The sequence below is a fragment of the Hymenobacter lapidiphilus genome (assembly GCF_013377885.1).
GTDB classification, from domain to species: Bacteria; Bacteroidota; Bacteroidia; order Cytophagales; family Hymenobacteraceae; genus Hymenobacter; species Hymenobacter lapidiphilus.
The window spans coordinates 1-57,671 of sequence record NZ_JABKAU010000028.1 but is presented as its reverse complement, the minus strand read 5'-3'; the positions used below and the strand labels follow the sequence as shown (position 1 = coordinate 57,671).

Here is a 57,671-nt window from a genome sequence, read left to right as displayed (position 1 = left end):
CAGCGTGTAAATCGTGCAGGTCCGAGTAGCGCAGGCCCGTGTAGCAGCAGAAGGCGAAGGCATCCCGCACCCGCGTAAGGCCCGCCGGCAGCACCGCCACTGCCACCGCGGCCAGCTCATCAGCCGACAGCCACACCTTTTCCACCTGCTCCCACTCTACTTTCAGCTTCGAGGGGTCCAGGGCCAGCGTCAGCCCGCGGGTTTCGCGCGCCCACAACAAAAACGGTTTGAGCCGCTTCACAAAGCCCGCCACCGAATTGTCGGCCAGCCCCCGCACCGTCCGCAGCCACCCGAGCAAGTCCTCGTAGGCCACCATATCAAAATCAGCCAGCTGCATGCCCTCCCTGCCCCCCAACCACTCGGCCAGCGCATTCCGCACCGACCCGTAAGCACGCACCGTATTGGCCGCAAAACCCAGCCCCGGCATCGCCATCACGTACTCCCCGAACAATTCCACCAACCCCGGCACCGGGCCCGCCGCCGCCACTACCAGCGCCGACTTTAGTTGCGCGGCCGTTACCGCACCATGCTTTGTGCGAAGGTTGCTGTAGGTCGTTTCTATCCGGTTGCGCAGCTTTTGAAGCCTGATAACCGCATTATCCAGGTCCGTAAACGACTTTCTGAACCCGCCGCTTTTCACATTCCAATCGGCCGCCTTGCACCGCTCCCCGGTCGCCACGCGCAGGCGTTGCCCCTCGAAAACAAGCCGAATATGAATAGCGCAACAGCCGTCAGAATCCGGGCGGTCCGCCCGACGCTCGTAGTGGATTTTCATAGTGGGGGCAGATGGGTAGTATGTGGGGGCTTAATTGGGGGCAATAATAGTGCAACAAGACGTAAATAAGGTGGTAGATATAAAACACAAATGCCCTTAAAAAACCGCGCCCTTACGGGTTTTGCAGGCATTTTAAGGACATTTGTGGGACCTCCCGTAATGGGTGGTTGTAGCCGCGACGGGAATCGAACCCATATCAAGCGTTTAGGAAACGCTCGTTTTATCCATTAAACTACGCAGCCGGGTGCTCCGGGGCCCAAAGGTACGCCGAAAGCGCAGGCGGGCCAAATGGCGCGTATCTTCGGCGGGCGGCGCTACGCAGGTGCCTTTATCCGATTTTTATGGGCGTACTGGAAGACTTACGAGCCAGAAGGCGGCGCATTGGCACCGTGGCCACCTCGGCCTTCGACGGGCAGCAGCCGGCCCTGCTGTTTATTCCCGATATCAGCGGCTTCACGCGCTTCATCGAGCAGTCGGGCAGCCCGCAGGCCCCGTTTCTGGTGGCCGATCTGCTCGAAATCCTCATCGAGGCCAACACGCTAGAGCTGGAAGTAAACGAGATTCAGGGCGACGCCGTGCTATTTTACCGGCTCGGCCCGCCCCCTTCGGCCCGCGAGCTGGTGCAGCAGTGCCGCCGCATCTACCTCGATTTCCAGAACTACCTGCTGCTGGTGGAGCAGGACACCGACTCGGACCTGGCCGCCGCCCTGCGCGAAATGGTGCTCACGCTTAAAATTGTGGTGCACTACGGCCGCGTGAGCGTGGCGCGTATCCGGCATCATACCAAGCTCATGGGCCACGACGTGATTGTGGTACACCGGCTGCTGAAAAACGACATTTCCGGTGCCGAGTACATCCTGCTCACGGAGGGCTATACGAGCACCCAGCCGCCCGCCGAACTGGCCCGCGCCTTTGCCTGGACGCGCCTGCTGCCCGGCTCCACCCACTACGACTTCCTGGGCCACACCCCCTACCACTACGCCTACCTCTCGCCGTTGCGGCTGCTGCTGAACGCCCCCTCGCTACCCGGCTCTACCAGCACCGATGAACCGATGCCCGGCCACAGCGGCCGCCTGAAGGTGCGCCGGGCGCTGCCCGTACCGGCCGAGTATGCCCTGCGGGTGGTGGGGGCACTGCGCCTGCGCCACTGCTGGCTGGCCGGGGCCACCGCCAGCCGCTTCGATGTAAGCAAGGCCGGCCGGCTGGGCACGAGCTACAAAGTGGGGCTGCTCAATGGCCAGATTGATTTCCAGACCGTGCAGATCCTGCGCGACGACGACGGGCGCTACACGTACGTGGAGAAGATTTCGCACTTCCGCCTCTTCCCCAACGCCCTGCTTTTCTTTCATCTGGAGCCCATAACCGACGCCTCCTGCCTGCTTACGCTGGAGCTGCGCTACGGCCACATTGCCAGCAGCACGCGCCTCATCCGCTTCGGCCAGCTGCGCCGGCTGCACCGTTTCCTGGGCCAGTCGCTGCGGGGGCTGACCCGGCTGGTAGCGGGTTAGGTACTGGAACTATCGGTATCCTTAACACCGCAAAAAACCAATACAGAAGCTGTTTGTAAAACTGCTGACTGTAAACAGCACGTCATGCTGAGCGCAGCCGAAGCATCTCTACCGCAGTAGTATACAGTTACTGTTGCAGTAGAGATGCTTCGGCTGCGCTCAGCATAACGTTTTTTGACTTTATGACAGACGACAACTTCTGCTTACGCTACATCTTGTACAGCAGCGCGATACCGAACGACAGCGCCGTCAGAATCAGGCCCACCATGAAGATGGTGTAGCTCAGGCGCAGCAGGCGGTACTTGCGCGTGAGCACGTCGCCGAGGTAATACACATCCGTCACCATATTAGTGTACACCGACTCGCCGTTCTTCATCAGTTCGTGCATGCCGCTTTGGAAGTCGTCGAGGCTAAGCTTGCTGAAGTTGCCGAAAAACAGCAGGTTCACGCGGCGGTTGGTGGCAATCTGGGGGCTGCGCTTGAGCCATTTGAAGCTCGTTACATCGGGCTGGGCGCACAGGATGGCGGTGATTACCGAACCCAGAGCCGTAGCCAGCAAAATGCCCATGGGCACGGCAATGATGGGGTTCTGAATGACGCCCACATTGGTAAGCGCGGCCGAGGTGCCGCCCAGCTTGGCCCCGAAGTAGGTGATGATGAGCGACATGAGCACGGCGTTGAGCGAAATCATCATGCTCGCCTTCTTATCAGCCATATCCGACAGCTTCATGTGGTTGCTGTACATGGTCCGGAACATGGTTTCGATACCCCGCTTAGGCTCGGCGAAGGTACCATCGGCTTCCTCATCTTTCTTCTTGCGCTTTTTCTCGGTTTTCTTGAGAGCCTTGCGCTGAGCCTTAATATTGTCCTTGAACTGCTTTTCGTAGCGCTTCTTGCCCTCCGACGAATAGAAGTGGGCGTTGGACAGGAAGTCGAGCTGGCTCTCGGCCCAGTCGGTGTTACTGAAGGTGCGACCCAGCGCGGCTTCCCACTCGGCCCGCAACAGCTCCCCGTTGGCAAAGAAGTCTTCGCGGCCCATGCCACTCATGTCGGCATCTACGAGCAGCTTTTCCAACGGCATACGTCGCTCGGCCTCGCGGTGCGTGGCCTTAATAAGGCTTTGTATCAGCGTCACCCGCTCGGGCGGGTAGTGCTGGCCGGTCAGCCACTCGCCCGCCAGCTCGGCACTCCGGAATTCGTGGCCGTCGTAAGTGTCGATGTAGCCCACATCGTGAAACCAGGCGGCCAGCAGCAGCGCCTCCTGGTCGGGACCCTCCAGGCCGGCGGCCTCGCCCAGCGCTTTGGCCTCTTTTACCACCTGGGCCGTGTGCCGGGGCGAGTGGTACACCAGTTTGGAAGGCAGCTTTTCTTCAAGCAGCGCCATCACATGGGCCTTGGCATTCTTGATAATTTCGGCCTTGGCCGGAGACGGGGTAAGAGCAGTTTCCATTGGGAAGAGCAGGGGCACGGGAAGAGTAAACGGGGGCCGATGGGGCTTACAACGCTATTCGGGCCCGCGAAGTTGGCGCACCCGCCCCAACCGTGCTTCCGCGAATTGCGTAGGGCAGCACACCGGCCCGGCCCAAACAGCGTTTATGCCTTGTGTTGGGTAAGTTTACGGTCTTTTTTGTTGTTCAGTCTGTAGCCGGCCCCGCCCGCTACGCCCTGCCCCCGACTTCGCACCCCCTGTTTTATTGTATGAATCGAAATTATCTGCTGCTGACTTTGCTGCTGGCCTTGTTCGGCGTTACGGCTCCGGCCTTGGCTCAGGAAAAAGCGAAGGTCCAGACGCCCCACCTCGAACGACCCAACTACCGCGGGGCCGGTGTCAACTGGGAATCCAAAACCCCGCCCGACACCTCGCGCATTCGCTACTCCATGTTCCTCATCGGCGACGTGGGCAAGCCCGAGCTGGAGTCGAATGGTGGCGAGCCCTCGCTTAACCTGATGCGCAAGCAGATTCTGGCGGCCGGAGCCAAAAGCTCCACCGTGTTTCTGGGCGACAATATTTACGAGTACGGCCTGCCGCCCGAAGGCGCTTACGACCGCAAAGAGTCGGAGCGCCGCATGGTGGGCCAGCTGAAAACCCTGCGCGACTACGCGGGCGAGAAGTACATGATACCCGGCAACCACGACTGGAAACAGGGCCAGCGGGGCAGCGTGGCGCAGGTAAACCGCGAGCAGCAGTTTGTAGAAGACTACCTGCGCTCCGACTCGGCCGCCTTCCCCTACACCGGCGACTTCTTTTTGCCGCGCGATGCCTGCCCCGGCCCGGTCGAAATCCGGCTGCAGGATGATCTGGTAATGATTGCCATCAACTCGCAGTGGTTTCTGCAGCCGGCCGGCGACCGGCCGGCCGGTGGCAACAGCAACTGCGGCGTGGCCAACGAAACCGACTTCTTTACCCGCCTCGAAGACATTATCCAGCGCAACGCCGGCAAAAACATTGTGGTCGTGGCCCACCATCCGCTGTATTCCGACGGCATCCATGGCGGCTACTTTACGCTCGGCGACCATATTTTTCCGCTCTCCATTGTTTATAAGTACGCCTACCTGCCGCTGCCCGTCATTGGCTCCATCTACCCGTTTGCCCGCAAGTATGGCGGCGTAAGCCAGGACATTCCGCACCCGCTCTACCAGGCCTACAAGAAGGGCCTGACGGACATTTTCGAGAAATACCCCAACATTGTATACGCGGCTGGCCACGAGCACAACCTGCAATATTTCAAAGAGGGTAACCTCAACCACATCGTCAGCGGCTCGGGCTGCAAAACCCAGCACGTAAAGCCCGGCTCGGGCGGCGACGCCCTGTTTTCCGACAAGGAGAAAGGCTTTGCCCGCGTGAATTACTACGACAACGGCGAGGTGTGGGTGGAGTACTACGTGCCCGAAGGCACCGGCGACACCGGCCGCCTCGTGTTCCGCACGCCCATGTATGCCCGGCAGGCCGAGGTAGCCGTGGCCGAGCAGCCCAGCAACGGCCTGCCCGCCAACCGCCCCGACTACCGCGACTCGACGATTACGGTGGCCGTAAATCCCCGCTACGCCGACCGGGGCAAGTTTCATAAATTTCTGTTTGGTGAGCACTACCGGAAAGAGTGGGCTACGCCCGTTACGTTTCCGGTGCTCGACCTGGCCACCGAGAAGGGCGGCCTGACGCCTTACAAAGTGGGTGGCGGCAAGCAGACGACCTCGCTGAAGCTGCGCAACGAAGAAGGCCGCCTGTTCAGCTTCCGCGGTATTGACAAGGACCCGGCGGCCGTGCTGCCGGCCGCGCTGCGCACTGGCGCGGCGGCCGATGTGCTGCAGGACCAGATTTCGGCCCAGCACCCCTACGCCGCCATTGCCCTGGCCCCACTGGGGTCGGCGGCTGGCATTCTGCACACCAACCCCGAGCTGCGCTACGTACCCCAGGACCCATTGCTGGGCCAGTACCTGCCGCGCTTCGGCAACATTACCGGCACGCTCGAAGAAGATGCCAAGGACGACCAGAGCAATGTGGAAAGTCTGGGCTTCGCCGAAAACCTGGTGGGCACCGACAAAGTGTTTGAGCGCATCACCGACGACAACGATAACAGCGTGAAGCAGGTGGCATTTGCCCGCTCGCGCCTGTTTGATATGTGGGTGGGCGACTGGGACCGGCACGAGGACCAGTGGCGCTGGGCTGAGAAGAAGGACAAGGACGGCGACCGGAAATTTACGGCCGTACCCGAAGACCGCGACATTGCCTTTTTCAAGGGCGACGGCCTGCTGCCGTATCTGGCCTCGCGTAAGTGGGCCATCCGCAACTTCCAGAACTTCGGCTACGACTACGCCGACTGGAAAGGCCTGAACCTGACGGCCCTAAGCAACGACCGCGTGTACTTGGCCGAAGTAACCCGCGAAGAGTGGGTAGAGCAGGCCCAGGAAATGAAGGCGGCCCTCACCGATAAGGTGATTGAGGACGCCATCAAGGGCCGCTTTCCGGCCGACATATATGCCCTGCACGGGGCCGAAATCGTGGCCAAGCTGAAAAGCCGCCGCGACCTGCTGCCCGAGGTGGCAGCCGACTACTCGGGCATGCTGAATAAGGTGGCCGAAGTAAAAGGCTCGAAGAAGCGCGAACGGTTTGTGGTGGAGCGCCTGCCCGGCAAAACCCGCGTTTCGGTCCAGAAAATCAACAAAGAAGGCGAGCTGACGAAGATGATCTTCGACCGCACTTTCGACAACAAGGAAACCAAGGAGCTGCGCCTGTACGGCTTTGCCGGCGAAGACCAGTATGAGCTGACCGGCGACGTGAAGCAGGGTCCGCTCGTCCGCATCATCGGCGGCATTGAGCGCGACTCGATTGTGGACCGCTCGAATGTGCGCGGGCTGGCCCACCGCCTGCAGGTGTTCGATGCCGACTCGGGCAACGTGATTGTAGCCGGCCCCGATGCCCGCCTGCGCCTGGAGCCCGGCCTCGACGTGAGCCGCTACGACGTGCACTCGCGCGCCGACCGCAAAGACTACACGCTTAATTATTTTGGCCCCGCACTGTACTTCGGCTTCAACGTCGATGACCGGCTGTTTCTGGGTGGCGGCGTCACTTACCGCACCTACGGTTTCCGCAAGGAACCCTACGCCACCGAGCAAAGCCTAGCGGCCAACTACTCGCCTTCGCAGAGCGCCTACAACGTGCGCTACAAGGGCCACTTCGTCGACCTCATTGGCAAGCTCGACCTGCGGGTCGATGCCCAGCTTTATGGCCCCCAGCTGCTCTACAATTTCTTCGGCTTGGGCAACGATACCCGCAACATCCTCGCCGACGACGACGACACCCGCAACCGTGACATCAACGACACGTACCGCATCCGGTTCTCGCGGCTGTACGTGAACCCCATGCTGGAAAAAGAAATCTTCAGCTTCCTCAAGCTCGGCTTCGGCCCGCAGTTCGACCAGTTTCGGGTAGAGCGTAACCAGATTGGCCGCGAGATTGAGCAGGGTCTGGATGTAGCCGGCAACGGCATAAGCGGAGCCGCCGTGGGCATTCGCGCCTCCGATTTCGGCCTAAACCGCTACGTGGGCGGTAAAACCTACCTCAACCTCGATGTAGCCTCCTCGCCCAAAAACCCGCGCATTGGTCTGCGCATCTACAACTCGGCCGAATACAACCGCCAGCTCGGCGGCGAGAAGCTCAACTACGGCCGCCTGGCCACGGAGGCCCGGTTCTACCTGTCGCCTAACTTCCCGTTCCAGCTCACCTGGGCTGGCCGCATCGGGGCCACCCGCAACATAGGCGACTACCGCTTCTACCAGGCCAACACGCTGGGCGGCACCACCAACCTGCGCGGCTACCGCCGCACCCGCTACGCCGGCCGCTCGTCGGTGTTTGCCAATGGTGAGGTGCGCGTGCAGCTGTTTGAGTTCAACGCCTATCTGGTACCGGGCAAGTTTGGTATTCTGGGTCTGGCCGATGCTGCCCGGGTGTACTCGCCCTTCGACGTGAAGACCGGTGCCAAAGCCTTCCACACCGCTTACGGCGGGGGCGTATGGGTTGATGTGCTCAAGCAGGCCGTTATTAACGCCACCTACTCGGGCGGCGAAGAGAAGCTGCTGTTCGTGGGCTTCGACTTCCTGTTCTAGCCCAGCGCGCTGCTTCGGCGCTTACCCATCACTGCTGCCCAACCGGCGGCAATCCAAGGGCCTTACCCCGTTCATACGACGCGCTTTCAACGGCACTTCGGCGGGGTAAGGCCCTTGGCGTTGGGGTAGCAGGCTGCTTTTTTTCGGCCGATAACGGTCCGGTGTTATCCTTTTCGCCGCCCGGTCCGTTAACGCCCCTACCTACTCGTTAAGCGCCCTTGCTCTATGCCGTTTTTCTGTACTCGCCCCCATCGTTTTTTTTACTGCTTCAGCACGGCTGTTGCTACGGTCCTGGTACTGGCCGGTGGCACGGCGCGGGCCCAGGTAAAGCCTGGCTCCCCACCCGTGTACCCGCCGCCCGCTCCGCTGGCTACCGATACGCTGCTGGATAACCAAGTAGGCCAGGCCCAGAAATTTGCCGTGCCCTCGGTGGTAGGTATGGGTCCGAGCAAAGGCGTAGTAGCCAACATCGAGAGCCTGGGTAATTTTCGCATCACTACCCGCCTGCAAGACGAGGGCGACCGTGAAACCAGCACCACGGTTACCAAAAACCGCCGGGCCTTCATCAAGGGCTACATTCCGGTCTGGAACCGACCTCATCTCAAGGTAATTCTGGGCTTCAATTACGACCGTGAGGAATTCCAGTTTCGCGAGCCCGGCAATGCGGTATTCTACCGCGACCTGGAGGACAAGGGCCTCAAAACCTTAGGTACCCAACTGGCTGTAATTCGGCCCGTCGATGAGGTGCATTGGTACCTAGCCCGGGTAAAGGCCGAGCTCAACGGCGACTACACTTCCTCGGAGCTTTCGGTGAAAGACTATCTGCGCACGTCGGGCGAGTTTATTTATGGCTGGAAGCGTAGCCCTTATTTTTCGTGGGGCGTGGGCGCGCAGCTCAGCTATACGTTCGGGCGGCAAAGCGTTTACCCCGTTATTCTCTACAACCGTACTTTCAACCCGCGCTGGGGCGTTGAGGCACTGTTTCCGGCCCGCGTATCGCTACGTCGCAACATCAATCCTAAAACGCTGCTCTACGGAGGTTACACCGTCGACGGCGCAAACTATAACATCAAGCTCCGCGAGCCGCTGGGGGAGTTGCGCACCCTTATCGTACGGGAGCGGGAAGTTAAGTTCCGGTTGCGGGCCGAGCGCGAGATTTATGACTTCCTCTGGTTTGGCCTCGAAGGCGGCTACCGCTACAATGCGGGATTCAGCGCGTTCAACGAAGACAACTACCGCCGCAGCCTGCTCGGTATTTTAAGCGGTGGCCGCACCCGGGCCGTAGACAACACGCTGGGCGGGGCCCCTTACCTGAGCGTAGAGGTGTTCCTGGTTCCCCCACGCAAGATGCTCAACAAGCTCGCCCGGTAGCCGAAACGCTGGAATTCGGCCCCTGAGGCCAACAAGAAAAACCAAAGCGCCGCCCCGACTCCCTGCATGCAGGAAGCCGGGGCGGCGCTTTGGTGGTTGTGGCGGGTTTACTTCGGGGCCTTTTTTGCGGTGGCCGGGCGCTTGCGGGCGGGCCGACCCAGAGCCGCGAGGTAGGCATAGGTCTCAAACTGGGCCCGCACCTCGCCCTCGGCCGCAGCAGCTTCCTCGGTGGGCCCGATGAAGTTGTTCTGCCAGTCGCGCGACTTCACGCTGTCCTGGCGCTGAAAATTGAGCAGGTCGAGCAGTTCGGCCCGCAGGTCAGGATCCAGGATGGGGAAGGCTACTTCTACCCGGCGGTCGAGGTTGCGGTTCATCCAGTCGGCCGACGCCACATACAGCTTCGCTTCGCCCCCATTGCCAAACACATACATGCGGGCATGCTCCAGAAACCGGTCGACGATGCCGCGCTGCTGAATATTGGTGCTCTGGCCGGGCAGGCCGGGCATCAGGCACGAAATGCCCCGGATCAGCAGCTCGACGCGCACACCGGCTTCGGAGGCTTCGTAGAGCTTGCCAATCATGCGCTCATCCTGTAAGGCATTCAGCTTGAGAATGATGTACGCCTCTTCCCCTTTCCGGGCCAGCTCGATTTCGTGGTCGATGAGGGCGTTGAGCTGCTGGCGCAGCTCGAAGGGAGCCACCAGCAGGTACTGGAACTGGCCCGTTTTGTCGAGGTGGTCGTGGAAGTAGCGGAACACCTCAGCCACCTCGCGGGTAATCTCGGGGTGGGCCGTAAACAACCCGTAATCGGCGTATACCTCGCTGGTTGCCTCGTTGAAGTTGCCCGTGCTCAGGTAGGCATACAGGCGGTTGTGGCCTTCCTCGGCCCGCGTGATGAGCAGCATTTTGCTGTGCACCTTCAGGCCGGGCATACCATAGATGACGTTGGCACCGGCTTTCTGCAGCTTCTCGGCCCAGAACATGTTGCTCTCCTCATCGAAGCGGGCTTTCAGCTCAACTATCACCGTTACCTGCTTGCCGTTTTTGGCCGCCTTCAGCAGCGCCTTGGCCACGGCACTCTTGCTGCCTACACGGTAAAGCGTAATGCTGATGTCGCTCACCTGCGGGTCGCGGGCGGCCTCGTTCAGCAGGCGCGTTACGTAGTCGAACGACTGGTAGGGCGGGTGCAGCAGATGGTCGCGGCGGGCGGTGGCAGCCAGCAACGAGCCGGTGCGCGGCAGTGTGGGGTGCGGCAGCGGTGGCATGGGCGCGTACTGCAGGTGCTTCAGGCCGAAATCGGGGAACCCGAAAAAGTCGCGGAAGTTGTGGTAGCGGCTGCCTTCTACCAGCTCATCTTTCCCAATACCGGTTTTCTGCTCAATGGCCCGCAGTATGGCGTCGGGCATGGCTGGGTCGTAGAGCAGGCGGGCCGGAAAGCCGGTGGCGCGCTTCTGCAGGCTGCTCTTGATTTTGGCCAGCAGGTTGTCCGACACTTCCTCGTCAATGTCGAGCTCGGCATCGCGCGAGAGCTTAAGCGCGTGTACCTGCACCTTGCCGTAGCTGGGGTACAGCGAGGCCGCACAGGTGCGGATTACGTCGTCGAGGAACATCACGTAATGCTCGGTGCCCACGTCAGGCAGGCGCACGAAGCGGCCGCCGTGGCGCTTGGCGGGCAGCTCCATGGCCAGCACGCGCTCCTCATCGTGCTTCTGGGGGTTGTGCGGCTCGGTCAGGTAAAAGGTCAGGTACACGCTCTGGTCGCGCAGGAACAGGTGGTGCAGGTTATCGTCGAGGATGATGGGCGAGAGCAGGTCGCGCACGTTGTCTTCGAAGTACTGCTTCACCCAGGTACGCTGCTCGGCCGTAAGCTCGTTCTCCGAAATCAGGTGGATATGCTCGCGGCCCAGCTCGGGCAGAATGTGGTTGCGAAACGTGTCGCCGAATTGCTGCTGCTGGCGGCCTACCTCGGCCAGCAGCTCGCTGAGCTGCTCGGCGGGGTCCTGGCCCAGCTTGGCTTTGGTTTTTTTCTTGAGCTTGCTGAGCCGGCGCAGCGTGGCCACCCGCACCTTGAAATACTCATCGAGGTTGCTGCTGAAAATGGCCAGAAACTTCAGCCGCTCCAACAGTGGCACGGCGGGGTCCTGAGCTTCCTGCAGCACCCGTCGGTTAAAGGTAAGCCAGCTTATTTCCCTACTTAGCAGTTGCGGCTCAGACGATTTGTCGGTCATTTTTTAGTGGGCTGGTGGTCAGTAGCAGGGCATTGACCTGCCTGAATTTATGCCTTTTGCCTGTCAGCAGTAAGCCAACAGTATAGAAAGGCTTAATAATTTTTAGGCTTATCGAAGAAGTAGTACTCCGACTTGGCGCGGTCGACATCGGCCCAGTGCTCCACGCTGAATTTGAGGCACACAATGGAAGAAGTGGGCATGGAGGGGATGGGGCTGGGCGAAAGCAGGTTGGCAAAATCGGTGAGCGTGTTGTTGTGACCCACCAGCAGCACTTCGCCGGCCGTGTCGGGCAGGGCCTGCACAATGGCCATCAGGTCGGTTACTTCGGCTTCGTAAATGGCATCTATCACCTGTAGCTTTTCGGGGGGCAGGCCCAGCGCTTCGGCCACCAGCGCCGCCGTACTCAGGGCCCGTACGGCCGGCGACGATACCAGCAAATCGAGCTTGACACTACGCTCGGCCAGGGCCTGGCCCATCAGCGGGGCCTCATCGCGCCCCCGGCCGTTGAGGGGGCGCTCCTGGTCATTAAGCATTTCGAAGCTCCAGCTCGATTTGGCATGGCGCATCAGGTACAGGGTTTTCATAGGAGCGTGGCAGTTAGGGTGGCAGGCCTCTTTACTACGGCCGGCGCAAAAGGTTATGCCCCGCCCTTCTCCCACAAATTCCAACATACTGGCTAACCGACTGTTCGTTAACAGGCTCCGAAGCCCGTGTGAAGCTCATCTGTAGATCAGCTACCTGATTACGCAAGGCTGTTTCCGTCGGCTTTTGTATAATATAGCAAAACAAGTGTATTATTGCGGTTACAAGCATGAATAAGGCGTTGGCTTATAGCAGCTTGACATCACCTTTACCTCTTCTTCTATTTTACCCTGCACCCGTGAAACAATTCTTTTCCGCTTATTTTCGACCCGCTTTGCGAACGGGGCTTCTATTACTGAGTTGCGGCTTAACTGGCCTTGCTTCGGTTAGGGCCGAAGGCTCCAAGAACCTGACGCCCGGCACTGCCAACCCCGTGGCCCCGGTTACCGGACCCAACGACCGCGTTGGCTTTTTACAACACAACGACGGTGCCAACTCCAACAATTTTCTGCTGCCCGCCGCCAGCATCGACGAACGCATGTACGTGCGCATGCAGCCCGGCGACACGCTATTCTACGGCCTTCGCCGCACCGCCTCCGGCGTGCAGAACGACCGGCTTCGCCTGCAGATTATGGACGTTGGGGTAACACTGCAGACTACCACCCTGCAGATTGATGGCGGCACCAATACCAATAGTGCCCGACTGGCCCCTGCTCCTGGCGTAATTGCCAGCTATGGCGAGGCGGCCACTGGCCCACGTCTCAAGGGTTTCGTAGGTGGCGTGCCTACGCTGCCAGCCACTGGATACAGCCCGCTTTACTACGTAAATACCGGACTGGTAGCCCGCGATGTATGGGTGGAGTTCGCGCAGGTAAATGCCAGCGGCGCTCAGGTGTTTGCAGCATCCACTCAAGGGAAATCCTGGTACGATATCTGGGATTTCACGGTGCGAAACAGGAGCGAAAAAACCGGGCGACTGTACGCCAGAACATGGTCGTTTACCGGGGGAAGCTTCACAGCGCAGTACTCGACCAGTTTCGGCTTGTACCCGCTCATCCCCAACCCCAACGCGGTTGGTGGGTACGCCGCCAATGAGTCGTTCTTTGTTAAGCGGGTAAGCTACTCCCGCATGACGCCGTTTGGGGTATTGCTGCTGGCCAACGAGTTTGGTGCATCCCCAGCTCCCGGCCGCACTACGTTTCAGGAGCGCCGCCGGAGCATCAATGCCAACGTGGGTTACGCCCAATACAAGCAGTTTGTTAACGACCCCGACCCGAACGTGTACCCAAGCACCGTGCTGCCCACCAGGCCAACGGTAACCACCACCTGCGACCCCGTTACTAAAATAACCACTTTCACCCTCAACGTCGATCAGGCAGGTTTCGGCGTGGTTTTCATCGATGGCAACCGCGACGACATATACCAGGAGTCCACTGACCGTATTCTGGAAGGGACAACGGTTTTGGGAGATAACGTCTTCACCTGGGATGGCAAATCGGACAATGGCACCGTCATTACGTCTACCTTGATCAATATTTCCTTTTCCAGCGGGGTAGGTCCGGTCAACTTCCCACTCTACGACTGCGAATCGGCAAATTTTGCTGGGATTACCGTTCGCTCCATCCGGCCGGGTGGGCTGTTGGCACCTGATTTCGTGTACTGGGATGACAGAAATTTTGCGGCGGGTTTCTCAGCGCCTTCTTACAATCCTAACGGTACCAGCGACCAGGCGAACGGCCACCGTTGGGGCGTTCCTGGCAACAACTCCGGGCCTCCCACCGGGGGCGACGGCGTGCTGGTGAACACTTACGCCGTTGGGCTGCTGGCCCGCGGGCAGGCAGTTGATATTGTGTATGACCCGGCCAATGCCTGTGCCGCCGTTGTGCCGCCGGTAGTGCTTCCTGTAACCCTGACCAAGTTTGAGGCCCGCGCCGAGGCTGGGACGGTGCGTCTGAGCTGGGAAACAGCCACAGAACTAAACAGCGCCTATTTTGAGGTGGAACGCAGCCTCGATGGCCAGCAATTCGCGGTTATTGGCCGAGTTGGGGCACAGGGCAGCAGCAACACCGCCAGCGCCTACACGCTGCTCGACCGGGCCGCCCCAACCAACGCACCGCTGCTTTATTACCGCCTGCGCCAGGTAGATACCGATGGCACGGCCGCCTACAGCGGCGTGCGTACCGTGAAGGCAACGGGTCGACCACTCATCACCGAAGCCTATCCTAACCCAGTGGTTGGTACGCTGTTCGTGCGCTTGGCCGAACCACTAACCGGTGCCTTTACCTTGAGGATACTGGACAACACGGGCCGCCTGATATGGCAGCAGCAACAACCGGCCGGCGCCCGTAAAACGACTCTGGAAGTGCCCACCGGCCAGCTGCCGGAAGGCCGGAGCTACATTCTGCAGGTACAAACCAGCAGTGGCTCTTTCATTCAGCGCTTCGTAAAATAACGTCGCTTCCGGCTTATCACCAGCGAATTCCCTGCATAGCTGGACAATCAAAAGCCCCCTTCCCGGTTCGGGAAGGGGGCTTTTGATTGTCCAGCTATGAGAAGACTACGTCTACTCTTTCACGAAACGCTGGTGCGATACCTGCTGGCCGTCGGAGATACGCAGCAGGTAGATGCCTTTGGCCAGGTTCTCGACGTGGAGCATGCTGCCTTCGAAGCGGGCAGTTTTCATCTCGGCTCCGCGCATATCATACACGCTCACCGATACGGCCCGGGCGTCGATGGCGGTTGGAATTTCGATGTTGAGCACATCGGTAGCCGGGTTAGGGTACACGCGGTAGCCCGCCTGCTCGACCGTTGCCATCTGGCGCGCCGTACCACCCGTGATGTTCACGGTGTAGTCTTCGGTTTCGCCGTAGCTGAAGTTGTTGCAGCTGGTAGTGGCGGCGTTGTCGCTCATGGTTATCCGCATGCGGGTGCTGCCGGTTTTGGCTGAGGCTGGTACCGTAAACGTGGCCGACAGCGTGCCAGCGCTCGATGAGGAGCCCGATACTACCGTTTCGCCGGCATCGGTGAAGTCGCCATCCCGGTTGTAGTCGATGTATACGCGCCAGTTTTCGGTGTAGGCCGTTGAAGCAAAGCCAGCCGAGAAGTTAATGGTCTGCGACGAGCCGGCGGCAATAGTCGTGCTGGTAGCCGTGCCATCGTAGTAGCCGGCGTTGGCACCCGAAGTGCGGTTGATGGTGCCCAGCTTTACGTAATCAATCCACTCGTAGCTTACATTGGTGCCTTTGCTGGCGCAATACGATACGGCGGGCGGCGGCGTGGTGCCACCAGGGGCGGTATCACCGTTCGAGGTCAGCAGCGAAGCACGGGCACCACCGCTGGCAAACAGCGCGTTCATGCGCGTCGACTGACCGGTAGAGAACATGTACATGCAGGCATCATCGGTGTAGTCCATGTAGTTCATGAACATGTCGCCGTTGGGACCGTTGGAGCAGGTAACTTTCGGAAACGATGGGCAGCCGCCGTTGCTGGTTTGCTGCGTGGGCGTGTCGCTCACCAGGTCGTTGCCGCAGTTGGCATCACCCCAGATGTGGCGCAGGTTCAGCCAGTGGCCCACTTCGTGCGTGGTAGTGCGGCCCTGGTTGAAGGGGGCACCGGACGAGCCGCCGCGGCCGAAACCAGTGGTGGTTACCACTACGCCGTCGGTGCTGGCGGAACCGCCGGGGAACTGCGCGTAGCCCAGCAGGCCACCGCCCAGGTTACCCACCCACAGGTTGAGGTACTGGCCGGCCGGCCAGGCGTTGAGGCCTCCGGTAGCCGTGCTCTTTATCCGGTCGTCGCTCGACCAGCTGGTAATAGAAGTCTGCTTGCGCTGAATGCCTGTAGTGGCGTTGCCGCTGGGGTCACGCTTGGCCAGCACAAACTGAATGCCTACATCGGCCACCCGCGAAGCGAAAGCCGAGGGCACTTTGCTGACATCAGCATTGAGCTTGTTGAAATCTTCGTTCAGCACGGCAATCTGCGAGGCAATCTGCGCGTCGGAAACGTTCTGGGTACTTGTGTTGTAGAGCACGTGCACTACCACCGGAATCGTGACAACGGCCGTCGTACGGTTGGCCACCGGGTTATCGGTGAACGACTGCGTCTGGGCCTCAATGCCCGCCAGACGAATGGCCATCCCAGGATCGGCAGCAAGCTGGCGCTCCAGCACTTCCATGGTCGCGCAATCGCGCTTTGTGGGCAGCGTTTGCTGCTGGGCCCAGGCCTCAGCCGTGACACCCATGCCCAACAGGCCCAGAAACAATGAGTAAATGTTCTTCTTCATAGAATGGTGTTGAAGAGAAAGATATAGGTGAGAAGAAAAGGTGCTTGGTTGCAAAAGGCAGTTCGCAGGGCCTAAACTATTAAATTAATTACAATTATAAACTCGTTTTATTGACATTAATCTAAAATATATCCTCAGGCGCTGGTAACGCCATTTTACAACTGTCCCTTAAAAGCACAAAACCCGCCCCGATAAGTCGGAGCGGGTTTTGTGCTTTTAAGAAGAAAATTACTGCTTCCGGAAGCTCTGGTGCTGAACGGATTTCCCATTAGTCATCATCAGATGGTACAGACCAGCGGGCAGAGCCGATACATCGAGGCTGCCGGCCGCCGTTGGGCGGGCCTGGGGCATTTCGAGGCCCCGCAGGTCATACACCTTCATTTCCCAGCCCGCAGCGGGCGTATCGAGACCGGTGCGAATTGAAAGCTGGCCGTCGGTCGGGTTTGGGAATACAGTCAGCGTTTCGGCAGTTGCCGTGGCGGCCAGCGGGGCCGTATCACCGTCCGAGGTCAGCAGCGAAGCACGGGCACCACCGCTGGCGAACAGCGCATCCATGCGCGTCGACTGGCCGGTAGAGAACATGTACATGCAGGCATCATCGGTGTAGTCCATGTAGTTCATGAACATGTCGCCGTTGGGACCGTTGGAGCAGGTAACCTTCGGAAACGATGGGCAGCCGTAGTTGCTGGTCTGCTGCGTGGGCGTGTCGCTCACCAGGTCGTTGCCGCAGCTGGCATCACCCCAGATGTGGCGCAGGTTCAGCCAGTGGCCCACTTCGTGGGTGGCGGTACGGCCCTTGTCGTAAGGCGCAGACGAGCCACCAGGCAGCGAGGAGTAAAGAACTACTACGCCGTCGGTGCTGGCGGCACCGCCGGGGAACTGCGCGTAGCCCAGCAGCCCGTTGCCCAGGGCGCAAACCCAGATGTTGAGGTACTGGTCCGTTGGCCAGGCGTCGTCGCCACCCCGCTTGGATTGTTTCACGGCATCGTTGGTGCTCCACGATTTTACCCGCGTCGATTTGCGGATTATGCCCGTTGTGGCACCACCGCTGGGGCTGCGCTTGGCCAAAACAAAACGAATGTTGGTGCTGGCGGCGGCACCGGCAAACGCGGCCGGAATCAGTGAGGCATCGGTGTTGGTTTTGGCGAAGTCCTGATTAAGCACATCAATTTGGGCCTGCACTTGGGCGTCGGAAACGTTCTGTGTAGCCGTGCTGTAGAGCACATGCACCACCACCGGAATGGTCACCGGGCCGACAACCGCAGCGCGATTAGCTACAGGGTTGGCCACAAAGCGGCTGGTGCGGGCCTCTATTTCGGCTACGCGCCCGGCCATCTGCGGATCGGCGGCCAGTTGGCGGTCAAACACCTCCATAGCAGCACATCCCCGGTTCTGTAGCTGCTGGTCGGTCTTTTCCGTCATGCGGCTCATGCTGCTGCTTTGGGCTGAAGCCGAAATTGCTGTCAGGCCAGAAAGGGCGAAAGCAAGTGAGTAGAACGTTCTTTTCATATAAAGGGCACTAGCAAGTGAGAGAAAAAGGGAAATCGATACCTAAAAGTGACTTAAATTATTGAATTATCAATTTTATCCAGTAAAAAATATATTTACATTAATTAATGTCCTATTTCTTAGCCATAAAACCAATCAGCTATCGAAGCTACCTAAGCTGCGGAGGGCGCTGCGGGGCCGGAGACTTAGTTCCGCTCACCTTACACTACGCCCCGGCGGGTTGACCCGTCAGTAGCAGCCGAAAACCACACAGCTCTGCCCCCATACAAAGGCCGCCATCGGGCGGACCAGCTTACCATAATCGGTAAACAGGCCCGCCCGATGGCGGCCTTTTATCGGAAACAGGACTACTGCAGGTGTTTATTCCTGCCAGCCTTCGTCGTCGCGCACGGGGTGTACGGACGGGTACCGCTCGTTGTGGATGGCGGCTACCAGCTTCACCAGGCGTGCGCGCAGCTCGTCGAGGTTGGTTCGGTCGAGGGCCGAGATGAATTCAACTTTATTGTGCAGCTTAGCCATGTAGGTGGCACGCAGCTGCTCGAGGGTAGGCCGCGGGGCCGGAGCATTCTCGTCGGCATTCATACCCTCAAAGCCGTCGTGGTAGGCGGCCTCGCCGGTGTCGTACTGATCAATCTTGTTGAAGACCACCAGCACCGGCTTCTCGCCGGCCCCGATATCCTTGAGCGTGTCCTCAACCACCGCCATGTGCTCCTCGAAGCTCTGATGCGAAATGTCGACCACATGGATCAGCAGATCGGCCTCCCTTATCTCATCGAGCGTACTCTTAAAACTCTCAATGAGGCGGGTGGGCAGCTTGCGGATAAACCCTACCGTGTCGGAGAGCAGGAACGGCACCGTATCGAGCACCACCTTGCGCACCGTGGAATCGACGGTGGCGAAGAGCTTGTTTTCGGCAAACACATCGGCGCGGCTCAGCAGATTCATGAGGGTGCTTTTACCCACGTTGGTGTAGCCCACCAGCGCCACGCGCACCATGCCGCCGCGCGATTTGCGCTGGGTCTGGCTCTGGCGGTCGAGGTCTTTGAGGCGCTCCTTCAGGAAAGCAATCCGGTCGTTTACCACCCGGCGGTCAGTCTCGATTTCGGTTTCACCAGGTCCGCGCTGCGAAACGCCGCCACCGCGCTGCTTGTCTAGGTGGCTCCATAGGCCCGTGAGGCGGGGCAGCAGGTACTGGTACTGGGCCAGCTCGACCTGGGTCTGGGCGGTGGCCGATTTGGCCCGCCGGGCGAAGATGTCGATAATCAGCAGGCTGCGGTCCACGATTTTCACCTTCAGCTCGGCCTCCAGGTTGCGCAGCTGTGAGGGCGACAAGTCATCATCGAATATCACCATGCTGGCCCCCGAGTGCTCCACGTAGGCTTTAATTTCAGCCAGTTTGCCCTCACCTACAAACGTGCGGGTGTCGGGCTTGTCGAGGCGCTGCACGAAGCGCTGCACCACGGTAGCGCCGGCCGTTTCGGCCAGGAAGGCCAGCTCGTCGAGGTATTCGGTGGTCTGGGCTTCGGCCTGGCGTTTATTGGGCACGGCTACCAGCACGGCCGTTTCCTCGTCTACGCTCGTGTCGTAGGTACCGTTTTCGGCGGCCTTGGTGAGGATGCGGCCCGCCCGGCCCTTCACGCCATCTACGGCGCCGTGGTGGCGGGTACTGTTTTGGTCTTTGCGGCCTTTGGAAGTCGGTTTATTTGCCATCGGTAAGCGTAATCAAAAGTAGAGAAAGGAGGTGCGAAGCCGGATGTAGCACTGAAAGGTAACGTGCGATATTCTTCGACGATACGCGAAGCCGAAGCTTCGCGCTACATGCCAGCGGCCCTAGGGTATGTAACGCAATCTGGCCGCAAAACGGCGCAAATTGCGCTTCGGCTTACTTGCCGGCCTACTTCAGCGTGAGCGAGTAGGCCACCACCTGCGTAATCTGCTCGTCGGTCAGCTGGTCCTTGAAACCAGGCATTACGCCCGAAACGGAGCCGTTTACTACCATGTAGGTGCGGCCGGCAGCGTTGAGGTTGCTTTTGGTGAGGTCGCGGGCACCGTTTACCCCCAGCTTACCGTCGGCCCCATGGCAAACGGCGCAGTTCTGGGCAAAAAGCGCCTGCCCAGCCGCCAGCACCGCAGCATCGGCCCCGGCCGGCGTTTCGGTAGCAGCCGCAGTGGGCGGAATGGGGGGCAGGGACTTGGTGGCGTCGGTTTCGGAGGCGTCGGCGGCCGGGCTGCAGGCGTTCAGCAGCAGCGCGGCTACCAACAGCACTGCGGGGCGGGTAATTACGGAAGAAACTGAGAGCATATACAAAGATACGCCGGAGCCGGGCAGCACGCCGGGCCCGAAACCAGGAAGCCGGCGTCGCCGTAACCGCGCCCACGGCCGGCACTGCCCCTGCGCCCCGGCCGCGTACCTTTGCAGCTCAAGTCTATCGTTTTTGCACAATGCGCGTCGCCATCGTTATTAATACCGCCTGGAACATCTGGAACTTCCGCCGCAGCCTGGTGCAGGCCCTGCAGGCCGCCGGCCACGAGGTGCTGGCCATCGCCCCGCCCGACGCCTACTCGGCGCGGCTGGAAACCGAGCTGGGCTGCCGCTTTGTGCCGATTTTGATGGAGAACAAGGGCACCAACCCGCTGAAAGATGCCGCCCTGACGCGCCGCTTCTACCAGCTGTATAAGCGCGAGCAGCCCGATGTGGTGCTGCATTACACCATCAAGCCCAACATATATGGCACGCTGGCGGCCCGGCTGGCTGGCATTCCGAGCGTGAACAACGTGTCGGGCCTGGGCACGGTATTTATCGTAAAAAATCTGGTGAGCAAGGTGGCCTTAGGCCTGTACAAGTTTGCGTTTCAGTTTCCGAAGCGCGTGTTTTTCCAGAATGACGATGACCGGCAGCTCTTCATCAGCAATGGGCTGGTGGATGCCGCCAAAACCGATTTGCTGCCTGGTTCCGGCGTGGATATTACCCGCTTTCAACCTGCCCCGGAGTTCCGCCGCAACACGCCATTCGTGTTTCTGATGATTGCGCGGGTGCTCTACGAAAAGGGTGTGGAAGAATACTTTGAGGCGGCCCGGCTGGTGCGCGAGGCCGTGCCCGGCACGCGGGTGCAGCTGCTGGGAGGCATTGATGAAAGCGGCGGCGTGGGCGTGAAGCGGGCCGTATTCGAGCAATGGCTGGCCGCCGGCCAAGTCGAGTATCTGGGTACTTCCGACAACGTGGCCGAGCTGCTCGCCCAGGCCGATTGCGCGGTGCTACCCTCCTACCGCGAAGGCACGCCCAAAACCCTGCTCGAAGCAGCCGCCATGGGCAAGCCCATCGTCACGACCAATGTGCCCGGCTGCCGCGATACGGTGGTGGACGGCCGCAATGGCCTGCTCTGCCAGGTGCGCGATGCCGCCGATCTGGCCGCCAAAATGCTGCAGGTGCTACGCCTGTCCGATGCCGGGCTGGAGCAGATGGGACGCGCCGGCCGTGAGTTAGCTGTGACCAAGTTCGACGAGCAGCTGGTACTCGACAAGTATCTGGCTGTGGTAAACGAAGTGGAAAAAAACCGCGCCGGCCGCCGGTAAATCTGCCTAACTTGCGGCCCGAAAGTGGCTACCGCCAGCAAAAGCAGCACTATATGGAGTTTAAATACTTTGATATTCCGGACGTTGTCGAAATCCAGCCCCGGGTGTTTGGTGATGCCCGCGGGGCGTTTTTCGAGTCGTTCAGCGCCGAGAAGATGGCGGCGGCGGGCATCGTGGGCAACTGGGTGCAGGACAACCAGTCGCGCTCTGACCGGGGCGTGGTGCGGGGCCTGCACTTCCAGCAGCCACCCCATGCCCAGGCCAAGCTCGTGCGCGTTGCCGCCGGCCGCGCCCTCGACGTTATCGTGGATATCCGCCGCGACTCGCCCACTTACGGCCAGCACCTGTCCGTCGTGCTGGATGCCGAGCGGTTCAACATGCTCTACGTGCCCGTTGGCTTCGCCCACGGATTCACGGCCCTCGAAGACGGCACGCTTTTCCTATACAAGTGCACCGACTACTACGCCCCCCACTCGGAGGGCGGCCTGCTTTGGAACGACCCGGCCCTGAACATCGACTGGGGTGTTTCCAACCCGACCATCTCGGCCAAAGACCAGGTATTGCCCACGCTGGCTGATTTCAACAGCCCCTTTTAATCACAGATGTTGCAGATGAAGCCGCGGACAACGCAGATTCGTTCTGATGTAGTTAGATTCGTTCAACCAGTCACAACCGAATCAGCTATCAGAACAAATCTGCGTTATCCGCGGCTTCATCTGCAACATCTGTGATTTAGAGGAGCTCTACCAGGGTTTCCAGGCCCATGCCGCGGGAGCCTTTTACCAGCACCTGGCGGTTGGCCAGCGGGTTGGCGCGGAGCCAGGTAGCGGCTTCGGGTTTGGTGGCGAAATGCAGCATGCTGGAGTCGAGGGCGGCGGCCTGCGCCAGCTCGGGGCCGATGAGGATGACGGTGCCGAATGGCAGGCCCTGCACCAGGCGACCCAGCGAGCGGTGCTCGTCCCCGCTCTCGGTGCCCAGCTCGAACATGTCGCCGAGGATAACCACTTTGGCCGCCGGGTCGCCGGGACGGGCCGCGAAGCTGCCTAGGGCGGCAGCCATACTGCTGGGGTTGGCGTTGTAGGCATCAAGCACCAGCTCGTTGCGGCTGGTGCGCACCAGTTGCGAGCGGTTGTTGCTGGGCTCGTAGGCAGCCAGCGCATCGGCAATAGCCTCGGCAGGCACCCCGAAGTAGGCCCCTACCGCGGCGGCGGCGGCAAGGTTGGCGAAGTTGTAGCCGCCCGTAATCTTTGCCTCCACCACTTGGCCGTCGTAGAGCTCCATAACTACCGCGGGGGCTGCGCCAAGCAGCCGGGCGGGGTAGGTATCGGTGGGTCCGGGGTAGGTTACGCGCTCGGCCACCGGCGCGGCCAGCCCCGGCAGGCGGGCATCGAGCGTGTTCACGAAAGCCGTGCCGCCTACCTGCTCCAGAAACCGGAACAGCTCGCCCTTGCCTTTCGCAATGCCTTCTACCCCGCCGAAGCCTTCGAGGTGAGCCTTGCCGATGTTGGTAATGAGGCCGTGCGTGGGTTCAGCCAGCTGGCACAGCTCCTCAATTTCACCCTGGTGATTGGCGCCCATCTCGATAATGGCCAACTCGTGCGCGCCGGGCCGAATACTGAGCAGCGTAAGCGGAACCCCAATGTGGTTGTTGAGGTTGCCTTTGGTGTACTGCACCCGAAACCGGCGGCTAAGCACGACCTGCACCAGTTCTTTAGTGGTGGTTTTGCCGTTGGAGCCCGTAATGGCCAGTACCGGCATAATCAGTTGGCGGCGGTGGTGCAGGGCCAGTTGCTGCAAAGCGGCCAGCGGATCGGGCGCATAGGTGTAGCGGGCCGGGTCGGTGGCGGCCAGGTCGGCGTCATCCGTCACGGCGAAGCGGGCACCCTTGGCCAGGGCCTGCGGCGCGAAGTCGCGGCCCCGGAAATTGGGGCCGTTGAGGGCGAAGAACAGCGTGCCATCCTGGGGCTGGCGCGTGTCGGTGCTGACGGCTGATGCTTGCTGGAAGCGGGCGTAGAGGGCCGCGAAGTCTGCCATGCGGTTTGTACCTAAATTTAGAAGCTAAACGAAAATCCGCTTATGACTATTTCTTTTCCGCCGAACAGCCGACGCTGGCTGCCCGGGCTGGCGGCCGTACTGCTGCTGGCCGGCATGCAACCCGCCGCGGCCCAGCAGAGCGCCGGGTTCGAGTTCCGGCCGGTGGCAAAAGTAGTGCAGGGCAGCGACACGCTACGCCAGGCCTGGGTCGGGGGCCTCAACTCGCCCCAGTTTTCCAACCTCGACCTCAATGCCGACCAACAGCCCGACCTGCTGGTGTTCGACCGCATCAGCAACCGGGTACTGCCTTTTCTGAGCGTGGCCACGGTTACCGGCCGGGCCTGGCAGTTCGCTCCCGAGTACGCCAGCCTGTTTCCGGCAGGCCTGCGCAGCTGGGTGCTGCTGCGCGACTACGACTGCGACGGCCGCCCCGACCTGTTTACGGCCGATGAGCGGGGCAGCAACATCCGCGTGTTCCGCAACGAGCCCGACGCGCAGGGCCGGCCGGCTTTCCGCCTCATCACCAATACCCTCACCTACGCAGTTCAGGGGTTCGGCAACATCAATATTGCGGTGGGCGGCGATAATATGCCCGCCATTGAAGACGTGGACGGCGACGGCCGCCTCGACATTGTAACCACCGAGTTCGGCACCAATACGCCGGGCCTGTATATGTACCGCAACACCAGCACCGCAGCCTGCGGAGGCTTGAGCTTCGGGCTGGGCTCCGACTACTGGGGCGGCGTACGCATCTGCGGCCACGGCTGCGGCGGCTTCACCTTCGCCCCCGACCAGTGCCGGCCCGCCCCGCTGCGGCCCACCCACAACACGGGCTACAACCTGGCCGTGTTTGATGTGGACGGCGACGGGCGCGCCGACCTGCTGACCGGCCGCACCAACTGCGCCGAAATCACCATCCTGCGTAACGTGGGCACCGCCCAGCAGGCGCAATTTTCGGCGGCCGGCCTGAACGCGCCCGCCCCCTTCAATGGCCAGGCCCCGCGGGTGCCCAACCTGCCGGCCGCCTACCCGGCCGACGTGAACTTCGATGGCCTGCCCGACCTGCTGCTGGCCCCCAACCTGTTCGACAACCGCGACAACAACGACACCGTGGACACCCGCAACGCGGTGCAGCTCTACCGCAACACCGGCGCGGCCACCGGCCCGAAGCTGGCCCGCGAGCCGGCCGGTTTTCTGCACCCCGATATGCTGGACGTGGGTGAGCAGGCCGCCCCTACTTTCGCCGACCTCGATGGCGACGGGTTGATAGATATGCTGGTGGGTGGCCTCAACCGTCCCGATGGCGGCGGGCTTTTCCGGGCGGCGCTGCGCTACTACCGCAATGTGGGCACCCGCCAGCAACCGGTTTTCAAGCTGCTTGATGCTGATTACTTAGGCCTGAGCCGCCGCAAGCTGGCGGCGTTGCGCCCAGTGCTGGCCGACCTTAACGAAGACGGTCAGCCCGACCTGCTCTATTCATCCTTCAGCCTGAAAGGCGGGGGCGGTACCGTAAGCTACGTGCTGAACACGGCCGCCGCCGGCCAGCCGGCCGCCTTCGATCTGGCGGCCGCCGTGGAGCTGCCCAACCTGCCGAACCAGCGTTACACCATGCCCGCCGTGGCCGATGTGGATGGTGATGGCCACCCCGATTTGCTGCTCGGCGTAACGGGCGCCTCGGCGGCCTTCCCGGGCGGGCCGCTACGCTACTACCGCAACTCGGGCACCGGCGAGCTAAGCCAGCGCTTTCAGCTCGAAAACAACGACTACGGCCAGTTGCGCAACTCCGATGGAACGCTACCCGGCTTTCTGAGCCCGGTGGTGGCTGATTTCGACCGCGACGGCCGCCCCGACCTGCTCACGGCTGCCACCGACGGCACTATTCAGTTCTTTGCTGACTTGCGCACCCAACCCGCCGCGTTTGCGGGCCGCACCAACATTGTCTTCAACCCCCTCAGCCAACAGCTGGAAGCAGCCCGCTGGGGCGGTTCGTTTGATATGCGCCTGGTGCCGGCCGCCGCCGATGTGAACGACGATGGGGTGCCGGAGCTGTTTCTGGGCCAGGAAACCGGCGGCATCAGCTCGTTTGTGGGTCGTGGCGGCCTAATCACCTCCTCCCCTGCCCCAATTGTCCGCTCCGGCCCCGAGGTGCGCGTGTTCCCGAACCCCGCCACGGCCCAGGCCACCGTGGAAGCTACCGAACCGGTTCGTCTGACGGTGCTCGACCTGCTGGGCCGCACGGTGCGCCCTCAAACGCTGCCTGCTCGTGTGCACCAGGTGTCGGTAGCGGGCCTGGCCACCGGCATGTATCTGATCCGCTGCCAGAACGAAGCCGGCAGCGTGCGTGTGCAGCGGTTGGAGGTGAAGTAAGGCGCTGTTGAATTCAAGCTCGGGAGGGCAGGGATAACGAGGCTTGCTCCTAACCTCCCGCGCAACGATTCAAATCCGGACGGTTCTGGCGGCGGGCGGGGACAAGCCCCGCCCCTACATCGTTTCGGCAAACCCTGGGTACCAGAGTGCTACCTTAGATGCTCAGTTCGAACGCGTCGGCATCCTGCAAAGCCGGGAAGCGCTGCCGAAACTCCAGTAGCTCGTCGCGGCGCAGGGTGCGGGTGATGGTGGTGGCCTGGTTACCGACTTCGACCATGTACTCGCCGCGCATATCAATGAGGGCTGAGTCGCCGGCATAGTCGGCGCCGTTGCCGTCGCGGCCGATGCGGTTGACGCCCATTGTGTAGGCTACGTTTTCGATGGCCCGGGCCCGGAGCAGCGCTATCCAGGCGGTACGGCGGGCAGCGGGCCAGTTGGCGGTGTACAGCAGCAGGTCGTAGAGCGCGGCCGGGTTGTTGCGGCTCCAGACGGGGAAGCGCAGGTCGTAGCACACCAGCGGGCAGATGCGCCAGCCCCGCCACTCCTCAATCAGCCGCGCCGTGCCGGCCTCGTACACGGTATGCTCGCCAGCCATGGTAAAGCGGTGGCGCTTGTCGTAGTGGCTCCACGAGCCATCGGGGCGCACCCACAGCAACCGGTTGAAGTACTGCCCGGCTTCCTCCACCATCAGGCTGCCGGTTACCACGGCATCGTGAGTGGAGGCCAATTGCTGCATCCAGGCCAGGGTGGGGCCGTTGGTGGGCTCGGCCAGCCCCTGGGGCGTCATGCTGAAGCCGGTCGTGAACATTTCGGGCAGCACCAGCAGATCGGTGGGAACCGAAATGGTAGAGGCCTGGCGCTCCAGGTGCTGCCGGTTGGCCTCCGGCTCGTGCCAGTGCAGGCTGGTCTGGATGAAGGAAACGGCAAGATTGGACAAGGCAAAGGCAGTTTGAGGCAGCGGTATATCCTAAAAATAAGATAAATAAACGAGCCCGCTTTCTACTTGGTGGCTTGCTTCACCCAGTCGGCCTCCTGTAGGCCGGTTAGCCGTGCGGCGGCGGCGCGCAAGGTTGCCTCTGTTTTAGCGAAGCAGAAGCGCACCAGCTGCGCATCGTGGCCGTCGTGGTAAAAGGCCGACAGCGGCACCACGGCCACGCCGCTTTCCTGAGTGAGCCGGCGGGTAAATGTGCGGTCGTCGAGGCCCGGGGCCAGAGCCCCGAAACCGGCCACCTGGAAGTAGCCGCCCCCGGAAGGCAGCAGCTCGAAGCCGGTGGGCGCCAGCAGCTCGCGCAGTAGGTCGCGCTTCTGCTGATAAAATGCGGGCAGCGTTTCGTACAGCGCAGCATCGGGCACAACATCGGCCAGCGCGTGCTGGGTGGGCGTGCTCACGCTGAAGGTGATGAACTGGTGTACCCGCCGCAACTCGGCCGTGAGGGTCGGCGGAGCCAGGCAGTAGCCCACTTTCCAGCCGGTGGCGTGGTAGGTTTTGCCAAACGACGACAGCACGAAGGCCCGCGCCCGCAGCTCGGGGTGGGCCGATACGCTGTTGTGCTGCGCCCCGTCGAACACCATGTGCTCGTACACTTCGTCGCTGAGCAGCAGCGTGTCGGTGTCGCGCAACAGGCCAGCCAGCGTGTCGAGGTCGTCAGCCGAAAGCACGGCCCCGGTGGGATTGTGGGGCGAGTTGATGAGCACGAGCCGGGTGCGGGGCGAGAGGGCCGCCGCCACCCGGTCCCAGTCGGGCCGGAAATCGGGCGCCGACAGCGGCACGTACACCGGCACGCCGCCCTGCAGGCGCACGGCCGGGGCGTACAAATCGTAGGCCGGCTCCAGTAGCAGCACCTCATCGCCGGGGCGCACCACGGCAGCCATTACGGCATACAGGCCCTCGGTGGCGCCGCTGGTGACAGTGATTTCGGTGGCCGGATCGGGCGTGTAGCCGTAGCGGCGGGCAGTTTGCTGGCTGATGGCTTCGCGCAGCCGCGGCAGGCCGGGCATGGGCGCGTACTGCTGATGGCCAGGCGTGAGTACGTGGCGGGCCAGCGCCTCCAGCAGCGGCCGGGGCGGGTCGTAATCCGGGAAGCCCTGGGCCAGGTTGATGGCCTCGTGCTCCTGGGCCAGCTGGGTCATCACCGAAAAGATACTGGTGCCCACATCGGGCAGCTTGGAAGTGAAAGCGGGGGTGGACATGGGTGGGAAGTGGATGGTTGATCCGGGGCAATACAAACAAAACGTCATTCTGAGCGAAGGCTCCGCCTTCGCTCAGAATGACGTTTTGTTTGGTCGTGCGTCCTGTTCGTGCTTCTGCCTGAACCCTACAGCGGGTTCTTCAGCAGTTCGGGGAATTTCTTGCGGAACTTCTCCACTTTGGGCACCGACACGTTCTGTACGTAGCCCGATTCGGGGTGCAGGCGGTAGTAGCCCTGGTGGTAGCCTTCGGCGGGCCAGAACTTTTTGAACGGCACCACCTGCGTTACAACGGGGTCGCCGTACTGCTTGCTGGCATTCACCCGCGCAATGGCGTCGTCAATGATTTTCTTCTCTTCGGGCGTACGGTAAAAGGCTACCGAGCGGTACTGTGGACCCGCATCGGGACCCTGGCGGTTGAGGGTGGTAGGGTCGTGGGCGGCGCGAAAAAACACGTCGACCAGCGTGGCGTAGCTCACTACTTTGGGGTCGTAGTACAGCTGAATGGACTCGGCGTGGCCGGTTTCGCCGCGGCCCACCTGCTCATAGGTAGGATTGGCCTCGGGGCCGCCGCTGTAGCCCGACACTACGGCTTTTACGCCCTTTATTTCCTCAAATACCTCCTCGGTACACCAGAAGCAGCCCCCGGCAAAGTCGGCCGTAGCCAGGCCGGTCATATCGGCCGGTGCAGGGCCCGCTGTCGAGCGGACGGCATTGGAGCCTTGGGCGGCAGCGGTTTTCTGGGCTTCGGCGGGTCGTTCGGAGCAGGCGGTCAGCAGCAGAATGCAGACGGCAGCAAAGCCGTTTTTCAGTAGGTTGGTCATGTGTTTACAGACAAATTGTTGCGGCAGAAAGTTTGCCGGCCGGGTGGGGCCGCTCCTACCTACGCAACCCCGCCCCTACCCGGACGTGGGGCGGGGCTTGCATTCGGGCCGGCCGGGTGGTTTCTTCGGGGCCCGCTAACCTGTTTTGCCTGTGCGTATTCTACTTTCTGCCGCGCTGGCGTTGCTGGCGGCTGTGCCCGCTGCGGCCCAAACGCTGCTGCCTATTGAACAGCAGGTGCCTGCCCGGGTGCGCTGGTACGAGGTACGCACGCCGCATTTCCAGGTGGTATACCCGGAAGGGTTCGAGGAGCAGGCCCGGCGCACGGCCCACCGGCTGGAACAGGTACACGAGCCGGCCGCCACCTCGCTTGGGGCTACCGCCCGGCCCGTTACGGTGGTGCTGCAAACCCGCACCACCATTGGCAACGGCTTCGTGACGCTGCTGCCGCGCCACTCCGAGTTTTTCACCACCTTCCCCCAGAACCCCTACCTGGTGGGCACGCTCGACTGGCTCGACCAGCTGACGGTGCACGAGTACCGCCACGTGGTACAGTTCGATAAGGCCCACCGGGGCGTGGGGCAGCTGGGCTACCTGTTCGGCGGTTTTGGCGGGCTGGGCCTCGCCACGCTGGGCGTGCCCGACTGGTTTGCCGAGGGCGACGCCGTGGGCACCGAAACGGCGCTTACCCGGAGTGGGCGGGGGCGGATTCCCAACTTCGGGGCCTACTACCGGGCTAATTTGCTGGCCGGCCGGCGCTACTCGTATGCCGAGGCCACGGGCGGCTCGTTCCGCCACTACGTGCCCGACCATTACGTGCTGGGCTACTACCTCAGTACCCGCCTTAAGCGCACCGCCGGCCCCACTGCCTGGGCCCAAGTGCTCGACAAGTACTACGATTTCCCGGTTTACCCGTTCTCGTTTTCCGACAAGCTCCGCCGTCTCACCGGCCTGCGCTCCGACGACCTCTACACCCAAACCACCCAGGAGCTCGACAGCCTCTGGAAGACCCAGCAAACCGGCCGCGTGCTGACACCGGCCCGTGACTTTGCGGTGGAAGCTTCCGAAAAAGTCTTTACCGAATACCAGTACCCGCAGTACCTGAACGACAGCACCGTACTGGCCCTTAAGAGTGGGTTGGGCCACACGCCCCGGCTGGTGGAGTTGAGCCGCGACCAGCCCGAGCGCACCCGGCTGGTGCTGGGCCTGCACCACAACCCCGAGCAGCTGTCGGTGGGCGGTGGACGAGCCGCGTGGCTGGAGTTTCGCTACCATCCGCGCTGGCAGCAGCAGGTGTACTCCGAGCTACGGGTGCTTGACATGGCCACCGGACGGCTGAGCCGACCCGGTCGCCGCACCCGCTACACGGCGGCCGTGCTTTCGCCCGACGGTGGCCGACTGCTGGCCGTGAGCACCGACTCGGCCTACCAGCACCGCCTGCACCTGCTCGAAACCGAAACCGGCCGCGTGCTGCGCACCTTCGAAAACCCCGCCAACGCGCCTTACCTGCACCCGCGCTTCGGGGCCGACGGGCGCATGGCGGCCGTGGTGCGGCTGGAAACGGCCGGTAAGCGCCTGGAGCTGCTTGATGTGGAATCGGGCACAACCCAGACCGTGCTGCCGGCCACCAACGACAACATTTCGCACCCTCAGCCCTGGCAGGATTACGTGCTGTTCAACTCGCCCCGCAGCGGGCAGGATGAGGTATACGCCGTGCAGGTAAGCACCGGCGCGGTGCGCCCGGTAACCAGCCGGCCGGTGGGCAGCTACCACGCCACCATCAGCCCCGACGGGCAGCGGCTGGCGTTCCATGAAATAAGAGCGCAGGGCAGCCGGGTGACGGAGATGCCGCTACGTCCTGCCGACTGGCCGGCAGCCCTGCCGACTGGCAAGCCCGATGCCGCCCCTGCAGATTTATACGCCGACGAGCTGACTGCCCGCGAGCCGGGCGCGGCTACCGTAGGCCTGCTACTGCCCCTCGATTCGGTGGCCGGGCCGACGTTGACGCCGCGCCGCTACCGCCGCCTGCCCCACGCGCCCAACCTCTATGGCTGGGGATTTGTGCAGAGCCCGGGCGGCAATGGCCTGAGCCTCGGTTTGCGCGCCCAGGATGTGCTGAGCACCACCCAGGCCGTGGCGGGGCTGGGCTTCGACGGCACCGAGCGCACCGGCCGCGTGTTTGCCAATGTCAGCTACCAGGGCCTGGGTCCGGTGCTCGATTTCGGGATAGAAAACGGCGGTCGGCGGGCAGCCCTGCTGCTGCCTAACGGCGGCGGCGTGGCCGAGGACCGGTGGCGCTACACCCGCCTAAGCGTGGGCAGCCGCCTGCCGCTGGTGCTCACTACCTCCCGCATGCTGACTTCGCTTGCCGTGGGCGCGTTTTATCAGCTGGAACAAACCCGGGGCTACGAGCTGCCGGCGCGGTTCATCAACGAGGTGGGCCGCCAGCCGCTGCACGCGCTGCTGGGCAGCATCAGTTTCAGCCGCACGCTACGCCAGAGCTACCGCGACGTAGCGCCGCGCTGGGGCCAGAGCCTGCTGCTAACCGGCCGCGACACCCCCTTCGGCACCAAGGGGTTGCAGGCCCGGCAGCTGGCAGCGCAGGGCAGCCTGTTTCTGCCCGGCATCGGGCGGCACCACGCCCTGCGGCTGCGGGCTGGCTACCAGTACCAGCAACAGCGCGAGTACCGGTTCGGGGCGGCCGTTTTCTACCCCCGGGGCCTGCCCTACCTAAGCTTCGACCGGCTCACCTCGCTCAGCGGCGAGTACCGCCTGCCCTTGGCCGATGTGCACTGGCAACTTACGCGCTTGCTGTACGTGCAGCGCATAAAGGCCAACGTATTCCTCGATTACGTCCGGGGCGAGTCGGGCCCGTTGCGCCGCTCCTACCACTCGGCCGGCCTCGATGTATCGGCCGTTTTCAACCCGCTCCGGCTGCGCACACCTCTGGAAGTGGGCCTGCGCACGGTGTACAACTCCTACTTTGGCACTTGGGAAGTGCAGCCCCTAGTGCTCAACATCGGGTTTTAAGGAAGGGCATAGTGCGTGCTCAGGAATTTGAGAAGGCGGTCATGCTGAGCATGACCGCCTTCTCAAATTCCTGAGCACCTACTTCACCTCAAATACCAGCAGCGGCAACGGGTGTTCCGAGTCGAACAGCTGGAGCTGACGCTGGCTGATGGTGTAGCGGCGCACCTGAGGCAGCAGGTTGAGGTAGCGGGTTTCCTGCGGCTGCTCGGCGCAGGTGGCGCGCGTGCTGGCCTGCCCTGAGAACGTGAGGTAGGAGGTGCCAGGCACCAGCATAAACGTCCCGCCATACTGGTTGCACCAAGCCTGGCCCGCGCTAAGGTTATCGATGGAGCTGAGCGTTAGGCTGGTGGCAGCACCGCCAGCCGTTACCGCCACCGGTTTGCCCTCTGCTTCGATGAGCTGCCACGATTGGTCGAGTAGGTAGAGCGGCGCGGGCACAGGTTCATCGTCCTTGGCGCAACTGCCCAGCAGCAGGCTGGCGGGTAGCAATAGTGCGAAAAAGGCAACGGATAGTCGACGGGGTGTTTTCATAGATCATTTAGCAAAAGCGGAAACAATACTCCACCCTGATGAAATAAGATTATAAAAGGTTGCATTGATCGAATGAATTGGCAGATTTTTTGCGACTATTTCAAAATAGTTCCTTTTCACATTTTTTATATTTTCTATATGAAGACCATCTACTCACGCCGTATCAGGGGCCTGGCGACACTGTTTGGGGTTGCGTTAGCGGCCGGGACGGTAGCTTCTGGCTTCCGCCCCCTGCCCGACCCCACGCTGCTAGCCCGCCGCCTGGCCGAATTCTATGCTTCTACCAAGCCCGAAACCAGCTACCTGCACCTCGACCAGGCCGCCTACGTGGCCGGCGAAACGCTCTGGTTCAAGGCCTACCTGCTCGACGCCCGCACCCACCGGCCCGATTCGCTCAGCAAGGTACTGTATGTGGATGTGGTGGCCCCCAACCGTCAGGTTCTGTTCAAGCGCACCCTGGCCCTCACCGATGGGCTGGCCACCGGCGACATTGTACTGCCCGATACGATAAGCTCGGGCGTGTACACGCTACGGGCTTATACCAGCTGGATGCGCAACTCCGACGAGGGGCTGTTTTTTACGCGCCGCGTACCGGTGTGGCAGGCGTCGGCACCGGTCAGCACCGGCTCCGAACCCTCGGCCATGCGTCAGGCACAACTGGCCCGGCGCACGGCCCGCGCCCTGGAGGCCGCCACTAAGCCCGATGTGCAGTTTTTCCCCGAAGGCGGCGACTACGTGGCCGGCCTGCAAACCACGGTGGGCGTAAAAGCCACCCAGGCCAGCGGCCGCGGGCTGGCGCTGGCCGGTATACTAGTGGATGGCAATAAGCGGGAAGTAGCGCGCTTCAGCACGCCGGCGCTGGGCATGAGTTCGTTCGGCTTCACGCCGCAGCCCGGGCAGAAATACGAGGCCCGCGTAACGCTACCCGATGGCTCGACGGTCACTTACCCACTGCCTGCTGTGCGCGAGAGTGGCTGGCTGCTAAATGTGCGCGAGGTAGGCGACGATTTCCGGGTGTTTGTACGCTACCAGCCCCCGGCGGGCACGGCAGTTGCACCAGCGCCCCTGCAACTGCTGGCACATGTACGAGGCCAGCCCGTGTACGCTGGCCAGGGACAGATCGGGCCGGGCGAAACGTTCCAGGCTACCATTGCCCGCTCTACCGCTCCGGCTGGATTACTGCACATCAGCCTGTTCGATGGCCAGCAGGTAGCCCAGGCCGAGCGGCTGGTGTTCGTGCCCGAGGCCCGGCCGCTGCAGGTGCGGTTGCGGCCCGATAAAGCCACTTACGGCCCCCGCGAGTTGGTAACGCTGGATGTGGAAGTAAACACGCCTGATGGCCGCCCCGCCCCCGCCGAGCTGTCGTTGGCGGTGGCCGGCACCCCCGGACTACCGGCCGAAGCCGGCGACGCCACCACTGTGCGGGCCCATTTGCTACTTACCTCGGAGTTGCGCGGCTACGTGGAGAATCCAGGCTACTACCTCCAGCCCCGCACTGCCGGGATTCAACAGGCTCTGCACGACTTGCTATTGACACAGGGCTGGAGCCGCTTCACTTGGCAGCAGGTGCTGGCCGAGCCTGGCGCGGTGGCAACCGGCTACCGGTTTCCGCTCGAAAACAACCTCACGGTGGGTGGCCGACTGGTACGCGCCAATAACAAGCCCGTTCCCAATGGGGAGTTAACCATTCTAATGGGTAAGCAGAAAGACGTCGTACTCAGCCAGGCCGACGCCAATGGCAACTTCCTGTTTACGGGTTTTCAGGGGCTCGACACAACACAGCTGCTGGTGCAGGCGCGCACACCCAAGGGTAGTAGCAACGTGCTGGTACAGCTCAATGAATGGTGGCCCCGTCCGGCTCCGGCAGGCTGGCGGCCGCCGGCTCCGCTCTCACCCGTTACGTTAGCTTCGGCTGAAGTAGTTGCCTATGGGCAGCGCAGCCGCCAGCAGCAGCAAATGGAGCGGGCGTATCGGCCCGATTCAACCAGCGGTATCGTGCTGCGCAACGTGGATATTACGGCCCGGAAAACGGCCAAAAGTATGCCCTTCTCGTTGCATGGAGGCGCGGCCGACGCCGTGCTGCGCCCCAGCGACATTCCTGGCTCCATTGGCTTTCAGAACGTGTTCGAGCTGATTCAGGGTCGCGTGGCCGGTGTACAGGTATTAAACCTGGGAGCTAGCTACAACGTCCGGATTCGGGGCATTTCGTCTATTCTTCTCAGCAGCCAGCCACTATTCCTTCTCGACGGAATGCCGCTGAGCGACGGCGATGGACTGTTGAGTATTCCGGTTATTGACATTGAGCAGGTAGAAGTGCTTAAGGGGGCCAGCGCGGCTATATATGGTGTACGCGGGGCCAATGGCGTAATTGCCGTCTACACTAAGAGTGGCCTCGGCGACTTCTCCGGCATACCGGCCGCCGGCGTGGCCGTGCGGCAACTGCCTGCTTACCACCGAACCCGCGAGTTTTATGCCCCGCGCTACGATGTCGCACGCCGCTCCGAGAAGCCCGACCCACGCGCTACCACCCTTTACTGGCAGCCTCGCCTGACAGTGCCAGCCTCGGGGCGCGCCCGGGTCAGCTTTTACACGGCCGACCAGGCCGGCACCTTCCGCGCTTCGATTGAAGGTGTGAGCTTGGCGGGCCAGCCCGCCATGGCCGAGGCCGCTCTGACGGTAGCCGGGCAGCCTTAAGCCGGGCACCGACCGAATGTTTTTGACCGCCGGGCTGTTGGAGCCGTATACCTGACGTCCATCCTCCCTGCTATACTTATGCATATTCTGCTCCCTCTGCTGAGCCTGTTTTGCACCGCCCTACCGTCGGTAGCAGCTACCCCGCCAACTTCGGGCAGCTCTTCGCCGAACCTGGGGGCCGCCCCCGTATTCCCGGAAAGTGGGCTGGCGGTAACCGTGGTAGTGTCGGCGCTGGCTTCGGAGAGTTCGGCCGTAAAGCTGTACTTCTACAATGTGCGCGAGACATTCCTTGTGCCGAAGGGCTATGCCTTTATGCGGGTGGTGAAGCCCAACGGCCAGCGGCAGGTACGCCTGCCGGTGCAGTTGCCACCCGGCGAGTGGGCCGTAGTCATCACCCAGGATCTAAACAACAACGACAAGGTGGATAAGAATCTGCTCGGCATCCCAACCGAGCCCTTCGCCTTCTCCAACAATGTGCGTCCCCGCCTGGCCCCACCCGACTTCGACGACTGCAAGTTTGCGGTCCGCCAACCGGGCCAGGTAGTCAACATCCGGCTACTCAAGTAGGCCCTCGGGCACTGGTCGTTAGGTAGTGACACCTAAACTTTTCGGGCGCAGCCGGCTTATAGCTGACTTTCCCGCTACAACTTTCTGTTCGTATGAAAATCGAAATCTGGTCCGATATTCTCTGTCCCTTCTGCTACATCGGCAAGCGCCGCCTCGAGAAGGCGCTGGCGGGCTTTGCTCATGCTGCCGATGTGCAGGTGGAGTGGCGAAGCTTTGAGCTCGACCCCAACGCGGCCCCGACGCCCGGCGAAAACCAGTATGCGCGCCTGGCCCAGAAATACGGCAACACCGAGGAGTGGGCCCGCCAGATGAGCGCCAACATGACCCAGATGGCCGCCGAAGAAGGCCTCGCCTTTGACTTCGACAGCTTGGTACCGGCCAACTCGCTCAACGCCCATCGGCTCATTCATCTGGCCACCCGCCACGGCCGCCAGGATACTGCCAAGGAGCGCCTGTTCAAAGCCTACCTCGAAGAGGGCCTCGACATCAACGACAACGCCGTACTTAGCCGCCTTGGTGCCGAGCTGGCGCTGCCCGGGCCTGAGGTAGCGGCCATGCTGGCCTCGCGCGAGTTCGAGCAGCAGGTGCGCCACGACGAGTACGAAGCCAGCCAGATTGGGGTAAGAGGCGTTCCTTACTTCGTTTTTGCCGACAAGTACGCTGTATCGGGGGCCCAGCCGACCGAGCTGTTTGCCGAGGTGCTGGAAAAAGCCTGGAGCGAAACACAGCCCCGTCACGAGGCCATTGTCGGCGCCGACGGGGCTGCGTGCGGCCTCGACGGCAGCAACTGTTAGCCGGCCTCCATCACCGCGAGTACGCCCCGGCCTCCGTGCAATAAGTGCCTTTAAGCGGCCTGACTACTACATCAAGTCCCTGCTGCCGGTACCGGCAGCAGGGACTTCTTTGTTTGGCACAATTGGCAGGGTGCAACCGTGGAAAAACAGCCCATGTGGCATATTATGGAGAGCCGGACCGGATAAAAGTTGTAACCCACCCGCACACGAACGGGTAAAACGGGTACGATACCACTAAAGCTGTTCAGTAAGCAGCCGGAATCAATCAGAGCCTTGTGCTTCGGCTACGCGGCCGCCACATTGAGACATACTGTTCAGTTGGCTTTTCAGCCTAAAACAAGTTCGTATATTTTTAAAAGAACAATTCCCATGAAAAACACGCTCCTACCGCTACTATTCGTTCTCATGACCCTCCTGGCCGGCTGTACGCCGGGTGTTGCAGTGCAGAAAAAGCCCGGCACCGATTTCAGCCAGTACCGTACTTACGACTGGGCCAAAACTGAAGTGAAATCGGCCGATTCACAGAACCCGATTTACCAAAGCAGCCTCAACGACGGGCAGATTCAGCAGGCCATCAGCTCCGAGCTGGCCAAGCGAGGTATCCGCCAGGCCACCGGCAACGCCAAGCCCGACTTTTACCTCACATACCACCTATATATTGATGAGGCCGAACGCACGGTTGCCACTCCGCAGCCTATGGGTTTCGCCTACCCATATGCCGTATCGTACCGCGGTGGTTATCTGCCCATCAACTATGGTTACTGGTATGCCTCGCCCCGCTACCGCACCAGGTACCGCACCGAAACCTACCAGGAGGGCACCATGATTCTGGACTTTGTTGATGCCCGCACCAACAATCTGGTTTGGCGTGGCTCTGTAATGGATGCCGTAAACGACCCCGCCCGTCTGGGCAGCGAGTTCAGCCGCGCCGCCAAAGACATTCTCGACGAGTTTCCGGTGCAGAAAATGTAGGCTTTCCGCTTGCAGGCCGTTGACTAGGCACTTAATGAGTTGCCCAGCCGATGCTGAGCGCTCGGCTTTAACAGGTCTTCCTTTCAACCCCGTATACCCCAAGCCATGCTCCGCCCTGCTCTTTACGCTGCCTTGGCTGCCCTGGCCCTGGTCAGCTGCACCGCCAAAACCACCGAGCCGGTAGCTGATACCACCGCCAGCCCTGAGATGTCCGTTTCTACCGCCACGCTCGATCCGGCCGCGCTGGCCGGCGAGTGGCGCATTCGCACACTCAACGGCGCCGCAATGCCTGCTGAAGCCGCCGCCGAAGCGACCCTAAACTTTGATACTGCCACCAACAAGGTATCGGGCTCGACGGGCTGCAACCGCCTGATGGGCACCTACGCTACCAGCGGCACGGGCATCACGTTCGGGCCGATGGCAACTACTCGCATGGCCTGCTCGCCTAATAGCCCCGAAGCTGGACTGCTGGCGGCTCTGGGCTCCAAAACCCTCATCTACCAATTGAGCGCCGAGGGCCTGACACTGCTGGAAGGCACCACGCCTGTAATTACGTTGAGCCGCTAAGCTACCTGCCAAACCGCCGGCTTACGCCGGCCACCACTGACACCAGAAATCAAAGCCTTGCTCGTTGAGCAGGGCTTTTTCGGTTTTATTGAGTTGCAGCAGCACGTAATCTTCGTGGCTGATGGTGGCCAGCACTGACAACACCAGTTCAGTCCACCCCTTTAAATCGCATAAAACACTGATTATCAAACCAAACAATATTCATAAGGATAAGCAATATTATTATTTGCAAATCAATATATATCCTTATTTTTTATTAACTTAGTACTATGTTGTTCAATTATTTCGGTCTTAGCTAAGCCAGGTACACCGGCTCCTGGTACGCTTTCCTGGCTTGGTCCTCTTCCTCTTTTCTGGTTTATGAGAAACGTTATTTTGCTTTTGTTACTGTTGCTCGGTCCCCTGGTAGCACGCGCCCAGGAGAGCAATGATCTACGTTTTAAAACCCAGAGAACAGTGGTGTATCCGGTAAGCAGTAGCGGCCGCTTGGACAACGCCGTTAAATGGTACGCTGATTTTTTTGGCATGCCATACGACACCTTACGAAAGGATGTACCTAACCCCTACGCCGTATTTATAGTGGACGGCACGGAGGTAAGGCTGGAAACCGACCCGAAGTATTTGAAGCTGAATGACCCGCTGTTCTATTGGGTGCTGCCAACACCCGAAGCCGTAAACGCCAAATTCAAAGCGCTCAAAGGGAATAATCGTATCAGTCGCATGCGCCACCACGGAGGCATTCGCCAATATGAGCAGCGCACTGATGGCAAAACGAGTAAAGAAGAGGTTGTAAAAGAAGTCAGGGGTTTCATCGTGTATGACCCTGAGGACAACCAGGTTGGCGTTATCAACAACCCCATTTACAAGCCCCGCAAATAACCTGAGGTCGCACTGCCTTTTACCGGCCCGGCCGGTTCGTTCGTTCCGCTTCTCAGGCGTACCGGTCGGATACCGCTGCTGCTGCCAGCACAAAAGGTATTTCCCCCCCGACTTATGAAGATGCCCCTGTGGATTTCGCTACTGCTGTTGCTGCTTTGGCCCGTACTGACCCAGGCCCAAGACAAGCCTGTGGCCGGTTTTTCGACCCAGAAAACGCTTGTGTATCCGGTAAGCAGCGCCGACCGGCTACCCGCTGCCATTGCCTGGTATACCGATTTTTTTGGTAAGCCCCCCACCCTTGTCGAACAGCGCGTGCCATATCCTTACGCCCTGTTCAATGTAGACGGTGCAGAGGTGCGGCTGGAAACCGACCCCCAGTTTTTGCAGCTGCGCGAGCCGGTATTTTACTGGACCCTGCCAACGCCGGAAGATGTGGTAGCCAAATTTGAGATGCTGAGCGCAAACCGGGCCAACAAGTTCAACGGTGGCCTTTTCAGCAAGATGCGTCAGCTCGACAGCAGTCGTCCCTCGTCATCCGAAGTACGGCCGGCTGCCGGCAGCACCGGCACAGAGGGAGTAACGCAGGTACGGGGGTTCATTGTTTTAGACCCTGAAGGCAACCAGATTGGCGTTATCAATAACCCGGTTTACCCACCCAAATGAACCAAGGCCACCCGCCTTTCACCGGCCCACCCGGCTTGTTCGGTTTGCCTTTCCGGCGTATCGGCGGGCTGCTGTTGCTATGGCTGGTGCTGGCAGCGGGTTTGGTTGAGCAGCGGCCGGGCTGCGCGCAGAGCCGCAACGCCGACAGCCTGCGCCACCTGCTGCGCACCAACCGGCGGCTCGATACCCTGCGGGTACAGCGCCTGCATGAGCTGGTAATGGAACTGGCAGCTGTGAATGCCCCTCAGGCCCTGCAGCTGAGCCACCAGGCCCTGCGAATCTCGCGGCAGCTCGCCGATACGCCCTCCATTGGCCGTAGCCTGCTCTGGATCAGCATTCTGCAACGCCGCTTACCCAACTACGACTCGGCCCGACATTATACCCTGCTGGCCCAGCAGCTATACGCCCGCCGCCGCGACCGGCCCCGCGAGGCACGCGCCTGCCTCGAACTGAGTTTGATTGACGCGCAGCAAACCAACCTGACGGCCGCCCTGACGTGGGGGCTGCGCGGGTTGCGCCTGGCCGAGCAAACCGCTGACCTGGGAGTACAGACACAGCTGCGGGCCATTATCGGGGACACGTACGGCAAGCTGGGCGACTACACCAGCGCCCTGCCCATACTCGACCGGGCCCTGCGCGACGGCCACCGCCTGGGCGACGACCAAGCAGTGGCGGCCGTGCTCAATAGCCTGGGTAGCGTATACCAGCGGCTGCGTAATTGGCCCGCAGCTCTTCGCTATTTCAGGCGAGCGGTGGCCGTGTGCCACCGGATGGGTGATATGCAGAACCAGCTGGCCAATGAAATTGGGCTGGCCGAGGTATACATTGAGCAGGGCCAGCCGGTTCGGGCCCTGCTACACGGCCGGCTGGCCCGCGCGCTGGTCAGGAGCACCCAGGACGATTTCAACCAGCCCTCGGTAGAACTGCTGCTGGCGCGGGCGTTCCTGCTGCTGCACCAGCCCGACAGCACGCTGATGCTGGCCAGCCACGCCCGGGAGCTGAGCCGAAAAACCCGCAGCAACGGCAACCTGGCCGCAGCTACCGAGTTGCTGGCCAAGGCCTACGCCGAGCTGAACAATTATCCGGCGGCCTACCAGCAACAGCGTTTGTTTTCGGCTTACCAGGATACGCTGGCCGGCGAAGCCACGCAGCGCAAAACCAGTGCCCTGCGCTACGGCTACGAACTCGACCAGAAGGAAACACAGATTGCTCTGCTCACGCAGACCCGGCAGCTGCAAGCCCAGAGAAGTGCCCGCCAACGCCTGCAGCTGTACGCGCTGCTGGCCGGCTTTGTGGGTCTGGTGCTGGTGGTAGGGCTGCTGGGCCGCAATGTGCACCTCAAGCAGCGCATCAACCGCAATCTGAATGCCCAAAATGCCCAGGTTGCCCGCCAGCGCGACGATTTGACCCGAGCACTGGCCGACCTGACCCAGGCCTTGGACCGACTCAAATCGACCCAAAACCAGCTGATTCAGCGCGAAAAGATGGCCTCACTGGGTGAGCTGACAGCCGGCATTGCGCACGAAATCCAGAACCCGCTCAACTTCGTCAACAACTTCTCGGAGGTGAGCACCGAGCTGGTGGAGGAGTTTATGGACGGCCCCTGGCAGCAGCTGCCAGAAGCCGAAAAAGCCTACGCCACCGAGCTGCTGGCCACGCTCACAGATAACCTCCACAAAATAAGCCAGCACGGCCACCGCGCCGACAGCATCGTGAAAGGCATGCTGCAGCACTCGCAGGCCAGCGCCGGAGTATCCGAAGCCGTTAACCTGAACACCCTCGTTACCGACCACCTGACAATGGCCTACCAGCTGTTCCGGTCGAAAAACCCCAGCTTCAACGCCACCCTCGTTACCGACCTGAGCCCCCAATTACCGGCTGTGCGGCTGGTACCTCAGGATGTAGGCCGGGTGCTGCTCAACCTGTTTGCCAACGCCTTTTATGCCCTGGCACAACGCCGCAACCACGGCCTGCCGGACAGTCCCCTCAAGCTGGAAGTACACACCAGTCTGCTGGCCCGGCAGGTACAGATCCGGATTCTGGACAACGGCATCGGCATGAGCGAGGAAACCCGCCAGAAGGCGCTGCTGCCCTTTTTTACCACCAAACCACCCGGCGAGGGTACTGGCCTGGGCCTGTCGCTGAGCTACGATATTATCGTGCAGGGTCACGGGGGCACACTTAACATCAGCAGCCAGCCTAGTGGCGGCACCGAGGTTACGGTGCGGCTGCCCCGCTGAGGCGGAACTGGCGCTCCGTCTATCCTTCGTAGCGCAGCTCGCCCGCGCCTACCTGCAGCGTCACGCCCGGTTCGGCCGTAATGCGGCCCGCTACCTGGGCCCGGTAACCGTTGCCGCGCAGGCTGGCTACCACAGCGGCGGCTTCGTCGTGGTCGGTTACCAGCAACATACCGTTGCCCATATTCCAGTAAAGGTAGGCTTCCGGAGGCGTGATACCGGCCAGCAGGGCGAGCTGCTGCATGGCGGGTAGCGGCTCAAATAGGTTGCTCAGCTCGGCCCCAACGCCGTTTTTAAGCACCCGCTTGAAGTTGTCGGCCAGCCCGCCGCCGGTGATGTGGGCGGCCGCGTGCAACGGCAGGCCCGCATCGAGCACCGCCGCTATGCCCGGCGAGTAGATGAGCGAGGGCGCCAGCATGACCTCGCCCCAGGTTTTAGCGTTGGCAGTTGTCAGGTGTTGGGTGTCAACGTTCAAACCAGCCGCATTTTCTTCGCTGTAAGGCGCTTCGTGCCACTTTTCGCCGAAGGCTTTGGTGAGGGCGCGGCGGGCTAGTGAGTAGCCGTTGGAGCGGAACGAGGGCGAATGCAACGCCACCACGGCCTGCCCGGCGCGCACATTGGCACCGCTTAAGGGCCGTTCCAGGCTGGGGTGCAGCACGCCCACGGCCGTTGAGCACCAGTTGAAATTCATGCGGGCGCCGGGGTAGCCGCCGATGCGGTTGCCGAGCTCGGCAATTTCGCCGCCCGTTACGGCTATCTGGCTGAACTGGGCCGCATCGTGCAGGCCGTGCATGAGCTCATCGACCACCGTATAGTCGAGCGTGTTCACGTCGATGATGTTGGAGAGGTTGGTGGGCACGAAGCCGGCCACAATGAGGTCGTCGGCCACCATGGCAATCAGGTCGTAGCCCAACGTGTCGTAGCGGTCGAGGCGCTCGGCCACTTCAATCTTGGTCCCGATACCGTCGGAGCCGATGCCCAGTCGCTCATTGCCAAAGCGGATTTCGTTGGAAAAACCGCCGGCCAGGTCGCGGGCCGGCTCGCCGGGCTTGCCGGCGCGGGTGGCAAAGGTTTTCTGGGCCCACTCGTAGGCGTTGCGCGAGGCGGCGTTGCCTTCTTCGATGGAGTAACCGGCGGTGGCTTTAAGATTGGTATCGGCGGAAGTCTGGCTCATGGCAGGAGAGAATCGAAAAGAAGTCTGTCATCCTGAGCGAAGTGAAGGACCTTACCACGCCTGAATTATTGCTGAACGATGCCATTCAAGTGTGATAAGGTCCTTCGCTTCGCTCAGGATGACAGGTGTTTGCTGAATTAATGTTCTGTAGGAGCCGGGGATTTGGCGCTTACTGAGGGCACGGCATCCGCAGCAGACTTTTTCGACTTGTCGCCGCGGTGGCTTTCGCGCTCCTCCTGAATGTGACCCAAGTATTTGGTGATGTCGCCGGTGGGGTAGTTGCCGGTGAAGCAGGCGAAGCAGCCGCCGCCGTGGCCCTTGTCCTCGGCAAACAGCTCCTGCAAGTCTTCTACTGATTGGTAGATAACCTTGTCGGCCTCGATGTAGCGGCAGATTTCCTCCTCCGTGTAGTTAGCCGCAATCAGCTCGGTGCTCATGGCCATATCGATGCCATAAATGCAGGGCGCAATAATGGGCGGGGCGCTGCTGATGAAGTATACCTCGGCTGCGCCCGCCTCGCGCAGAATCCGTACGATGCGCCGTGAGGTGGTGCCGCGCACGATACTGTCGTCGACCACGGCTATCTTCTTGCCCTCCACAAACTCGCGGATGGGGTTGAGCTTCTTGCGCACGATATCCTCGCGACCGGCCTGGCTGCTGACGATGAACGAGCGGCCCATGTGGTTATTTTTCACCAGCGCCCGGCGGTAAGGCACGCCAATGGCCTCGGCCAGCCCGGAGGCCGCAAAGTAGCCCGACGAAGGCACATCAATCACCATATCGGGCTGGATACCCGACTCAATTACCTTGCGGGCCAGCATTTTGCCCAGCCGCACCCGCTCGCGAGCCACCAGCCGGCCATGAATGGTGGAATCTTCGCGGGCGAAGTAGATGTGCTCGAACACGCAGAACGCCTTGGGCAGGCTGTACGGGTTCTTGTAGTGCACCTCGAAGTTGTTGTCTATAAAGATGGCCTGCCCCGGCCCCACGTTCTTGATAAACTCGAAGCCCAGGTAATCGAAGCAGGTGCTTTCGGAGGTGAAGGCATACACCGGACCGGCCTCCGTGATGCGGCGGCCCAGCACCAGCGGCCGGATGCCCAGCGGGTCGGTGAAGGCCAGCATGCCGTGGCCGGCAATGATGGTCACGGTGGCGTAGGCACCTTTTACCAGCTCCTGGGTGGTCTCCACCGCATCAAAAATATCGACTACCGACAGCGCATCGAGGTTTTTCAGGCGCAGCTCGGAGGCGAAGGTGTACATAATAAGCTCCAGGTCGTTGCTGGTTTTGGGCAGCACGTGGTACTTTTCGTGCAGGCGCTTGGCAGCCGAACGGAAGTTGATAACGTTACCGTTGTGCACCATCGCCAGCCCAAACGGGTAGCTGGTGGTAAACGGCTGGGCCAGCTCCGCATCGCCCGAACCCTGGGTGGTGTAGCGGGCGTGGCCGATGCCAATGTTGCCCTTGAGCTTGCGCAGCTGCTTGGGCCGGAACACGTCGGAAATCAGCCCGTTGCCTTTGCACAGGTGGAAGTTGCCATCGAAGGTGGCCATACCGGCCGCGTCCTGCCCCCGGTGCTGGAGCGCCGTCAGGCCAAACACAATGTCGTGGGCAACATCATCGGGGCCGTAAAAACCTACAATTCCGCACATCTTGAGTTATCGGTTGTCAGTTGCCAGTTGCCAGGCCGCTGGGGTGGGGTACGCTGTTGGAGTCCTTCAGAGAAGGGTTTACCGAGTGTCGTTCTTCAATCAATTCGGCCAACGCTTTTGCGTACAGCTGATGCTCGGCCAGTAGCCCGCGACGCTCGACTTCGGCCAGGGTGGCGGCTCCGCGAAGGTCCACGGTTTGCTGGGCCAGAATGGGACCGGTGTCTAATCCTTCATCAACCAGATGCACCGTTATTTTGGTTTCAACCAGCTGGTTATCAAAGGCCCATTCGTAGGCATGCAGGCCCTGGTGCTGGTGGGTGTCGGCGGGATGAATGTTGAGGATGCGGCCCGCGAAGGCGCGCACGAACGTAGGCGAGAGGATGCGCATATAGCCGGCCAGCACCACGTAATCGGGCTGGTATTGGCGCAGGATTTCTACCACTTCGGCATCATAGTCGGCGCGCTGACGGCCCTGGCTGCTGAGGCTGGCCGTGGGGCAGGCCAGCGCGGCGGCCGTGGCCAAACCGGGCGCGTCGGGGTGGTTGCTGAACACCAACGCCACCTCGGCCAGCTCGCGCAGCATGCCGGTCTGGGCCGCCGTTACCAGCGCCACCATGTTGGAGCCCCGGCCCGAGAGCAGGATGGCCAGCCGGGCCTTGGAGGCGCTATGGTTACCAGTTGTTTGCAAGGACGGGTTCCGGCCGCTGGCCGATATCAGTGCGGAGGTACATGTCCTGAAAGTTAACCCGGGCCGCTTCGCGGTACACGTACTGCACGGCATCTTCCAACTCAGCGCCATGGCCCACCAGCACCAGCACCCGACCGCCGTTGGTCACCAGCTCACCAGCCGCATTATGGCTGGTAGCCCCATGAAATGCGAGGATGCCGGGGTGTAGCTCCGAGAGGCCCGTAATGGGAAAACCAGTCGGAAAGCCACTGGCTGGGTAGCCGCCCGACGCCAGCACCACGCCCACATAATGGCCGGGGCGTTGGCGCACGGTGGTCTGGGCCAGCGTGCCGTCGAGGGTGGCTTCGAGGAGCTCCAGCAGGCTGCTTTGCAGAGCCGGCAGCAGCACTTCGGCCTCGGGGTCGCCGAGGCGGGCGTTGTATTCGAGCAGCTTCGGACCCTGGGGCGTGAGCATGATGCCGAAGTACAGGAAGCCCTTAAAGTCGAACTGCTCGGCCTGGATGCCCTCCAGCGTGGGGTCTATAATCTGGGTGCGGATGGCGGCCAGGATGTTGTCGTCGGCGAAAGGTACCGGGCAGTAGGCGCCCATGCCGCCGGTGTTGGGGCCCTGGTCGTCGGCCAGCAGCTGCTTGTGGTCCTGGGAAGGAGCCAGCAGGCGGATACGGTTGCCGTCGGTGATACCGATGATGCTGATTTCGGGGCCGCTGAGCTTTTCTTCGAGCAGGAAGCTGAACCAGCCGCTGTGGTGAGCCTCCAGGTCGTCGAGCGCGGCGTGCGCTTCGTCTACTGAAAAGCACACATACACGCCTTTGCCGGCGGCCAGCCCATCGAACTTCACCACTACCTGCCCGTCCAGCTCGGCCACTTTGGCGCGGGCTTCGGCCAGCTTATCACTACGAAACTGCCACGACATGGCAGTAGCTACCCCGTGGCGGCGCATGAAGTTCTTGCTCCACACCTTCGAGCTTTCCAGCATGGCCCCCGCCCGCCCCGGCCCGAATACCCGGATATCGGAGCCGACAAAGTAGTCGGCCACGCCAGCCGCCAGCGGGGCTTCGGGACCTACTACCAGTAGCCTGGCGCCGTGTTCTTCGCAGAAGCTTTTGATGGCCGGAAAGTCGAGGGCGCTGATTTCGGGGTGGCTGTTGGGGATGCCGGCGTTGCCGGGCAGCACGTGCACGATGGCGCCATCCTGGGTGAGTTTCCAGGCCAGGGCGTGCTCGCGGGCCCCGCCCCCGAGGAGTACTATGATTTTATGGCTGTTGCTCACTATCGTGTGGTTGATAAGTCAAAGAAGATCAGTCATAGAAGGAAAAAGCCTCCGCGTCACCTCCTACCTCTACAATTTGCCAACTGCGGAATTGCAAGCCAAAGCCATGTTCTTCCTCCCAGTCGCAAGTAAAGCCTAAGCCAAAACGACCAATTTCCGGCTCTTCTGGGAAGTAGACAGCTCGTAGTTGATAAAGACGTTGCAAATCCAGTTCGTTTTCTGCTTTTGGGCTAACGAATTCCTCACCATAAATACGTCCGAACTCCCGGCAGATCATCTTGTAGTGTTCGAAAGCGGCATCCGCTACTAGTTTTTCCAATGCTGGCAGCCGCTTCAACACTGCATCTACAGCTGCAACAGACTCAGGTGGAAGTTCCTCGCCCTCGGCGTATTCTCCGAAGGAAAGGCGAACAGGAGACTCGGTTTGCAGGAAGCTCAGGGGCACCCGGGCTTCCAGTCCTTCAAACTGATCAAAGCGCAAATACTCTTTCCAGTTGTTCATTATCAGCAAACTATATCACATGAAGCTCCGCGTCGGCGGCGTGACACTTAGCTTTGGTAGCGCTGATTTTCCGGCTCAGCTGCTCGTGCAGACGGGGCCGGTTCAGGAGGCGCACGGCTAATTGGGCGGCGTTGTCGGAGCGGACTAACATGAGGTTAAGAGCAGTGGGAAGCATATCTACCGACAATTTTAGTCTTCTTTCATGATACCAGCGCGCACCAGGTTGGCCACGAGGCGGGCTTGTACGTCGCCGCCGGGCGTGGTTTCGTTGCCGGTGGGCAGCGGGGCGCCCGTGATGCGCTCATAGATGTCGAGGTAGCGGCGGCTGGCTTCCTGGGCCACTTCAGGCGGGAGGGCGTGCGGATACTGGCCGTCCTGCTTGTTGGCGATGAGCCACTGGCGCACGTACTCCTTATCCATCTGCTCCGCCGCCTCGGGGTTGCGGGCGTAGTCGTCGGCGCTCCAGAAGCGCGACGAGTCGGGCGTGTGGATTTCGTCAATCAGCATCAGCTTACCATCGAACAAGCCGAATTCATACTTGGTGTCAACCAGAATGATATCGCGCTCGGCCATCCAGGCCGAGGCAAAGTTGAACAGCTCCAGCGCCTTCACCCGCATCTGCTCGTACAAATCAGCCGACACCCAACCTTCGCTCACGAGGCTCTCGGGCGTGATTTCGCGGTCCGATTCCTCCTTGGTAGTGGGCGTAACGATGGGTTCCGGGAACTGCTGGTGCTTGGTCAGGCCGTCGGGCACGGTTACGCCCGAGAAGGTGCGCTGGCCCTGCTGGTAGCCCCGCAGCATCGAGCCAGTGATGTAGTTACGCACCACCATTTCCACCCGAATCGGCTCGGCCTCGTGGGCCAGCGTCACGTTGGGGTCGAGCAGGCGGATAACGTGGTTGGGCACGATGTGCTTCGTTTTATCAAACCAGAACGCGGCCAGCCCGTTCAGCACCGCCCCCTTGTGGGCCACGGGCGTATCGAGCACCGAATCGAAGGCCGAAAGCCGGTCGGTTACCACCAGGAGCCGCTCGCCCGAGGGCGCCCGGTACGAGTCGCGGACTTTGCCGCGGTGCAGGAGCTCGAGCTGGGGAGTGTCGAAGTGGTTGAGCGTGTTCATATGGTAACCCCTCCCCCCGGCCCCCTCCCCAAAAGGGAGGGGGAGCCAGACGAGGATGTGCGGGGTAGTTTAAGTAGTTGATGAATTATACTGGTTTTGTTGGAGCTTCTTGAAGCTCAAGTTTGATGCTGAGTTAGGTGAGCTTTGATTTGCTGGATTACCCGAGCGGGATTATGCAGGATTTCCTGGTTGCTAAAGCGCAATACCTCGTACCCTAATTCTTGGAGTACCGTGGTTCTATCTTTATCGTAAGCGGCCTGCTCAGCATCGGCGTGAATTTCTCCGTCGGCTTCCACTACCAGCTTAGCCGACAAGCAAACGAAGTCCACGATATAGGAATCGATGGCGTGCTGCCGCCGAAACTGAACACCCAGTTTCTCCCTTCGCAACTCATCCCATAGCTTGGCCTCAGCTTCAGTCGGTTGCTTGCGATTCTCCCGCGCCCAAGGTCCCAGCGCTTTCCATTTCTGAGGCGTGGTAGTGAAAATATGTTCCTGAGCAGTCTGGAAATCCCCGACAGGTTCCGCTACCATCGAATCGTCACTACCAATCGCCACATTCCCATCCATCGCTTGGCTCCCCCTCTCTTTTGGGGAGGGGGCCGGGGGGAGGGGTCTGCCAGGGAGGGCAGCCGCATGCTCCACGATATTGCGGAACAGCTTCAGCCCCTCCCCTTCCTCGCTCAGCCCGGGGTCGGCGCGTTTGCGGCGGGCCCAGTCGGGGTGGTTATATAAGGAGAGGAAGGCTTCGGGATGGGGCATCAGGCCGAACACGCGGCCGGTGGTGTCAGTCAGGCCGGCGCAGTGCAGGTCGGCGCCGTTGGGGTTGTGCGGGTAGGCAGCGGTGGGCGCGCCGGCTTCGTCGAGGTAGCTGAGGCAGTTGAGGCCCCGGGATTCGATGGCGGCGGCGGTTTCGGGGCTGCCGATAATCAGGCGACCCTCACCGTGGCGCACGGGTACTTCCAGCGTGTCCATTCCACGTAGGAAAGGCGTGTTCGACTTCGGGTTGACTTGCAGCCGCACCCAACGGTCTTCGTAGCGGCCCGAGGCGTTGTGGGTCAGCGTTACTTCGGGCGTTACGGTGCCGGCCAAGTCGGGCAGCAGGCCCAGTTTCACCAGCACCTGGAAGCCGTTGCAGATACCGAGCACGTGCTTGCCGCCGGCCACAAACTCCTTAATATCGTCGAGCAGCGTGCGGCCCTGGTCGTTTTTGCGGTAGCGCAGCTTGTTGGCCAGCACCACGCCCGAGCCCAAATCGTCGCCGAACGAGAAGCCGCCGGGGAAGTTGAGGATGTCGTAATCGTGGATGCTCACGTGGCCGTGCAGCACCTGGTTGAGGTGCACCACGGTGGCCTCGGCCCCGGCCAGCTGGTAAGCGGCCGCGAATTCCTCTTCGCAGTTGATGCCGAAGCCGGTCAGGATAAGGGCCTGGACTTTGGAGTTGTCAGTTGTCAGTTGCGAGTTGTCAGGCTGTCCCTTTCCCGAGTTGTCAGTTGTCGGTTGTTGGTTGTCAGGCCGGTTTTTCGCTGTCTCCTCGGTGCTGCTTTTCAGCGGCTCGTTTGATTCGTGGCCGCCGTCGACGCTTTTGTAGCCGGGCAGCATAATGTTGCCGTCGCCGTCTACCATTTCGTAGCCGGGGTCGGCGGGCCGGGGGCGCGGGGGCAGGTTGAGGTCGGGCAGGTTGGGCTGTTGCTTGTCGTCTTCCATGGTTACTGCTGCGCGGTTTCGTGCTGGCCGAAGCCGATAATCCGGTTCACCGGGCCGTTGGTCCATTCGTGGCGCAGGGCAGCGCAGTCGGCCGCAATAACCGGCTGGCCCGCATGGCTTACGGTCAGCTGGCCGTTGGCCGTTACGCGGCCCAGGCGGGTGGCGCGGCCACCGAAGTGCTGCTCGAAAGCCACCACATCTTCCGGGGCCACCGTAGCCACGAAGCGCGAGTGCGACTCCGAAAACAGCTGCACGGGTACTGGCAGAACCCCTCCCCCGGCCCCTCCCCAAAAGGGAGGGGAGCCAGACGACTTCTCATCAGAGGCTAACGTAAGCCCCTCCCTTTTGGGGAGGGGTTGGGGAGGGGTCACCGGTAGTTCTACTTCAGCCCCAAAACCGTAGCCGAACGTGGCCTCGGCCAGCGCCACCGCCAGCCCGCCGTCGCTCAAATCGTGGCAGCTTTGAATCAGGTTCTGGTCGTTGGCCTCTCCTATTAATATGTAGAGTGCCTTGGCGGCTTCGAAACGCACCTGTGGGACGTTAGCGCCCAGCTCGCCGAAGAGCTGGTAGAACTCCGAGCCACCCAGCTCGTCGTAGGTTTCGCCCAGCAAGTACACCACGTCGTCTTCTTGCTTGAAATCGGAGGTGATGGTGCGGCGGACGTCCTCAATTTTGGCGGTCATCGAATACAGCACCGTGGGCGGCACCGAAATCTTCACGCCGTCGGCCTTGAAGTCGTTTTTCATCGAGTCCTTGCCGCTCGTGAGCGGGATGCAGTAGGCAGCCGTGGCGTCGCGCAGGGCCTGAGCCATACGTACCAGCTTGGCCAACTTGAACTTGCCGTCGGGGTTGCTCACGGGGTCGTACACCGAATCGGGCACGCAGAAGTTGTCGTTGACGGACCAGAAGTTGCCGTCGCCGTAGCTCAGGTTCGGCAGCTTGCCGCCCACGGCCACAATCTGGCGCACAGCCTCGTCAAACGAGCCCGCCGACATAGCGTACGGGTCCAAATCACCGAATCGGGGCAGAATGCCGTTGCTCACGGCCACGCCTTCCCAGCTCTCGAAGTTGAAACGCACTACGGCCGCATCCTGCGGAGCCTGCCCCGTCGCGCCCATCAGCGGCTTGATGATGGTGCGGCCCTTCACCTCGTGGTCGTACTGCCGAATTACCGACTCGCGGGAGCAGATATTAAGGCTGCCGAGCAGGCGGGTGAGGATGCTGGTGTACGTGACCCCTCCCCAACCCCTCCCCAAAAGGGAGGGACTTGCGCTAGCCTCTGATGAAAAGGTATTTGGCTCCCCTCCCTTTTGGGGAGGGGTTGGGGGAGGGGTCGGCTCCCTCAGCGTCGGTTTGCTCCACTCCGCCTCCAGCACCTTGCGCGGCACGCCGTCGTGCAGGAAGTCCATACTGATATAGGCCACCGGCTTGTCGGCGAAGCGCACGTCGAGGTAGCCGTTGGCGGTGAAGTAACCGATGTCGGTCAGCTCCACTTCCATCTCGCGGCCCAGGGCCAGCAGCTCCTCCATTTTGGCCGGTTCCACCGCCAGCGTAAACCGCTCTTGCGACTCCGAAACGAAGATTTCCCAAGGGCGCAGACCGGGGTATTTCAACGGTACATCGGCCAGTTCCACCACGGCCCCGCCGCTAATGGTGGCCAACTCGCCGACGCTCGACGAAAGGCCACCCGCGCCGTTGTCGGTGCTGCAGCGGATGAGGCCGCGGCGGGTGGCCAGAATCAGGAAATCCATGGCCAGCTTCTGGGTGATGGGCGAGCCAATCTGCACGGCCGTGGCGGGCGAGGTTTCGTCTAGTTCAATAGATGAAAACGTAGCGCCGTGGATACCGTCTTTGCCCACCCGGCCACCGGCCATGATGATGCGGTCCTGGGGCTCGATGTGCTTTTCCCACGAATCGAGGCCGGCCAGCTGCATGGGCAGCACGGCCCCGGTGCCGCAATACACCAACGGCTTGCCGGCATAGCGGTCATCAAACACGATGCTGCCGTTCACCGTCGGCACGCCCGACTTGTTGCCGCCGTCCTCGATACCCTTGCGCACGCCTTCAAAAATGCGGCGCGGGTGCAGCTGGTTGCTCAGCAGCGTGCCATCGAACTCGGGGTTGCCGAAGCACAGCACGTTGGTATTGAACAGCAGCTGCGCCCCCCCGATGCCGGTGGCCAGCGGGTCGCGGTTGTTGCCCAGAATGCCCGTAATGGCCCCGCCATAGGGGTCGATGGCCGAGGGCGAGTTGTGGGTTTCCACCTTCCAGACGAACAGCGAGTCGGGGTTGATGCGCACGGCCCCGGCATTATCAGAAAACACCTTAATCAGCCAGTCGTTGCCGTTGGCCCGCAGTTGGCGGTCCACTTCGGCAGTGGCGTCCTTGATGTAGGTTTTGAACAGCGAATCCACCTCGAACGCCTCACCGGTGTCTAGGTCGCGGTACTTAATCAGGGCCGCAAACTCCTTGTGCTTACAGTGTTCCGACCAGGTCTGGGCAATAATTTCCAGCTCGCAATCCATCGGGTCGGTGGGCAGCCCCGCGGTCGTGCGCTCGGCCTGCATGCCGGCGTAATGGTCGCGTACGGTCTGCATTTCCTCCAGGTTGAGGGCGTACAGGTTGTCTTTTGACAACTGCACCAGCTGCTCGTCGGAGAGGCCGGTTAGCGGCACCGTTTCCGTAATGGGCTCGGCCCCGCCACCGGGCCGCGGCGTATAGTCGCGGATGTCGGTGAGGGGGCCGGTTTCGAAGCGGTTGATTTGCTTGTTGCCCAGCAGCTCCTGGGCCAGGCGGCGCAGGTCGGCTTCGGGCAGGGCTTGTTCGAGGAAGTAAAGCCGCTTGCTGAAAATGTGCTGGGTGTGGGTGTCGAGCGGCTCGTTGAGCAGGTCGCCGAGGGCGTTCTGGGCCGAAATGCCCTCGTCGTCGGTCACGCCGGGCAGCTTGGCTACCAGAATGTAGCTGCGGTATTCGGGACCGTGGCGAAACTCGTCGAAGGCAACTTCGTGCAGCACCGGGTCTTGGAGGCAGCGGGTGGCGAAGTCGCGCAGCTGCTGGTCGGTGAGGGGGTAACGCACCGTGTAGAGGGCGGTGCTTTGCACGCGGCCGGTGTGCAGGCCCAGGTGGCGGCGGGCGGCCTCGGCAATGCGTTGGCCCTCCCCATCATGTTGGTCGGGCCGAAGCAGCAGCTGAATGGTTCTCTGGGTAGGTTCCAAAAGAGCGGTGTTATCTATTTTTCGGTTCCACGCCGAGGCCCACCAGGGCCCCCGTGGGGAGCACACCCCACGCAGGGGTACGCCGAAAATGCCTTGCCGCCGGGCCGTTTGCCGTCGCGGTAGGTTTAAGAAAACGCTTTTTCCGGCCGACTGCCGGGTTTCACCACCGGAACGCCTGCCCGGCAAAGCGGGCAATCGTCGGGTGCGTAGGTGGCCGCCGTTACCGGCAGCAGGGCAAAGTTCGGAAAATTCAGCGCAGCATTACCACTGGTGCGGTCAATTAAACTCGCCACGGCCAAAACTTTCCCGCCCAACTCGGTCAATAGTCGCGCTACTTCATTGGTGCTCTTACCCGTAGTCACTACGTCCTCGGCAATGATGATTTGCTGACCCGGCTCAATCGTGAAGCCCCGACGCAAACTCATCTGGCCGTTTTCGTCGCGTTCCGTAAAGATGCCGGGCACGCCCAGCTGCCGGGCCAGTTCGTAGCCCATCACCACGCCGCCCATGGCCGGCCCCACCACCAAATCGGGCGCCAGGCCGGCGGCTTTTATCTGGCGGGCCAGCTCGGCGGCGGCCGGCGCAGCCAACTCGGGCCAGCGCAGAAACCGGGCGCACTGCACGTAGGTATCCGAATGCAGCCCCGACGAAAGCCGGAAGTGCCCGCGCAGCAGCGCATCTTCCCGCAGCAACTGCTGCTCCAGGAGCTCGGGGGTTAAGTTGGGTTGCGAGGTAGTCAAGGGAGGAAGAAAGGAAGTTGTGCAGGTTGGATTAGGTAGCAAAAGAACGTGTCATGCTGAGCGCAGCGGAGCGGAGTCGAAGCATGACACGGCCTGTTCATTCTATTATGCCTCTACGGCGCGCAGTTCATTGATTTGTGCTACCAGCTCGCGGGCCGTGGCGGCCGCATCTTCCGCCTGCCAGAGGGCGCGGGAAGTATTGATGAGCAGGCCGGCGCCGTCGGGGCGCAGGCCGGCGCGCAACGTGGCAGCCAGGTCGCCGCCCTGGGCACCTACGCCGGGCACCAGAAACCACTGCTCGGGGCAGATTGCGCGTACATCGGCCAGCGCGCCGGGGTAGGTGGCCCCTACCACGAGGCCGATGCCACCAATTTCCGCATCGAGTCGGCAGGCTACTGTGGCTACGCCGTGGGCCAGCGAGCCACCGCGGGTCAGGGCCATGTTCTGCATCGAGTACTGCGACTTGTTGCTGGTTTTTGACAGCACGAACACCATTTTGCCCTCGCGCACGAACGGCCGCACCGCGTCGTCGCCCATGTAGGGGTTCACCGTCACGGCATCGGCCCCCACCACATCGTAGGCAAAGCGGGCGTAGTGCTCGGCCGTGCTGGCAATGTCGCCGAACTTGCCGTCGAGTATCACCGGAATGTCTTTCGGAATCCGCTGTACGGTTTCCTTGAGCAGCTGCACGCCATTTTCGCGGCTCAGAAAGAAGGCGAGGTTGGGCTTGAAGGCGGCGGCAAACTCGCTGGTTTGGTCCACGACTTCGGCCAGCCGTCGGGCTACGTAAGCATCGTCGCCTACAGGGTCGAGGCCCACGCAAAGCAACGAATTGGCCTTTTGAATACGCTGAATAAGCTTTTCCATATCAGGGTGGGATGTAGCGCGAAGCTCCAGCTTCGCAGGGTGTTAAACGGTGGACTTTGCGCTGTTCAGCATCAGCAACGATATGCGAAGCTGCAGCCTCTCGCTAGTGTTACTGCTACTGCGGTATTGCTACTGAGGTATTGCACTCGGCAGCCAGCCGGGCCGAGAGGCCGGGTTCCAGCCACTCGCCGCTGCCAATTTGCACGGCAGCCGCGCCGCAGCGCAGGTAATCCGTCACGTGGCCGGCCGTGAAAATGCCGCCGGTACCAAACACGGGCAGCGTCAGCTGCTCATCGTGGGCCAGCTCCCACACGCAGCGCAGGGCCACTGGCCGCAGCGCCTCGCCCGAAAGGCCGCCGGCCACGGGTGGGGCGGTGGCATCGTCGGGCAGGTGCAGGGCCTTGAGCAGGTTGGTGGCGGCAATGGCATCGGCCCCGCCCTGCTGGGCGCCCAGCGCCAGCCCGCGGATGTGCTCGGGCCAAGGTGGCAGCTTCACCACCACCACGGCATCGGGGCCCAGCTCGTCGCGCACGGCCCGGGTGGCTTCGCGCACGAAACCGGCCGTCAGCTCGGCCCCGTTGCCGGTGTCGGGCTGAGTGATGTATACCTCCACACCCGCAATCTGGCTGCCTACTTCGCGGGCCAGAAACCGGGCAATTTTGCGGAAGCCCGGCACGCCGGGGGCCGTAATGCTCACCAGCACCGGTACCCCAAACCGGCGCAGACCGGGCAGAAACTCCTGCACCAGAATCTCGGCGCTTTCAGTGCGCATGTTGCTGGCATTGAGCAGCGTCTGGTCATTTACCTGCCAGATACCTTCCTCGTAATGGCCGGGCTGTGGCTCCATCGTTACGGTGCGCGTGAAGATGGCTCCCAGCCGTTCGTACCCGTCGCCCGCCAACTGCCAAGGAGCAGCGGCCAGACACACCGGGTTCTGTAAAGTGAGCGTACCGAGTTGCATGGCTGTAAGTTAGTTATCGGTTAGAGAACCGTCATGATGAGCTTATTGAAGCATCTTCACCGCTTCGTTGCAGTAGTAATCAAACAGCAGATTTACCATTGCGGTAGAGAGGCGTCGACTACGCTCTGCTGCGCTCAGCATGACGTTTCTTTTCAACCTCCTTATAAATAAAGCAAAACGCCCGGCCAATGACCGGGCGCTTGCTAGAAAGGAAGGCTAGACTACGTTTTCGCGGTTGATGAGGAAGGGTACACAGTCGCGGATATCGGTCTGACCGAGGATGAACTGAGCCACCCGGGCCATACCCACGCCGACACCGGAGTGCGGCTTTACATCGTGCTCCTTGTGGAAGTCAAGATACCAATCGAAGTCGGAGAGTTTCATGCCTTGATGGATGAGGCCTTCGAGCATCGAGCTGGTTTCGAGTTTGCGGGCGCCGCGTGTTATGGCGTCCCATACGTTAATCACGGCCATACGCTTGGGGCCCGTGCTCAGGTTCATGTTGCGGGTGGCGGCAGGAGCGGCAGCTACCATCTGCTGGGCAAAGGTGGTGTTGTCGTTCAAGCTGGCGGGTACCGGTATGGGTGAAAAAAGAAGAATGAATCGGAGTCAGGCGCTTCGCCGGTTGCTATCAGCCGAATGGGCCGGGCACAAAAAAACCGCTTCAAAAACCGAAGCGGTGAAAGGCGGAAAAGCCAGAAAAGCAGCCGAATTAACAAAAGAAACAACGGAGGAAATGACCTTTCGGTCATCTCGCAGGACGGCGTTTCGCTCGGTCCCGCGCTTCATTGGGGAATGTTGGTGTAGCTGAAGCACGATACAAAAGTACCAATTCGCTTTACCTCTGCAAGTTTTTAAACGTTACCGTTATGTTACCAAATTGTTAAGTCAGCCATTTCATCGATCTACTACCCGCTATACCAGCGGCAGCTATCAGTCTGTAAATCAATTAAATTAAACCCGAAATTCTATTTCTCGCAACGAGTAACGGCATCTTACCTTTGCTCTTTATTCGATACCGGACACAATTTTTCAGATTCTCTTGACATCGGCATAATCCTATTCGCGTAATTTCTCCTTAATGGTCCTACACTATATAGGAGCATAAATCCACCTCGCTCCCCCACCTATTTCCTGTTTTTGCCCCAATTCGGCCGAGCCCACCGCAACTGCGTTGGCACCCGGGCAATCGGGTGCAGCCTTTGGCCACTCACCTACTGCGGCCCGGCTTAGCAACCACGTTCAGACAGCTGGCTTATAGGAATCCGAACATATTAACATAATTATAACAGGCCTGTTTCTTGCTAAACTCGATTCACCGTCTAACTTTGCTAAGGACGCATTTTTGAGCCCTTTGTTCTTTCTTTTCTACTCGCAGCTATGAAAAAAGTACTACTCTCGCTTTTGGTGGCGGGCTCTCTTGCGTTGCCCCATGCGGTACGCGCGCAGGCGCCCGTGCCGGTTAACTACACCGAGCAGGTGGTAGTGGAAGGTGCCGGCCGCAGTGCCCTTTACACCCGCGCCCTTAATTGGGCCGAGCACAAGTTCACCTACGCGCCTACCACCGCCCTGGTAGCCGACCCCACCAAGTCGGTCATCCGGGTTACGGGCACCGGCAAGCTGAAGCCGGTAGACGCCCGCGGCCAGGACCAGAGCCTGATCGTTTTGTTTACCTTCCGTTTCCAGGCCACCGACAACGGCTACAGCTACCAGGTTAGCTCGTTTGAGGTAGTGCCCGACCCGAAGGCCCCCTCGCAGAAGGTACCGCTGGAGGAATACCAGGCCGAGTTGCGGGCCAGCCGCAACAACGCTAAAACCTTCAACGACCGTCGCCTAGGGGCACAGGCTACTTCGCTGGCCAGCGAAGCCGCCATGTCGTTCCGCTCCTTCATGAACAGCCAGCCCGCCAACGACCACGTAGGCGTAGCCGATGAACAGCTGGGAGCCCAATAGCCGGCTTAGAGCAGATTTCAAGTCAGTGTACAGGATTTGCCGTAG

Annotated in this window: 44 protein-coding genes and 1 tRNA gene (1 of these 45 running past the window's edge); 17 read left to right on the top strand and 28 right to left on the bottom strand. The window is 61.2% G+C overall.

What is annotated here, in order from left to right; translation table 11 throughout:
- Together HW554_RS14425 and HW554_RS14420 are read right to left on the bottom strand one after the other, a co-directional pair.
- Positions 1–775: the 5' portion of a site-specific integrase gene (locus tag HW554_RS14425; RefSeq protein WP_176909276.1), read on the bottom strand. Its footprint begins 512 nt before the window's first position; 775 of the gene's 1,287 nt are visible here — the first part of the coding sequence; its start codon is at positions 773–775; its stop codon lies beyond the left edge, outside the window.
- A gap of 170 nt (positions 776–945) precedes the next feature.
- A tRNA-Arg gene (locus tag HW554_RS14420) sits at positions 946–1,017 on the bottom strand.
- A 99-nt stretch (positions 1,018–1,116) separates the two neighbouring features.
- On the opposite strand from HW554_RS14420, the gene HW554_RS14415 reads away from it, so the two are divergent.
- Entirely contained in the window at positions 1,117–2,283 is a 1,167-nt protein-coding gene (locus HW554_RS14415) for a DUF2652 domain-containing protein (RefSeq protein WP_176909275.1), read from the top strand.
- 208 nt (positions 2,284–2,491) lie between these two features.
- Here HW554_RS14415 and HW554_RS14410 read toward each other — a convergent pair whose 3' ends face one another.
- The gene (locus HW554_RS14410; protein WP_176909274.1) at positions 2,492–3,733 is read right to left on the bottom strand and encodes a Pycsar system effector family protein; all 1,242 of its coding nucleotides are present in this window, start codon (positions 3,731–3,733) and stop codon (positions 2,492–2,494) included.
- Between the two features lie 248 nt (positions 3,734–3,981).
- On the opposite strand from HW554_RS14410, the gene HW554_RS14405 reads away from it, so the two are divergent.
- Together HW554_RS14405 and HW554_RS14400 are read left to right on the top strand one after the other, a co-directional pair.
- Positions 3,982–7,887, top strand: a complete 3,906-nt coding sequence (locus tag HW554_RS14405) for a metallophosphoesterase (RefSeq protein WP_246285256.1) — start codon at positions 3,982–3,984, stop codon at positions 7,885–7,887.
- A gap of 225 nt (positions 7,888–8,112) precedes the next feature.
- A complete protein-coding gene (locus tag HW554_RS14400; protein WP_176909273.1) occupies positions 8,113–9,258 on the top strand; it encodes a DUF6268 family outer membrane beta-barrel protein in 1,146 nt (381 codons plus the stop codon).
- A gap of 107 nt (positions 9,259–9,365) precedes the next feature.
- Here HW554_RS14400 and ppk1 read toward each other — a convergent pair whose 3' ends face one another.
- Positions 9,366–11,486, bottom strand: coding sequence for a polyphosphate kinase 1 (gene ppk1, locus HW554_RS14395; protein ID WP_176909272.1), 2,121 nt, complete (start codon positions 11,484–11,486; stop codon positions 9,366–9,368).
- 92 nt (positions 11,487–11,578) lie between these two features.
- A complete protein-coding gene (locus HW554_RS14390; RefSeq protein ID WP_176909271.1) occupies positions 11,579–12,070 on the bottom strand; it encodes a SixA phosphatase family protein in 492 nt (163 codons plus the stop codon).
- 296 nt (positions 12,071–12,366) lie between these two features.
- On the opposite strand from HW554_RS14390, the gene HW554_RS21000 reads away from it, so the two are divergent.
- Positions 12,367–14,520, top strand: coding sequence for a T9SS type A sorting domain-containing protein (locus HW554_RS21000; protein ID WP_176909270.1), 2,154 nt, complete (start codon positions 12,367–12,369; stop codon positions 14,518–14,520).
- A 111-nt stretch (positions 14,521–14,631) separates the two neighbouring features.
- On the opposite strand, the gene HW554_RS14380 is transcribed toward HW554_RS21000, so the two are convergent.
- From HW554_RS14380 to HW554_RS14365, 4 genes are all read right to left on the bottom strand, one after another.
- Positions 14,632–16,350 carry a GEVED domain-containing protein gene (locus tag HW554_RS14380; RefSeq protein WP_176909269.1) on the bottom strand — a complete coding sequence of 573 codons (1,719 nt, stop codon included), beginning with the start codon at positions 16,348–16,350 and terminating at the stop codon, positions 14,632–14,634.
- Between the two features lie 228 nt (positions 16,351–16,578).
- Positions 16,579–17,859 (bottom strand): M43 family zinc metalloprotease, encoded by a 1,281-nt coding sequence (locus tag HW554_RS14375; RefSeq protein WP_176909268.1) that lies wholly within the window; start codon positions 17,857–17,859, stop codon positions 16,579–16,581.
- A gap of 360 nt (positions 17,860–18,219) precedes the next feature.
- Entirely contained in the window at positions 18,220–19,569 is a 1,350-nt protein-coding gene (gene hflX / locus HW554_RS14370; RefSeq protein ID WP_218134730.1) for a GTPase HflX, read from the bottom strand.
- A gap of 184 nt (positions 19,570–19,753) precedes the next feature.
- Positions 19,754–20,161 (bottom strand): c-type cytochrome, encoded by a 408-nt coding sequence (locus tag HW554_RS14365; protein ID WP_176909267.1) that lies wholly within the window; start codon positions 20,159–20,161, stop codon positions 19,754–19,756.
- Positions 20,162–20,301: 140 nt separating this feature from the next.
- Here HW554_RS14365 and HW554_RS14360 point away from each other — a divergent pair, with 140 nt between their 5' ends.
- Together HW554_RS14360 and rfbC are read left to right on the top strand one after the other, a co-directional pair.
- Entirely contained in the window at positions 20,302–21,432 is a 1,131-nt protein-coding gene (locus tag HW554_RS14360) for a glycosyltransferase family 4 protein (protein WP_176909266.1), read from the top strand.
- Positions 21,433–21,485: 53 nt separating this feature from the next.
- Positions 21,486–22,028, top strand: a complete 543-nt coding sequence (rfbC, locus tag HW554_RS14355; protein WP_176909265.1) for a dTDP-4-dehydrorhamnose 3,5-epimerase — start codon at positions 21,486–21,488, stop codon at positions 22,026–22,028.
- Between the two features lie 136 nt (positions 22,029–22,164).
- Here rfbC and HW554_RS14350 read toward each other — a convergent pair whose 3' ends face one another.
- On the bottom strand, positions 22,165–23,466 hold the full coding sequence (locus HW554_RS14350; RefSeq protein WP_176909264.1) for a UDP-N-acetylmuramoyl-tripeptide--D-alanyl-D-alanine ligase: 1,302 nt from the start codon (positions 23,464–23,466) through the stop codon (positions 22,165–22,167).
- Positions 23,467–23,508: 42 nt separating this feature from the next.
- Between HW554_RS14350 and HW554_RS14345 the strand changes: the two genes are divergently transcribed.
- On the top strand, positions 23,509–25,833 hold the full coding sequence (locus tag HW554_RS14345; protein WP_176909263.1) for an FG-GAP-like repeat-containing protein: 2,325 nt from the start codon (positions 23,509–23,511) through the stop codon (positions 25,831–25,833).
- Positions 25,834–25,987: 154 nt separating this feature from the next.
- Here HW554_RS14345 and HW554_RS14340 read toward each other — a convergent pair whose 3' ends face one another.
- From HW554_RS14340 to msrA, 3 genes are all read right to left on the bottom strand, one after another.
- Positions 25,988–26,770 (bottom strand): amidohydrolase, encoded by a 783-nt coding sequence (locus tag HW554_RS14340; protein WP_176909262.1) that lies wholly within the window; start codon positions 26,768–26,770, stop codon positions 25,988–25,990.
- Between the two features lie 62 nt (positions 26,771–26,832).
- A complete protein-coding gene (locus tag HW554_RS14335; protein WP_176909261.1) occupies positions 26,833–28,023 on the bottom strand; it encodes a methionine aminotransferase in 1,191 nt (396 codons plus the stop codon).
- Between the two features lie 125 nt (positions 28,024–28,148).
- On the bottom strand, positions 28,149–28,844 hold the full coding sequence (gene msrA / locus HW554_RS14330; RefSeq protein WP_176909260.1) for a peptide-methionine (S)-S-oxide reductase MsrA: 696 nt from the start codon (positions 28,842–28,844) through the stop codon (positions 28,149–28,151).
- Positions 28,845–28,995: 151 nt separating this feature from the next.
- On the opposite strand from msrA, the gene HW554_RS14325 reads away from it, so the two are divergent.
- Entirely contained in the window at positions 28,996–31,872 is a 2,877-nt protein-coding gene (locus HW554_RS14325) for a hypothetical protein (protein ID WP_317170882.1), read from the top strand.
- Between the two features lie 78 nt (positions 31,873–31,950).
- Here HW554_RS14325 and HW554_RS14320 read toward each other — a convergent pair whose 3' ends face one another.
- Positions 31,951–32,403, bottom strand: a complete 453-nt coding sequence (locus HW554_RS14320; protein ID WP_176909258.1) for an META domain-containing protein — start codon at positions 32,401–32,403, stop codon at positions 31,951–31,953.
- A gap of 138 nt (positions 32,404–32,541) precedes the next feature.
- Between HW554_RS14320 and HW554_RS14315 the strand changes: the two genes are divergently transcribed.
- The 5 genes from HW554_RS14315 (at position 32,542) to HW554_RS14295 (ending at position 37,997) form a co-directional block, all read left to right on the top strand.
- Positions 32,542–35,097, top strand: coding sequence for a TonB-dependent receptor plug domain-containing protein (locus HW554_RS14315; protein ID WP_176909257.1), 2,556 nt, complete (start codon positions 32,542–32,544; stop codon positions 35,095–35,097).
- Positions 35,098–35,175: 78 nt separating this feature from the next.
- Positions 35,176–35,664: a DUF2141 domain-containing protein gene (locus HW554_RS14310; RefSeq protein ID WP_176909256.1), complete on the top strand. Its 489-nt coding sequence runs from the start codon at positions 35,176–35,178 to the stop codon at positions 35,662–35,664.
- A gap of 92 nt (positions 35,665–35,756) precedes the next feature.
- The gene (locus tag HW554_RS14305; protein ID WP_176909255.1) at positions 35,757–36,458 is read left to right on the top strand and encodes a DsbA family oxidoreductase; all 702 of its coding nucleotides are present in this window, start codon (positions 35,757–35,759) and stop codon (positions 36,456–36,458) included.
- 369 nt (positions 36,459–36,827) lie between these two features.
- Positions 36,828–37,430: a DUF4136 domain-containing protein gene (locus tag HW554_RS14300; RefSeq protein WP_176909254.1), complete on the top strand. Its 603-nt coding sequence runs from the start codon at positions 36,828–36,830 to the stop codon at positions 37,428–37,430.
- A 105-nt stretch (positions 37,431–37,535) separates the two neighbouring features.
- Complete coding sequence (locus HW554_RS14295; RefSeq protein WP_176909253.1) at positions 37,536–37,997, top strand: META domain-containing protein; 462 nt, start codon at positions 37,536–37,538, stop codon at positions 37,995–37,997.
- A gap of 21 nt (positions 37,998–38,018) precedes the next feature.
- Here HW554_RS14295 and HW554_RS14290 read toward each other — a convergent pair whose 3' ends face one another.
- The gene (locus HW554_RS14290) at positions 38,019–38,195 is read right to left on the bottom strand and encodes a hypothetical protein (protein WP_176909252.1); all 177 of its coding nucleotides are present in this window, start codon (positions 38,193–38,195) and stop codon (positions 38,019–38,021) included.
- A 162-nt stretch (positions 38,196–38,357) separates the two neighbouring features.
- Between HW554_RS14290 and HW554_RS14285 the strand changes: the two genes are divergently transcribed.
- From HW554_RS14285 to HW554_RS14275, 3 genes are all read left to right on the top strand, one after another.
- Entirely contained in the window at positions 38,358–38,876 is a 519-nt protein-coding gene (locus HW554_RS14285) for a hypothetical protein (RefSeq protein WP_176909251.1), read from the top strand.
- A 114-nt stretch (positions 38,877–38,990) separates the two neighbouring features.
- Positions 38,991–39,539, top strand: a complete 549-nt coding sequence (locus HW554_RS14280) for a hypothetical protein (RefSeq protein ID WP_176909250.1) — start codon at positions 38,991–38,993, stop codon at positions 39,537–39,539.
- Positions 39,536–41,779 (top strand): ATP-binding protein, encoded by a 2,244-nt coding sequence (locus HW554_RS14275; protein WP_176909249.1) that lies wholly within the window; start codon positions 39,536–39,538, stop codon positions 41,777–41,779. Before HW554_RS14280 ends, HW554_RS14275 begins: the two co-directional genes overlap by 4 nt.
- A 19-nt stretch (positions 41,780–41,798) precedes the next feature.
- Here the strand turns inward: HW554_RS14275 and HW554_RS14270 are convergent, their stop codons facing one another.
- From HW554_RS14270 to HW554_RS14210, 13 genes are all read right to left on the bottom strand, one after another.
- Positions 41,799–42,950, bottom strand: coding sequence for an AIR synthase-related protein (locus HW554_RS14270; protein WP_176909248.1), 1,152 nt, complete (start codon positions 42,948–42,950; stop codon positions 41,799–41,801).
- A 137-nt stretch (positions 42,951–43,087) separates the two neighbouring features.
- A complete protein-coding gene (purF, locus tag HW554_RS14265) occupies positions 43,088–44,602 on the bottom strand; it encodes an amidophosphoribosyltransferase (RefSeq protein WP_176909247.1) in 1,515 nt (504 codons plus the stop codon).
- A 16-nt stretch (positions 44,603–44,618) separates the two neighbouring features.
- The gene (gene purN, locus HW554_RS14260) at positions 44,619–45,290 is read right to left on the bottom strand and encodes a phosphoribosylglycinamide formyltransferase (RefSeq protein ID WP_246285249.1); all 672 of its coding nucleotides are present in this window, start codon (positions 45,288–45,290) and stop codon (positions 44,619–44,621) included.
- On the bottom strand, positions 45,274–46,560 hold the full coding sequence (gene purD, locus HW554_RS14255) for a phosphoribosylamine--glycine ligase (protein WP_218134727.1): 1,287 nt from the start codon (positions 46,558–46,560) through the stop codon (positions 45,274–45,276). The genes purN and purD overlap by 17 nt, the downstream gene beginning before the upstream one ends.
- Positions 46,561–46,588: 28 nt before the next feature.
- Positions 46,589–47,062 (bottom strand): DUF6985 domain-containing protein, encoded by a 474-nt coding sequence (locus tag HW554_RS14250; RefSeq protein WP_176909246.1) that lies wholly within the window; start codon positions 47,060–47,062, stop codon positions 46,589–46,591.
- Between the two features lie 10 nt (positions 47,063–47,072).
- Positions 47,073–47,213, bottom strand: a complete 141-nt coding sequence (locus tag HW554_RS14245) for a hypothetical protein (protein WP_176909245.1) — start codon at positions 47,211–47,213, stop codon at positions 47,073–47,075.
- A gap of 38 nt (positions 47,214–47,251) precedes the next feature.
- On the bottom strand, positions 47,252–48,184 hold the full coding sequence (locus tag HW554_RS14240; RefSeq protein WP_176909244.1) for a phosphoribosylaminoimidazolesuccinocarboxamide synthase: 933 nt from the start codon (positions 48,182–48,184) through the stop codon (positions 47,252–47,254).
- Between the two features lie 116 nt (positions 48,185–48,300).
- Entirely contained in the window at positions 48,301–49,890 is a 1,590-nt protein-coding gene (locus tag HW554_RS14235) for a phosphoribosylformylglycinamidine synthase subunit PurQ (RefSeq protein WP_176909242.1), read from the bottom strand.
- Positions 49,891–49,892: 2 nt separating this feature from the next.
- Complete coding sequence (locus tag HW554_RS14230; protein ID WP_176909241.1) at positions 49,893–53,105, bottom strand: phosphoribosylformylglycinamidine synthase subunit PurL; 3,213 nt, start codon at positions 53,103–53,105, stop codon at positions 49,893–49,895.
- Positions 53,106–53,230: 125 nt separating this feature from the next.
- Positions 53,231–53,845, bottom strand: a complete 615-nt coding sequence (gene pyrE, locus HW554_RS14225) for an orotate phosphoribosyltransferase (RefSeq protein ID WP_218134725.1) — start codon at positions 53,843–53,845, stop codon at positions 53,231–53,233.
- Positions 53,846–53,950: 105 nt separating this feature from the next.
- Positions 53,951–54,712, bottom strand: coding sequence for an orotidine-5'-phosphate decarboxylase (gene pyrF / locus HW554_RS14220; RefSeq protein WP_176909239.1), 762 nt, complete (start codon positions 54,710–54,712; stop codon positions 53,951–53,953).
- A 115-nt stretch (positions 54,713–54,827) separates the two neighbouring features.
- Positions 54,828–55,673: a dihydroorotate dehydrogenase gene (locus HW554_RS14215; RefSeq protein WP_176909238.1), complete on the bottom strand. Its 846-nt coding sequence runs from the start codon at positions 55,671–55,673 to the stop codon at positions 54,828–54,830.
- Positions 55,674–55,889: 216 nt separating this feature from the next.
- Complete coding sequence (locus tag HW554_RS14210) at positions 55,890–56,237, bottom strand: amino acid--tRNA ligase-related protein (RefSeq protein WP_176909237.1); 348 nt, start codon at positions 56,235–56,237, stop codon at positions 55,890–55,892.
- Positions 56,238–57,053: 816 nt separating this feature from the next.
- On the opposite strand from HW554_RS14210, the gene HW554_RS14205 reads away from it, so the two are divergent.
- Complete coding sequence (locus HW554_RS14205) at positions 57,054–57,626, top strand: DUF4468 domain-containing protein (protein WP_176909236.1); 573 nt, start codon at positions 57,054–57,056, stop codon at positions 57,624–57,626.
- Positions 57,627–57,671 lie beyond the last annotated feature (45 nt).

Coding starts and splice junctions, on each gene's coding strand:
- HW554_RS14400 (WP_176909273.1), top strand. CDS start 8,113: ATGCCGTTTTTCTGTACTCGCCCCCATCGTTTTTTTTACTGCTTCAGC.
- HW554_RS14305 (WP_176909255.1), top strand. CDS start 35,757: ATGAAAATCGAAATCTGGTCCGATATTCTCTGTCCCTTCTGCTACATC.
- HW554_RS14345 (WP_176909263.1), top strand. CDS start 23,509: ATGACTATTTCTTTTCCGCCGAACAGCCGACGCTGGCTGCCCGGGCTG.
- HW554_RS14350 (WP_176909264.1), bottom strand. CDS start 23,466: ATGGCAGACTTCGCGGCCCTCTACGCCCGCTTCCAGCAAGCATCAGCC.
- purF (WP_176909247.1), bottom strand. CDS start 44,602: ATGTGCGGAATTGTAGGTTTTTACGGCCCCGATGATGTTGCCCACGAC.
- rfbC (WP_176909265.1), top strand. CDS start 21,486: ATGGAGTTTAAATACTTTGATATTCCGGACGTTGTCGAAATCCAGCCC.
- HW554_RS14240 (WP_176909244.1), bottom strand. CDS start 48,184: ATGAACACGCTCAACCACTTCGACACTCCCCAGCTCGAGCTCCTGCAC.
- HW554_RS14280 (WP_176909250.1), top strand. CDS start 38,991: ATGAAGATGCCCCTGTGGATTTCGCTACTGCTGTTGCTGCTTTGGCCC.
- HW554_RS14415 (WP_176909275.1), top strand. CDS start 1,117: ATGGGCGTACTGGAAGACTTACGAGCCAGAAGGCGGCGCATTGGCACC.
- HW554_RS14335 (WP_176909261.1), bottom strand. CDS start 28,023: ATGTCCACCCCCGCTTTCACTTCCAAGCTGCCCGATGTGGGCACCAGT.
- HW554_RS14235 (WP_176909242.1), bottom strand. CDS start 49,890: ATGGAAGACGACAAGCAACAGCCCAACCTGCCCGACCTCAACCTGCCC.
- HW554_RS14250 (WP_176909246.1), bottom strand. CDS start 47,062: ATGAACAACTGGAAAGAGTATTTGCGCTTTGATCAGTTTGAAGGACTG.
- msrA (WP_176909260.1), bottom strand. CDS start 28,844: ATGACCAACCTACTGAAAAACGGCTTTGCTGCCGTCTGCATTCTGCTG.
- HW554_RS14310 (WP_176909256.1), top strand. CDS start 35,176: ATGCATATTCTGCTCCCTCTGCTGAGCCTGTTTTGCACCGCCCTACCG.
- HW554_RS14205 (WP_176909236.1), top strand. CDS start 57,054: ATGAAAAAAGTACTACTCTCGCTTTTGGTGGCGGGCTCTCTTGCGTTG.
- HW554_RS14315 (WP_176909257.1), top strand. CDS start 32,542: ATGAAGACCATCTACTCACGCCGTATCAGGGGCCTGGCGACACTGTTT.
- HW554_RS14360 (WP_176909266.1), top strand. CDS start 20,302: ATGCGCGTCGCCATCGTTATTAATACCGCCTGGAACATCTGGAACTTC.
- HW554_RS14390 (WP_176909271.1), bottom strand. CDS start 12,070: ATGAAAACCCTGTACCTGATGCGCCATGCCAAATCGAGCTGGAGCTTC.
- HW554_RS14295 (WP_176909253.1), top strand. CDS start 37,536: ATGCTCCGCCCTGCTCTTTACGCTGCCTTGGCTGCCCTGGCCCTGGTC.
- HW554_RS14410 (WP_176909274.1), bottom strand. CDS start 3,733: ATGGAAACTGCTCTTACCCCGTCTCCGGCCAAGGCCGAAATTATCAAG.
- HW554_RS14275 (WP_176909249.1), top strand. CDS start 39,536: ATGAACCAAGGCCACCCGCCTTTCACCGGCCCACCCGGCTTGTTCGGT.
- HW554_RS14380 (WP_176909269.1), bottom strand. CDS start 16,350: ATGAAGAAGAACATTTACTCATTGTTTCTGGGCCTGTTGGGCATGGGT.
- HW554_RS14365 (WP_176909267.1), bottom strand. CDS start 20,161: ATGCTCTCAGTTTCTTCCGTAATTACCCGCCCCGCAGTGCTGTTGGTA.
- ppk1 (WP_176909272.1), bottom strand. CDS start 11,486: ATGACCGACAAATCGTCTGAGCCGCAACTGCTAAGTAGGGAAATAAGC.
- pyrF (WP_176909239.1), bottom strand. CDS start 54,712: ATGGAAAAGCTTATTCAGCGTATTCAAAAGGCCAATTCGTTGCTTTGC.
- HW554_RS14405 (WP_246285256.1), top strand. CDS start 3,982: ATGAATCGAAATTATCTGCTGCTGACTTTGCTGCTGGCCTTGTTCGGC.
- HW554_RS14245 (WP_176909245.1), bottom strand. CDS start 47,213: ATGTTAGTCCGCTCCGACAACGCCGCCCAATTAGCCGTGCGCCTCCTG.
- HW554_RS14215 (WP_176909238.1), bottom strand. CDS start 55,673: ATGCAACTCGGTACGCTCACTTTACAGAACCCGGTGTGTCTGGCCGCT.
- HW554_RS14270 (WP_176909248.1), bottom strand. CDS start 42,950: ATGAGCCAGACTTCCGCCGATACCAATCTTAAAGCCACCGCCGGTTAC.
- HW554_RS14375 (WP_176909268.1), bottom strand. CDS start 17,859: ATGAAAAGAACGTTCTACTCACTTGCTTTCGCCCTTTCTGGCCTGACA.
- HW554_RS14285 (WP_176909251.1), top strand. CDS start 38,358: ATGAGAAACGTTATTTTGCTTTTGTTACTGTTGCTCGGTCCCCTGGTA.
- hflX (WP_218134730.1), bottom strand. CDS start 19,569: ATGGCAAATAAACCGACTTCCAAAGGCCGCAAAGACCAAAACAGTACC.
- HW554_RS14300 (WP_176909254.1), top strand. CDS start 36,828: ATGAAAAACACGCTCCTACCGCTACTATTCGTTCTCATGACCCTCCTG.
- HW554_RS14320 (WP_176909258.1), bottom strand. CDS start 32,403: ATGAAAACACCCCGTCGACTATCCGTTGCCTTTTTCGCACTATTGCTA.